This window comes from Streptomyces sp. 4N124, from assembly GCF_052245395.1.
In the GTDB taxonomy this organism is placed as follows: domain Bacteria; phylum Actinomycetota; class Actinomycetes; order Streptomycetales; family Streptomycetaceae; genus Streptomyces.
Map to the genome: position 1 here is coordinate 1 of NZ_JBQQBS010000056.1, position 57063 is coordinate 57063.

The 57063-nt window shown below is 69.1% G+C and carries 50 protein-coding genes, 2 tRNA genes and 2 pseudogenes (1 of these 54 only partly in view); 18 read left to right on the forward strand and 36 right to left on the reverse strand.

The window, feature by feature from the left end:
• From ACTWQO_RS38190 to ACTWQO_RS38210, 5 genes and pseudogenes are all read right to left on the reverse strand, one after another.
• Window positions 1-621: pseudogene (locus ACTWQO_RS38190) on the reverse strand (Rne/Rng family ribonuclease); the annotation flags it as partial.
• A 262-nt stretch (window positions 622-883) separates the two neighbouring features.
• Complete coding sequence (locus ACTWQO_RS38195; protein WP_443241972.1) at window positions 884-1651, reverse strand: TIGR03936 family radical SAM-associated protein; 768 nt, start codon at window positions 1649-1651, stop codon at window positions 884-886.
• Window positions 1652-1803: 152 nt separating this feature from the next.
• Entirely contained in the window at window positions 1804-2310 is a 507-nt protein-coding gene (locus ACTWQO_RS38200) for a hypothetical protein (RefSeq protein WP_443241973.1), read from the reverse strand.
• 24 nt (window positions 2311-2334) lie between these two features.
• Window positions 2335-2817: a hypothetical protein gene (locus ACTWQO_RS38205; RefSeq protein WP_443241974.1), complete on the reverse strand. Its 483-nt coding sequence runs from the start codon at window positions 2815-2817 to the stop codon at window positions 2335-2337.
• A 119-nt stretch (window positions 2818-2936) separates the two neighbouring features.
• Window positions 2937-3827: a LysR family transcriptional regulator gene (locus tag ACTWQO_RS38210; RefSeq protein WP_443241975.1), complete on the reverse strand. Its 891-nt coding sequence runs from the start codon at window positions 3825-3827 to the stop codon at window positions 2937-2939.
• A 153-nt stretch (window positions 3828-3980) separates the two neighbouring features.
• Here ACTWQO_RS38210 and ACTWQO_RS38215 point away from each other — a divergent pair, with 153 nt between their 5' ends.
• Window positions 3981-4628: a dihydrofolate reductase family protein gene (locus ACTWQO_RS38215; protein ID WP_443241976.1), complete on the forward strand. Its 648-nt coding sequence runs from the start codon at window positions 3981-3983 to the stop codon at window positions 4626-4628.
• 16 nt (window positions 4629-4644) lie between these two features.
• Here ACTWQO_RS38215 and ACTWQO_RS38220 read toward each other — a convergent pair whose 3' ends face one another.
• Complete coding sequence (locus ACTWQO_RS38220) at window positions 4645-4776, reverse strand: hypothetical protein (protein WP_443241977.1); 132 nt, start codon at window positions 4774-4776, stop codon at window positions 4645-4647.
• Between the two features lie 8 nt (window positions 4777-4784).
• Here ACTWQO_RS38220 and ACTWQO_RS38225 point away from each other — a divergent pair.
• Window positions 4785-4981, forward strand: a pseudogene (locus tag ACTWQO_RS38225) (IS256 family transposase); the annotation flags it as partial.
• Here ACTWQO_RS38225 and ACTWQO_RS38230 read toward each other — a convergent pair.
• Window positions 4978-5709 carry an SDR family NAD(P)-dependent oxidoreductase gene (locus tag ACTWQO_RS38230; RefSeq protein ID WP_443241978.1) on the reverse strand — a complete coding sequence of 244 codons (732 nt, stop codon included), beginning with the start codon at window positions 5707-5709 and terminating at the stop codon, window positions 4978-4980. The pseudogene ACTWQO_RS38225 and the gene ACTWQO_RS38230 sit on opposite strands and share 4 nt — an antisense overlap.
• 254 nt (window positions 5710-5963) lie before the next feature.
• Between ACTWQO_RS38230 and ACTWQO_RS38235 the strand changes: the two genes are divergently transcribed.
• Complete coding sequence (locus ACTWQO_RS38235; RefSeq protein WP_443241979.1) at window positions 5964-6305, forward strand: winged helix-turn-helix transcriptional regulator; 342 nt, start codon at window positions 5964-5966, stop codon at window positions 6303-6305.
• A gap of 35 nt (window positions 6306-6340) precedes the next feature.
• Here the strand turns inward: ACTWQO_RS38235 and ACTWQO_RS38240 are convergent, their stop codons facing one another.
• The 12 genes from ACTWQO_RS38240 to ACTWQO_RS38295 all read right to left on the reverse strand — a co-directional run bounded on the left by ACTWQO_RS38240 (window position 6341) and on the right by ACTWQO_RS38295 (window position 23990).
• A complete protein-coding gene (locus ACTWQO_RS38240; protein WP_443241980.1) occupies window positions 6341-8398 on the reverse strand; it encodes a restriction endonuclease in 2058 nt (685 codons plus the stop codon).
• Between the two features lie 175 nt (window positions 8399-8573).
• Window positions 8574-10544 carry a TIGR03960 family B12-binding radical SAM protein gene (locus ACTWQO_RS38245; protein WP_443241981.1) on the reverse strand — a complete coding sequence of 657 codons (1971 nt, stop codon included), beginning with the start codon at window positions 10542-10544 and terminating at the stop codon, window positions 8574-8576.
• Window positions 10545-10624: 80 nt separating this feature from the next.
• Window positions 10625-12145: a CYTH and CHAD domain-containing protein gene (locus ACTWQO_RS38250; protein ID WP_443241982.1), complete on the reverse strand. Its 1521-nt coding sequence runs from the start codon at window positions 12143-12145 to the stop codon at window positions 10625-10627.
• A 91-nt stretch (window positions 12146-12236) separates the two neighbouring features.
• On the reverse strand, window positions 12237-13433 hold the full coding sequence (gene rodA / locus ACTWQO_RS38255; protein WP_443241983.1) for a rod shape-determining protein RodA: 1197 nt from the start codon (window positions 13431-13433) through the stop codon (window positions 12237-12239).
• On the reverse strand, window positions 13430-15670 hold the full coding sequence (gene mrdA / locus ACTWQO_RS38260) for a penicillin-binding protein 2 (RefSeq protein ID WP_443241984.1): 2241 nt from the start codon (window positions 15668-15670) through the stop codon (window positions 13430-13432). The genes rodA and mrdA overlap by 4 nt, the downstream gene beginning before the upstream one ends.
• 103 nt (window positions 15671-15773) lie before the next feature.
• On the reverse strand, window positions 15774-16445 hold the full coding sequence (mreD, locus tag ACTWQO_RS38265; protein WP_443241985.1) for a rod shape-determining protein MreD: 672 nt from the start codon (window positions 16443-16445) through the stop codon (window positions 15774-15776).
• Window positions 16446-16455: 10 nt separating this feature from the next.
• Complete coding sequence (gene mreC / locus ACTWQO_RS38270; protein WP_443241986.1) at window positions 16456-17400, reverse strand: rod shape-determining protein MreC; 945 nt, start codon at window positions 17398-17400, stop codon at window positions 16456-16458.
• A 135-nt stretch (window positions 17401-17535) separates the two neighbouring features.
• Window positions 17536-18555, reverse strand: a complete 1020-nt coding sequence (locus ACTWQO_RS38275; protein WP_099928866.1) for a rod shape-determining protein — start codon at window positions 18553-18555, stop codon at window positions 17536-17538.
• A 318-nt stretch (window positions 18556-18873) separates the two neighbouring features.
• Entirely contained in the window at window positions 18874-19287 is a 414-nt protein-coding gene (ndk, locus tag ACTWQO_RS38280) for a nucleoside-diphosphate kinase (RefSeq protein ID WP_443241987.1), read from the reverse strand.
• Between the two features lie 69 nt (window positions 19288-19356).
• Window positions 19357-19710 carry a DUF4233 domain-containing protein gene (locus tag ACTWQO_RS38285; RefSeq protein WP_443241988.1) on the reverse strand — a complete coding sequence of 118 codons (354 nt, stop codon included), beginning with the start codon at window positions 19708-19710 and terminating at the stop codon, window positions 19357-19359.
• Between the two features lie 8 nt (window positions 19711-19718).
• On the reverse strand, window positions 19719-21203 hold the full coding sequence (gene folC / locus ACTWQO_RS38290; protein ID WP_443241989.1) for a bifunctional tetrahydrofolate synthase/dihydrofolate synthase: 1485 nt from the start codon (window positions 21201-21203) through the stop codon (window positions 19719-19721).
• Between the two features lie 162 nt (window positions 21204-21365).
• A complete protein-coding gene (locus tag ACTWQO_RS38295) occupies window positions 21366-23990 on the reverse strand; it encodes a valine--tRNA ligase (RefSeq protein ID WP_443241990.1) in 2625 nt (874 codons plus the stop codon).
• 136 nt (window positions 23991-24126) lie between these two features.
• Between ACTWQO_RS38295 and ACTWQO_RS38300 the strand changes: the two genes are divergently transcribed.
• Window positions 24127-25107, forward strand: a complete 981-nt coding sequence (locus tag ACTWQO_RS38300; protein ID WP_443241991.1) for a hypothetical protein — start codon at window positions 24127-24129, stop codon at window positions 25105-25107.
• 68 nt (window positions 25108-25175) lie between these two features.
• On the opposite strand, the gene clpX is transcribed toward ACTWQO_RS38300, so the two are convergent.
• From clpX to ACTWQO_RS38325, 5 genes are all read right to left on the reverse strand, one after another.
• The gene (gene clpX / locus ACTWQO_RS38305) at window positions 25176-26462 is read right to left on the reverse strand and encodes an ATP-dependent Clp protease ATP-binding subunit ClpX (protein WP_210577586.1); all 1287 of its coding nucleotides are present in this window, start codon (window positions 26460-26462) and stop codon (window positions 25176-25178) included.
• A gap of 184 nt (window positions 26463-26646) precedes the next feature.
• Window positions 26647-27327 (reverse strand): ATP-dependent Clp protease proteolytic subunit, encoded by a 681-nt coding sequence (locus ACTWQO_RS38310; RefSeq protein ID WP_443241992.1) that lies wholly within the window; start codon window positions 27325-27327, stop codon window positions 26647-26649.
• A 51-nt stretch (window positions 27328-27378) separates the two neighbouring features.
• Complete coding sequence (locus ACTWQO_RS38315) at window positions 27379-27993, reverse strand: ATP-dependent Clp protease proteolytic subunit (protein WP_328364492.1); 615 nt, start codon at window positions 27991-27993, stop codon at window positions 27379-27381.
• A gap of 349 nt (window positions 27994-28342) precedes the next feature.
• Entirely contained in the window at window positions 28343-29737 is a 1395-nt protein-coding gene (gene tig, locus ACTWQO_RS38320; protein WP_443241993.1) for a trigger factor, read from the reverse strand.
• A gap of 178 nt (window positions 29738-29915) precedes the next feature.
• A tRNA-Pro gene (locus ACTWQO_RS38325) sits at window positions 29916-29992 on the reverse strand.
• A gap of 131 nt (window positions 29993-30123) precedes the next feature.
• On the opposite strand from ACTWQO_RS38325, the gene ACTWQO_RS38330 reads away from it, so the two are divergent.
• A tRNA-Gly gene (locus ACTWQO_RS38330) sits at window positions 30124-30197 on the forward strand.
• A gap of 54 nt (window positions 30198-30251) precedes the next feature.
• Here the strand turns inward: ACTWQO_RS38330 and ACTWQO_RS38335 are convergent.
• The gene (locus tag ACTWQO_RS38335; RefSeq protein WP_210577588.1) at window positions 30252-30446 is read right to left on the reverse strand and encodes a hypothetical protein; all 195 of its coding nucleotides are present in this window, start codon (window positions 30444-30446) and stop codon (window positions 30252-30254) included.
• A 444-nt stretch (window positions 30447-30890) separates the two neighbouring features.
• Here ACTWQO_RS38335 and ACTWQO_RS38340 point away from each other — a divergent pair, with 444 nt between their 5' ends.
• Window positions 30891-32039, forward strand: coding sequence for an acyltransferase family protein (locus ACTWQO_RS38340; protein ID WP_443241994.1), 1149 nt, complete (start codon window positions 30891-30893; stop codon window positions 32037-32039).
• A gap of 3 nt (window positions 32040-32042) precedes the next feature.
• Here the strand turns inward: ACTWQO_RS38340 and ACTWQO_RS38345 are convergent, their stop codons facing one another.
• Together ACTWQO_RS38345 and ACTWQO_RS38350 are read right to left on the reverse strand one after the other, a co-directional pair.
• Window positions 32043-32510, reverse strand: a complete 468-nt coding sequence (locus ACTWQO_RS38345; RefSeq protein WP_443241995.1) for an HD domain-containing protein — start codon at window positions 32508-32510, stop codon at window positions 32043-32045.
• Window positions 32511-32531: 21 nt separating this feature from the next.
• Window positions 32532-33713: a PP2C family protein-serine/threonine phosphatase gene (locus ACTWQO_RS38350; protein ID WP_443241996.1), complete on the reverse strand. Its 1182-nt coding sequence runs from the start codon at window positions 33711-33713 to the stop codon at window positions 32532-32534.
• A 162-nt stretch (window positions 33714-33875) separates the two neighbouring features.
• On the opposite strand from ACTWQO_RS38350, the gene ACTWQO_RS38355 reads away from it, so the two are divergent.
• Entirely contained in the window at window positions 33876-35129 is a 1254-nt protein-coding gene (locus tag ACTWQO_RS38355) for a GNAT family N-acetyltransferase (protein ID WP_443241997.1), read from the forward strand.
• Between the two features lie 7 nt (window positions 35130-35136).
• Here ACTWQO_RS38355 and ACTWQO_RS38360 read toward each other — a convergent pair whose 3' ends face one another.
• Complete coding sequence (locus ACTWQO_RS38360) at window positions 35137-35955, reverse strand: Fpg/Nei family DNA glycosylase (protein ID WP_443241998.1); 819 nt, start codon at window positions 35953-35955, stop codon at window positions 35137-35139.
• A 67-nt stretch (window positions 35956-36022) separates the two neighbouring features.
• Window positions 36023-36508 (reverse strand): ribose-5-phosphate isomerase, encoded by a 486-nt coding sequence (locus tag ACTWQO_RS38365; RefSeq protein ID WP_443241999.1) that lies wholly within the window; start codon window positions 36506-36508, stop codon window positions 36023-36025.
• 216 nt (window positions 36509-36724) lie between these two features.
• On the opposite strand from ACTWQO_RS38365, the gene ACTWQO_RS38370 reads away from it, so the two are divergent.
• Window positions 36725-38158, forward strand: a complete 1434-nt coding sequence (locus tag ACTWQO_RS38370; protein WP_443242000.1) for an amino acid permease — start codon at window positions 36725-36727, stop codon at window positions 38156-38158.
• Between the two features lie 52 nt (window positions 38159-38210).
• On the opposite strand, the gene ACTWQO_RS38375 is transcribed toward ACTWQO_RS38370, so the two are convergent.
• A complete protein-coding gene (locus ACTWQO_RS38375; protein WP_443242001.1) occupies window positions 38211-40109 on the reverse strand; it encodes a serine/threonine-protein kinase in 1899 nt (632 codons plus the stop codon).
• Window positions 40110-40348: 239 nt separating this feature from the next.
• On the opposite strand from ACTWQO_RS38375, the gene ACTWQO_RS38380 reads away from it, so the two are divergent.
• On the forward strand, window positions 40349-41074 hold the full coding sequence (locus ACTWQO_RS38380) for an LPXTG cell wall anchor domain-containing protein (RefSeq protein ID WP_443242002.1): 726 nt from the start codon (window positions 40349-40351) through the stop codon (window positions 41072-41074).
• A gap of 81 nt (window positions 41075-41155) precedes the next feature.
• On the opposite strand, the gene ACTWQO_RS38385 is transcribed toward ACTWQO_RS38380, so the two are convergent.
• Window positions 41156-41740 carry a biotin transporter BioY gene (locus tag ACTWQO_RS38385; protein WP_301981037.1) on the reverse strand — a complete coding sequence of 195 codons (585 nt, stop codon included), beginning with the start codon at window positions 41738-41740 and terminating at the stop codon, window positions 41156-41158.
• A gap of 285 nt (window positions 41741-42025) precedes the next feature.
• On the opposite strand from ACTWQO_RS38385, the gene ACTWQO_RS38390 reads away from it, so the two are divergent.
• Window positions 42026-43402 carry an amino acid permease gene (locus ACTWQO_RS38390; RefSeq protein ID WP_443242003.1) on the forward strand — a complete coding sequence of 459 codons (1377 nt, stop codon included), beginning with the start codon at window positions 42026-42028 and terminating at the stop codon, window positions 43400-43402.
• 100 nt (window positions 43403-43502) lie between these two features.
• Entirely contained in the window at window positions 43503-44144 is a 642-nt protein-coding gene (locus ACTWQO_RS38395) for a superoxide dismutase (RefSeq protein WP_443242004.1), read from the forward strand.
• A gap of 116 nt (window positions 44145-44260) precedes the next feature.
• On the opposite strand, the gene ACTWQO_RS38400 is transcribed toward ACTWQO_RS38395, so the two are convergent.
• The 3 genes from ACTWQO_RS38400 to ACTWQO_RS38410 form a co-directional block, all read right to left on the reverse strand.
• Window positions 44261-45040, reverse strand: coding sequence for an SAM-dependent methyltransferase (locus tag ACTWQO_RS38400; RefSeq protein ID WP_443242005.1), 780 nt, complete (start codon window positions 45038-45040; stop codon window positions 44261-44263).
• Window positions 45041-45052: 12 nt separating this feature from the next.
• Window positions 45053-45682: a histidine phosphatase family protein gene (locus ACTWQO_RS38405; protein WP_443242006.1), complete on the reverse strand. Its 630-nt coding sequence runs from the start codon at window positions 45680-45682 to the stop codon at window positions 45053-45055.
• A gap of 141 nt (window positions 45683-45823) precedes the next feature.
• Window positions 45824-47257, reverse strand: a complete 1434-nt coding sequence (locus ACTWQO_RS38410) for an FGGY-family carbohydrate kinase (protein ID WP_443242007.1) — start codon at window positions 47255-47257, stop codon at window positions 45824-45826.
• 190 nt (window positions 47258-47447) lie between these two features.
• On the opposite strand from ACTWQO_RS38410, the gene ACTWQO_RS38415 reads away from it, so the two are divergent.
• Genes ACTWQO_RS38415 through ACTWQO_RS38430 form a run of 4 tightly spaced genes read left to right on the forward strand, consistent with a single transcriptional unit; the run spans window position 47448 to window position 50996 of the window.
• Window positions 47448-48266 (forward strand): DeoR/GlpR family DNA-binding transcription regulator, encoded by an 819-nt coding sequence (locus ACTWQO_RS38415; RefSeq protein WP_443242008.1) that lies wholly within the window; start codon window positions 47448-47450, stop codon window positions 48264-48266.
• Window positions 48267-48311: 45 nt separating this feature from the next.
• Window positions 48312-49346, forward strand: a complete 1035-nt coding sequence (locus ACTWQO_RS38420) for a 2-hydroxyacid dehydrogenase (protein WP_443242009.1) — start codon at window positions 48312-48314, stop codon at window positions 49344-49346.
• Window positions 49347-49365: 19 nt separating this feature from the next.
• Window positions 49366-50802: an FGGY family carbohydrate kinase gene (locus tag ACTWQO_RS38425; RefSeq protein ID WP_443242010.1), complete on the forward strand. Its 1437-nt coding sequence runs from the start codon at window positions 49366-49368 to the stop codon at window positions 50800-50802.
• On the forward strand, window positions 50802-50996 hold the full coding sequence (locus ACTWQO_RS38430; RefSeq protein ID WP_443242011.1) for a hypothetical protein: 195 nt from the start codon (window positions 50802-50804) through the stop codon (window positions 50994-50996). The genes ACTWQO_RS38425 and ACTWQO_RS38430 overlap by 1 nt, the downstream gene beginning before the upstream one ends.
• A 33-nt stretch (window positions 50997-51029) precedes the next feature.
• Here ACTWQO_RS38430 and ACTWQO_RS38435 read toward each other — a convergent pair whose 3' ends face one another.
• Window positions 51030-51674 carry a mycothiol-dependent nitroreductase Rv2466c family protein gene (locus ACTWQO_RS38435; RefSeq protein WP_443242012.1) on the reverse strand — a complete coding sequence of 215 codons (645 nt, stop codon included), beginning with the start codon at window positions 51672-51674 and terminating at the stop codon, window positions 51030-51032.
• Window positions 51675-51822: 148 nt separating this feature from the next.
• Between ACTWQO_RS38435 and pepN the strand changes: the two genes are divergently transcribed.
• Both pepN and ACTWQO_RS38445 read left to right on the forward strand, forming a co-directional pair.
• Complete coding sequence (gene pepN, locus ACTWQO_RS38440) at window positions 51823-54411, forward strand: aminopeptidase N (RefSeq protein WP_443242013.1); 2589 nt, start codon at window positions 51823-51825, stop codon at window positions 54409-54411.
• A 218-nt stretch (window positions 54412-54629) separates the two neighbouring features.
• A complete protein-coding gene (locus tag ACTWQO_RS38445; RefSeq protein WP_443242014.1) occupies window positions 54630-55667 on the forward strand; it encodes a hypothetical protein in 1038 nt (345 codons plus the stop codon).
• A gap of 103 nt (window positions 55668-55770) precedes the next feature.
• Here the strand turns inward: ACTWQO_RS38445 and bla are convergent, their stop codons facing one another.
• Window positions 55771-56712, reverse strand: coding sequence for a class A beta-lactamase (gene bla / locus ACTWQO_RS38450; protein WP_443242015.1), 942 nt, complete (start codon window positions 56710-56712; stop codon window positions 55771-55773).
• A gap of 144 nt (window positions 56713-56856) precedes the next feature.
• Here bla and ACTWQO_RS38455 point away from each other — a divergent pair, with 144 nt between their 5' ends.
• On the forward strand, window positions 56857-57063 hold the 5' end (the start) of the coding sequence (locus ACTWQO_RS38455; protein WP_443242016.1) for a LysR family transcriptional regulator. It continues 699 nt past the right edge of the window; the window shows 207 of its 906 coding nt (coding positions 1-207); its start codon is at window positions 56857-56859; the stop codon falls past the right edge of the window.

Sequence of the window (57063 nt, forward strand, 5' to 3'; positions counted from 1 at the left end):
GGTCTCGACGACGTCGGCAGCGGCAGGCGCGGACACCCGTCGAGTGGCACGCCGACGCGCACGGGGCGGAGCGGCGTCCTCGGCGGCCTCCGCAGCCGCGACCGGCTCGACGGCCACGTCGGCAGCGGGCTCGACGGTCTCAGCGGCGGGCACGACCACCTCGGTGGCCGGTACGACGGTCTCGGCGGCCTCGGGCGCTGCCGCAGCCCCGGCAGGCGCCGACGCACGGCGGACAGCACGACGACGCGTACGCCCGGCGGGCGCGGCCGTCTCTGCAGCCTCAACAGGCTTCTCAGCCTCTTCAGCCTTCTGGACCTCAGCGGCCTCTTCAGCCATGACGGCGTCTCCGGCCTCTTCAGTCTCTTCGGCCGCCGCAACCGCTGCGGCCTCTTCGATGTTCTCGGTCACAGCGGCCTCGACTGCCTCTTCGGCAAGGTCGGCGGACTCAGCCACGGCCGGTATGGCCGGCGCGACGGTCTCCGCCGCGGTCTCTGTCGTGCCGGCGGGCGGTCCCGCCGGGCGGGAAGCGGCACGGCGCCGACGACGCGGCGGCAGGGTGTCGCTGGGGGTGTTCGGTTCGGAGTCCGTGACGGACTCATTCGGTTCGGTCGGCTCGAGCATGCGGGCGTTTCTCCCGTCAGGCTCCCGGGCGCCGCACCTGGTCCGGCGTGGATGCCGGTGACGTCCGCGGCTCGCGCGATGCGCGGTGCCGCCGTCCGGGGCGCGGTCGCCGCTCGGGAGCTCTCTGTGTCCTGTCTCGCCGGTTCCGTACGCCGATTTGCGTACGGCCTGGCGAAAGTCTTCTGGTCGGTGCGCTGCCCGACCCAGGTGGCTCCCGAGTACAAGGGCGGCGCTACGACGTCCGTCCTACGCGGAACCTTCCTTACGCCGGTGCCTTCGCGGCGGCAGACGATGGTTCGGCCGATGAGAGGGCCGTGTCTGCCTCGCGGTCGGGCGCGAGCGGGTCGGTCACCGTGCCGGTCTCTTCATCGAACAGCCCCTGCGCCAGCCTGGTCACCCCTGCGGGGACCGGCGGCGCCAGGTCGGCCACGGCGCGGAGACCGGACAGGACGTCGTCGGGTCGTACGGCAGGCGTCACGTGCCGAACAACCAGCCGCAGTATCGCACAGGGCTGGTCGGTCGGCCTATCAGCTGCCGAACTGTGCGTTTCAAGGCTGACGACCGCGGGGCGGGCGTCGAAGGTCCGTACGCCGTTCTTGGTCCTCCGCTGGACCTCCACGGACTCGGCGGCGGTGAAGGCCCGGACCGCGCGCTCGGCGTCGGCCGGGTCCACTCCGTCGAGCCGCAGCTCCCATTCGGATGCCGTGAGCCGGTCGGCGAGCCCCGAGGTGCGGGACTCGACCGCCTCGATGATGTCGAGCCCGGTGGGCATCGACTCGTCGAGCAGAACCCTCAGCTTCTCCGGGTCGCGCGCCTCGGTGAGCGCGATCTCCAGGTACTCCGCCTCACTGCCCGTGCCGGTGGGTGCGGCATTGGCATACGACACCTTCGGATGCGGCGTGAACCCCGCCGAGTACGCCATCGGCACCTCGGCACGGCGCAGCGCACGCTCGAAGGCGCGCTGGAAGTCACGGTGGCTGGTGAACCGGAGGCGGCCGCGCTTGGTGTAGCGCAGTCGGATGCGCTGCACCGCGGGTGCGGGCGGCGGGCCTTCGGGCTGTCGCTTGCCCAGTGTCGTTCAGTCCTTCGTGAGAGCGGTCGTACTGCTACCAAGAGTACGTGTCTCGGCGCCCGCAGGTTCCCGCGTAGACACTTCAGCGCTCTGTGCGGATGCGGTAAGAATCACGGTCCGGCGCTGGAGGCGGGACTCGGATTGATCGTGTCGAAGTAGACGCTGTCCGTACCCGGATCGAAGTAGAACGCGCCGTAGTCGGCATCGCTCGTCATCTCTCTGTCAAAGGACTCGCTCCGGACCCACCGTGCGCTCTGCGGCATGAACTGCGCGAGGGCACCCGGCGGTTGGTCCGGTTCCGCGGGCTGAAAGTCCCGCTGCGGCGCCCCTACGAGTGTGGCGACGCCACCCTCTCTCAGCCGCGCCAGGCCGACGACACGAACGTCCGTGGGACCCGGCGCCGACACCCGTTCGCCGGAGCCCATGACAACGCCCAGCCAATGAGCGTCGGAGAGTGGGCCGAGGGCGGTGAACCGGCGCTCCAGTGGTGCCACGTCCGTACGGACCTTGTCGCCGTCGGTGCCGCTGGACCCCTGCCTGCACGCGGAGAGCGCCACTGCCCCGCCAAGCGCCAGCACAAGCGCTCTGCGACGTCCGAGATCTGCAAAGCCGCCCACGACACGTCCTCCCTTGCAGTCCCGTCAGCAGGAGCCCGCGCGCACCGACGCGGAGAGTTCCACCCAGTCGGGTTCCGCCGCGGCCAGTCTGTCGATCGACAGACACACCGGGTACTCACCCTCGGCGTTGGTGATGGTGAACCCCGCATCGGTGCCGTCGGCCTCCAGTGCGGGCTTCCCGGCGTTGATCAGCATGGTCTCGATGTCCACGGCGCTGTAGCCGAAGTCCAAGGCGAGCCTCTCCGTGCCGTCGATCTCCCTGGCAAGACCCTCGGTGGCCGCCCGCACCTCGGTCGCGGACACCCCGTCGTCGGCGTCGTCGTGGCCATCGGCCAGGCTCAGCGCGTAGAAGCCGGCGATCACCGAGACCACCGCTGCCACCACCAGCCCGATGCTCCTGTAGAGGAACTGGTCGTCGGACGGCATGAGCGCCCTGGCAGCCGCTTCGGGGTCGCGGTATTGCCTCATCTCCTTCTCGAAGAGCCGCCGCGGACCGATCAGAGTCATCACAAGAAGGACCGCGGCCGCGACAAAGAACATCACAGCGATCCCGACCATCGCTTCCCCCGTCCCGCGCCCAAGGTGAGCCTGGCTCCCGCCGACTCCTCCTTGCGGACGCTATTCGCTCACTGGCGGGAGGGGTCCCGGTCCTGTACTCGGGACTGTGAGGTCAGGATCTCGATCAGCGCGGTGGTGGCGGGTGGGTCCGGCGGGTCGCCGTATGTGGCGGCGTAGATCCGGCGGGCGTTGCCGGTGAGCTGTGTGGTGTGGATGCCCGGCGCGCGGTGGGCCTGCAACGCGAGGCCGTTGAGTATGGCGACGCCCATCCCGGCGGCCACCAGCGCCTGGGTGACGACCGTGTCGTCGCAGGAGTAGGCGATGCGTGGGGAGAACCCGGCGCGTTCGCATGCCGTGATCGTGGCGGCTCGGCAGCGTTCGCAGCCGCCGACCCAGGCGGAGTCACGGTGGTCTTCGAGACGCGGATGGGGTTGGTCGCTGATGAGGTAGAGGGGGTCGTCCCGCAGGTGGGTGAGCCGGACTCCCTCCTCCTCCAGCGGAGTGTCGGCGTGCCGGAAGATCAAGGCGATGTCGACGTGTCCGGAACGCAGCATCTGCAAGCCCTCGACCGGGTGGGCATCGACGAGGTTCAGCTCGATTCCCGGGTACGACCGGGACAGTTCGGCGGCGGCCCTCGGTACGAGGGTGCTCAGGACGGTCTGGAAACCGGCGAGCCGTACCCGTCCGGCGCGAAGTCCCACGCGGGCGGCCAGCTCGACAGACGCGGCGTCGACGCGTCCCAGTATCTCTGTTGCCCGTTGGGCGAGGAGTTCGCCTTCGGGGGTGAGCCGGATACCGCGGCCCGCTCGCTGGATGAGCCTGGCTCCTGTGGCTGCCTCCAGCCGCCCCAGGTGGTGGCTGACCGACGGCTGGGAGTAATGCAGTTCCTTCGCCGCCTCGGTCACCGATCCATGACGGGCGACCGCCTCCAGCACCTTGAGATGCGTCAGGTTCAGCATGGATTAAGTTTATCTATGAGACCTGGGAAGAATTGACATTGGACGTCATGGCACCGGACGGCCATCATCGCTTCATGAAGAGCTGACACAACAAAGCACGATCAACAGCCGTGATCAGCAGTCGTGATCAGCAAATGGAAGGGAGCACCAGCCATGTCGCTCGCCCGCGTCCACAACTTCTCCATCTCCCTCGACGGCTTCGGCACCGGTGACGGTCAGAGCCATGACGCGCCGTTCGGCCACGCCGGCGAAAGGCTGCACGAGTGGATGTTCACCACCGGGTTCTGGCACAACATGACCGGCCAACCCGGCGGGACCCGCGGCCTCGACGACGCCTTCGCGCGGCAGTTCGAGCCCGGGGTCGGCGCCGAGATCATGGGCGCCGGCAAGTTCGGCTACCCCGGATGGCACGAGGACCCTGACTGGAAGGGATGGTGGGGACCCAACCCGCCCTTCCACGCACCGACGTTCATCCTCACCCATCACCCGCGCCCGTCGATCGAGATGGAGGGCGGCACGACCTTCCACTTCCTCGACACGTCGCCCGCCAAGGCTCTCGAGACGGCCCGCGAGGCCGCGGGCGGCCAGGACGTACGCATCGGCGGCGGAGCCACGGTGATCCGCGACTTCCTCGCCGCCGGCCTCATCGACCACATGCACGTCGTGGTGACCCCGATCCTGCTGGGCCGAGGCGTCCGCCTCTGGGACGGGCTGGAGGCCACCGAGCAGGACTACAAGATCGAGTCCGCCTCCTCACCCAGCGGAGTCACACACGTGACCTTCACCCGCGCGGGCCTCTGAACCACGTCGGGCACCGTCAGGTGTGCAGAAGGCGCACGGCGAGGAGTGTCTGCCAGGTCCAGCCGATGGTGAGTGAGATGCGCTGGATCAGTCCGCCGAGGTCGACCCAGCGGTGATGCTGACTGAACGCGGCACTGACCAGTGCCATCGTCGCCGCGGCTGCGGGCCAAGGGCACCAAGGGTGCCGGCAGCGCGGCCGCTGCCCTTGCCATGGTCTTCAAACCCGTCGAGTCCGCCCAGGCCCGCTGGCGGGCTGTGAACGCGCCTCACCTCGTATCGCCGCCCTCGTCCGAGCTGGAGCCCGCTTTGAACGCGGTCGTCTCGTCGAGCGCTCCGGTGAGGATGCGGCCTAGTTTGCGGGACTGATCGGTATGGCCGAACTGTCGCGCCCGCTTGTCCGGGCGACGAGGGATCGGAAAGCGTCCAGGTCGCCGATGACCTCTTCGACGCGGTTCCGCTGCTGGTACATGCTGTAGTAGCGGGCGCCGATGGAGTCAGGGTCGGCCTCGCCGCCGCCGGGGATGACCCCGGAAGCGATCGTCACCGTGCCCACGTGGATTCCCTGCGACTTGAGTTCGGCGTGCAGGGTGTGTGCCCAGTTGCGCAGGCCGGCCATGGCCATTCCCACGTTGGCCAGAAAGGGTGCGGGGACTGTCGAGGAGACGCCGGTGGTCAGCAGCAGCGTGCCGTCGCCCCGGGTCAGCATCTCCGGCAGTACCTGGCCCACGGCCGTCACCGCGCCCAGCACATGCAGCTCGAACTGCGCGGTGGCGGAGTCGGCCGTGGTCTGTGCGGCGTGGGTGATCGGCCCGGTCGGGCTGGGACTGTATTCGAGCACGTCGATCGGGCCCAGCATGTCCCTCGCCGCAGTGAGGGCGGTGGTGAGCGCGTCACGATCGCGGATGTCGGCAGGAAATGCGGCAGCGGTGATGCCCAGCTCGGCCAGCTCACTGACCAGGGTGTCCAGCTTCTCCCTGGTACGGGCGATCAACCCGACCTGGAATCCCTGGAGGCCGAACGCGCGAGCCACCCCCATCCCCAGCCCCGGGCCGGCACCGACAACAACGAGCGTCTTCACCACGAAGAATCCTCTCCGATCACCGCGATCGGACCAGTGCCACCTCGCCCGGCACCGGTCACTTACTGTTTGTGAGTGGCCCCATGATTTGTTACTGGGAGGGCCGCAGCAAGACGGCACATTTATGTCAGTGACACACACGGAGGTAACTGTTGGCGCCTCGCACGAACCCCTCTTCGGCTCCGCAGCACCGCGACTCCACGCAGCCTCCGACAGCAGGCACCGGCAGCGAGCCGGACGAGGAAGCGTGCCGGCAGGTGCTCCAGATCCTCGGGTTGATCGGCAGCAAGTGGAGCATCCTGATCATTGGCCAACTCCGCGACCGCACCCTGCGCTTCGGCGAATTGCATCGCACCGTCAAGGGCATCTCCCAGCGCATGCTCACCCTGACACTGCGGCAACTCGAACGCGACGGCCTGTTGACCCGTACCGTCCACCCCAGCGTTCCCCCACGCGTGGACTACACGCTCAGCGAACTCGGCGCGACACTACTGGACTCCGTCGTCGCTCTCGGAGAATGGGCCACCACACACCGCCACGAGATCAACGACAACCGAAACCGCTACGACGCCATACACCCGACGCAAGCACCGTCATGAAGCCCTGCTCAATCCACAGAATTTGACAATTCCTCCTACTCCACTGCGATGCCGTACTCCTGGACGAGTTGCTCCAGCCCTCCTGTGTAGCCCTTCCCACCGAGCACGAAGTCCCAGTCACCATTCGGCCTGTGCCGGAACGAGCCGAGCACCAACGCCGTCTCGCCGGAGCGGCCGTCGGAGACTTCCAGTCGGCCGAGTTCGGTCATCGCCGGGTCCAGCAACCGGATACAGGCATCAGTGAACCCGGAGAGATCAGCATCCGGGTTCACCTCCGGATCGACGGCAGCCACCAGTACGAACCGATCAGCACCCTCCGGCAATGCATCGAAGGCGACACGGATCGCTGCTTTGTCCGGCGCCGCTGCCGGCACTGCGTGTACCGAGCCGTCCGGGGTCTGCGGGTTGTTGAAGAAGACGAAGTGGTCGTCGCTGAGAACCCGGCTGCCATGGCACACCAGGGCGCAGACATCCAACGCGACGTTGCCGGACCACATCATGCCCAGCGTGTTGTAGTCATCAGGCGGAGCCGCGGGACCAGGCGGCGTCGGCTGCGCGGGAGCTGGCCGTCCTCCCTCCCCCAGGCGTCCACGGAGCCCGTGGCGGCGCAGCAGGTCGACGAGTTCGCCACCTGAGATCAACTCCAGGGGCTTGCCGCGAGCGAAGGTGTGCGAGCCGGGGCCGAAGCCCGACGTGGTCACCAGAACACCCTTGTTGGCGCCGACGTCCTGAACCGTGCCGTACAGGTCACGCACTGCGGTGGGCGGCACAGTGTTGCGGTAGCGCTTCACCTGTACGACGATCTTGCCGCCTCGAATGGGCGTCGGGTCCAGCGCGTCGACATCCACACCTCCGTCGTTCGAGCGCTGCGTCGTGACGGCCTGCATCCCCATGGCGCGGAACAGGTCGGCAACGAGGGACTCGAAGGCGATCGGATCCATCTCGTACAGGTCCGGCTCCTCGTCACTGCCATGGGTGACGACACGATTCCCGACGTCCTGAGGCTGTCGGCTCGGCCGTACGGAAGTGAGTTGGTCGGGCCGAGTTGCGAGCTGTCCTCTCAGCGCCTCTGTCAGGCAGCTAGTCGCGTCCACCTGCTCCAGATGCAGACTTGTGAAAGCCGCTCGCTGGGCCATGACGGTCGCCAGGTAGATGTGGGCTTGTCTGCCTGTCGCGGGATCGTGGGCGTCCACGAAGCCGTTCAGAGCCACCGAGTCGAGGATGCCGTACTCGTCAGCAGTGAAGAGCTGATGCAGGACCAGCAGGACGCTCTGCGCCAACACCTCTCGGTACAGCGCCCGGCGCTGGGTTGCCGGACGCGCCGTTTCCTTGTCCTGGTCCTGGGCCGGCACGTACCTCACTGACTTCGCTTCCGGGACAACGTCGTATCCGGGCAGCTCCCAGCCCAGGACCAACTGCCGCGCCGCTGAGTCGAAGGCCGCTGCCACCTGCCGGGGGAAGCCTTCGGGCCAGGCAGTCGACGAGTAGAGGGCGGCCGAGAAGTACTCAACCACGGGTTCGGGGTCGCCCCGTCTGACACCCCCGGTCGCCTCGGTGATGCCGGCATTGTGCCGACGGACCTCGGCTCGCTGAGCCTCAGCCCACTGTTCGTAGTCCCGCTGCACGGCAGCTAACTGCTGCTGTCGCTGCGCTTCGGCAGCCTGTGCCGCGTACAAGTCGTGCTCGAAGCGGGACCGTGCCTCAGCCTGCGCTTGTGCACGTCGGTTGGCCGTCCAGCCGCCCTGCGCCTGATATTGGCTCGGATCCGGCATGCGTACGGGCCAGGCGAGCGGCCCCGGGTCGAACGGGGAAATCTCTGCCACGCGCATCAGGGACGACGCTCTGAAGGCCGATGCCTGACAACCCGCGGTCAGGAGCCCTTGCAGGATCGCGACCTGCGCGTCCAGCCCCTCCGTCCGAAGCCTGGCTTCCGCCTGCCGATATTCCTTGTACTCCCGCGCTGCACGTTGTTGGTGTGCCCGTGCCTGCAGGGCCTCTTCCCGACGGTGCCTTTGCTCGGCCTCGATCTGGCGCTGATGCTGACGCTGCATCTCAGCCCAAGTACTGACAAAACCAGCAGAGCGACGACTCATGCGCTCAGACCCTCCCCCGGGATGTCGGCAGCGCCGATCGAACTCTGGTCACCCCCCGCAACCAGTCGTAATAAAACGACTTTATCCAGCAATCGCCGTCCTGGATATCAGCTTGCCACGGCAACTGGAATCAGCCGTCCGCGCAGCTCACCCGCGGGCGCGCGCCTCACTCACCTCAGTGAGCGTGCCCGCTGGTCGGGGCGTCCTTCTTGACCGTCAGCGGCAGCAGCTTCTTCCCGGTAGGCCCGATTTGAATGGACGTGTCCATCTGCGGGCACACCCCGCAATCGAAGCACGGCGTCCACCGGCAGTCCTCGACCTCCGTCTCGTCGAGGGCGTCCTGCCAGTCCTCCCAGAGCCAGTCCTTGTCCAACCCGGAATCCAGGTGGTCCCAGGGGAGGACTTCCTCGTAGGTGCGTTCGCGGGTGGTGTACCAGTCGACGTCGACGCCGAAGGGGGCCAGCGCCTTGGCGGCGGACTGCATCCAGCGGTCGTAGGAGAAGTGTTCGCGCCAGCCGTCGAAGCGGCCGCCGTCCTCGTAGACCGCGCGGATGACGGCGCCGATGCGGCGGTCGCCCCGCGAGAGCAGGCCTTCGACGATGCCCGGCTTGCCGTCGTGGTAGCGGAAGCCGATCGAGCGGCCGTACTTCTTGTCGCCGCGGATCTTGTCGCGGAGCTTCTCCAGGCGGGCGTCTGTCTCCTCGGCGGAGAGCTGGGGGGCCCACTGGAAGGGGGTGTGGGGCTTGGGGACGAAGCCGCCGATCGAGACCGTGCAGCGGATGTCGTTGGAGCGGGAGACCTCGCGGCCCTTCTGGATCACGTTCATCGCCATGTCGGCGATCTGGAGGACGTCGTCGTCCGTCTCCGTCGGCAGGCCGCACATGAAGTACAGCTTCACCTGGCGCCAGCCGTTGCCGTACGCCGTCGCCACCGTCCGGATGAGGTCCTCCTCGGACACCATCTTGTTGATGACCTTGCGCAGGCGTTCCGAGCCGCCCTCCGGCGCGAAGGTCAGGCCCGAGCGCCGGCCGTTCCTCGTCAGCTCGTTCGCCAGGTCCACGTTGAAGGCGTCGACACGGGTCGACGGGAGGGACAAGCCGATCTTGTCCTCCTCGTAGCGGTCCGCGAGGCCCTTCGCGATGTCGCCGATCTCCGAGTGGTCCGCCGAGGACAGGGACAACAAGCCCACTTCCTCGAAGCCCGTCGCCTTCAGGCCCTTGTCGACCATCTCGCCGATGCCCGTGATGGAACGCTCACGCACCGGGCGGGTGATCATGCCCGCCTGGCAGAAGCGGCAGCCGCGGGTGCAGCCGCGGAAGATCTCCACCGACATGCGCTCGTGGACGGTCTCCGCGAGCGGGACGAGGGGCTGCTTGGGGTAGGGCCACTCGTCCAGGTCCATCACCGTGTGCTTGGACACACGCCACGGGACACCCGACTTGTTGGGGACGACGCGGGCGATGCGGCCGTCCGGGAGGTACTCGACGTCGTAGAAGGCCGGGATGTACACCCCGCCCGTCTTCGCGAGGCGGAAGAGGACCTCCTCGCGGCCGCCGGGGCGCCCCTCCGCCTTCCACTCGCGGATGATCCGCGTCATGTCGAGCACGGCCTGCTCGCCGTCGCCGATGATCGCCGCGTCGATGAAGTCGGCGATCGGCTCGGGGTTGAAGGCGGCGTGGCCGCCGGCCAGGACGATCGGGTCGTCCAGGCCACGGTCCTTGGACTCCAGCGGGATGCCCGCCAGGTCCAGGGCCGTGAGCATGTTCGTGTAGCCGAGCTCCGTGGAGAAGGACAGCCCGAAGACATCGAACGCGCGCACCGGCCGGTGGCTGTCCACCGTGAACTGCGGGACGTCGTGCTCCCGCATCAGCGCTTCCAGGTCCGGCCAGACACTGTAGGTGCGCTCGGCGAGGACGCCCTGCTGTTCGTTCAGGACCTCGTAGAGGATCATGACGCCCTGGTTGGGCAGCCCGACCTCGTAGGCGTCCGGATACATCAGGGCCCAGCGGACGTCGCACGACTCCCACGGCTTGACCGTGGAGTTGAGCTCTCCGCCGACATACTGGATCGGCTTCTGCACGTGCGGGAGCAGAGCTTCGAGCTGCGGGAACACAGATTCTGCGGCCGCAGCGACTTCGGAGGGCATCTCGCGAACCTTCGTGGGCTGGACGGTACTGACGGGGGTGACCATCCAGCCTAACGCGGCCGACGACCTCCCCCGCCCACTCAGATGTCCGTCCGGGCCTTGATCTCGGCCCAGAGGCCGGGCAGCTGCGCCTCGTCCGCGGCGGCGCGCTGCTCCTCGCGTCCGTACAGCAGCCCGTAGGTGAAGGCGCTCTCCCCCGCCGCGTGCGCCTGCTGCGCGAGCTCCCGCAGGGCCTCCCGGGCCATCACGCTGTCCTGGTGGTCGCCGAGCAGGTTCTGCAGGGACCTCATCGACTTCAGCAGGGCGGAGGCCGGGTCGCCGAGGGCCGGGACCGCGGACTCGGCCGAGTAGCGGGTCCGCTTCGCCTTCTTCCGCGCCTCGTGCAGCGGGACATCGCGGTCATGACCCGAGGGCAGACCGAGGGCCTCCTCGATCAGCTCGGACACCTGGGAGAAGTCCTTGCGTACGGCCTTCCCGATGACCTTCTCCGGCTTCCCGGCCGCCGCTTGCAGCAGGGGCGGGTCGGCGATCAGGGCGTCGAGGGTTTCCAGCAGTGCGAGGTACCGCTTCCCGTCCAGTACGGCGATCAGCCGCCGCCGGGAGCCGCCGCGCCGAGCGTGCGTCCAGGTGCGCAGCCGGGTGCGGACGGGCCCGGAGATCAGGGTCCTGGGCAGTTCGTCCAGCGCGGCGGTGAGGCGCTCGGTCAGCACCTCCTGGTCGCGGTCGACGCCCAGCTCGCCGGCGAGCCATTTCAGTTCGTCGCCGATCGGGTCGGTGACGGCGCGGTCGAGGACTTTGCCGTACGACCTGAAGGCGCTGCGCATCCGGCGGGTGGCGACGCGCAGGCGGTGCACGGAGTCGTACACGTCCCGCCGGACGGCCGGGTCCAGCTCGACGATCGCGTCCCGCTGGGCCCGCAGATAGGCCAGCACATGGTCCCCGGCGGTCTGGGGCGCGGCGGCCTCGGGTGCGGGCGCCGGCTTGTCCTTGCGCCGCTTCTTCTTGGGGGCTGTGTCGGCCAGGGCGCGCGCCAGCTTGGAGGGCGATGCGGACGGTCGTACGCCCGCTTTGCGGAGTCGTTTCTCCACCTTGTCGAGGAAGGCCGGGTCGCCGCCGTCGGCGAGTTCCACCTCGATCTCGGTCCACTGGGCGGTACCGCCGCCCTCGGTGAGCCGCTCGGCGCGTACGGCGTCGACGCTGACCTCGGCGAGCAGCCGGCCGTCGGCGTCCAGGAGGTCGCGTACGTCGCGGGCGGAGCGGAGCCGGACGACGGGGACCAGCTCGGCGTCCCGGACGCGGGAGCGGACGAGCCCGGCGAAGGTGCGCGGCAGGGTGTCGGAGAGGGGGGCCTGGATCTCGTCCCGGACCCCGGGGCCGACCGGGAACTTCAGATGCCAGCCGGCGTCCGAGCCGCCGGTCCTGCGGCGCAGCGTGATCGAGTCCGCCGCGAGGCGGGTGTCGACCGTGTCGTAGTAGGTGGCGTCGAGTTCGGCGACACCTTTGTCCATGACGGCCGCGACTCCGGCGACGCCGGTGAGGTCGGGCAGACCACTCTCGTCGGATTCGTACTTGCGCTCGATTTCGCGCTTCGTGTCCGCCATGCACCGAATCTAGTGGCAGTCGAGATCAGATGACAGTGCCTACAGGAGGTGAATCACGAATGAACACCAGGGTTCCGGGAGGTTGAATGACTTACGCCGACATGGGTCGTTGCACCCGAATCGACTGCAACAGTCCCACTGCCACCCACACCGCGAACATGGACGAACCGCCGTACGACACAAACGGCAGCGGCAGCCCCGCCACCGGCATGATCCCGAGCGTCATCCCGATGTTCTCGAAGGACTGGAAGGCGAACCAGGCGATGATCCCGGCGGCGACGATCGTGCCGTACAGCTCGGTCGTCTCACGGGCGATCCGGCACGCGCGCCACAGCACCACGCCCAGCAGCACGATGATCAAGCCGCCGCCGACGAAGCCCAACTCCTCCCCGGCGACCGTGAACACGAAGTCGGTCTGCTGCTCCGGCACGAACTGGCCGGTGGTCTGCGAGCCGTTGAACAGGCCCGAGCCCGTCAGTCCGCCCGAACCGATCGCGATACGGGCCTGGTTGGTGTTGTAGCCGACGCCCGCCGGGTCCAGCTCCGGGTTGGCGAAAGCGGCGAAGCGGTTGATCTGGTACTCGTCCAGCACACCCAGCTGCCAGACCGCGATCGCGCCCGCGACACCGACGCCGAGCAGCCCGAAGACCCAGCGGTTGGAGGCGCCGGAGGCCAGCAGCACGCCCAGCACGATGATCACCATGACCATGACCGAGCCGAGGTCGGGCATGAGCAGCACGATCAGTATCGGCACGGTGGCCAGGCCGAGGGCCTGCAAGACCGTGCGATGGTCCGGGTACTGCTTGTCGCCCGCGTCCACCCGTGCCGCCAGCAGCATCGCCATGCCGAGGATGATCGTGACCTTCACGAACTCCGAGGGCTGGAGCGAGAAGCCGGCGCCGAGGACGAGCCAGGCGTGGGCGCCGTTGATGGTCGCGCCGAGCGGGGTGAGCACCAGCAGCACGAGGAACACCGAGAGGCCGTACAGGATCGGCACGGCCCCGCGCAGGGTGCGGTGGCCGAGCCAGACCGTGCCGATCATCAGGGCGAAGCCGATGCCGGTGTTGAGCAGATGCCGGACCAGGAAGTAGTACGGGTCGCCCTCGTTGAGCTCGGTGCGGTTGCGGGTCGCCGAGTAGACGAGGGCCGCGCCGATCAGCGACAGCGCGATGGCCGACAGCAGTATCGGCCAGTCGAGCCGGCGCGCGAGGGAGTCACGGGCGAACAGCCGGGTCCAGCCCGCGCGCTTGGGCCCGTACCCGGAGACGGAGAAGCTGTTGCCGGTCATGTGCGCCTCCTGAGACGCCGCTGCCTCCTGCGGGTGTCACGGTTGCCCGTCGCCGGCGTCTGCGCGGTCCCCGCCTGCTGGGTCGCGTCCGGCTCGGCCTCCCCCTTCTGGCTGGCCTGCTGCTCCTTCGCCGGGTCCCCCTTGACCTTGGGCGCGGTGATCGAACCGTCCGTCTTGATCTTCGGCAGGCTCTTCTGCGGCGTGGGCAGCAGCGCGTTCTTCGGGTTGATCTCGCCGTCGTCGGATACGCCGTACAGCGCGTCGTAGATGTTGCGGACGGCCGGGCCCGAGGCGCCGGAGCCCGTACCACCCTGGGAGATCGTCATGACGACCGTGTAGTCCTTGGTGTACGTCGCGAACCACGACGTCGTCTGCTTGCCGTAGACCTCGGCGGTACCGGTCTTGGCGTGCATCGGGATCTTGTCCTGCGGCCAGCCGCCGAACCGCCAGGCGGCGGTACCGCGGGTGGCGACGCCGGCCAGGGCCTCGTTCATCTCGGCGAGGGTCTTCCCGCTGACCGGCAGCTTGCCGTGCGAGCTGGGCTTGATCGGCGAGACGGTCTTGCCGTCGGCGCTGATGATCGCCTTGCCGACGGTCGGGTCGTACAGGGTGCCGCCGTTGGCGATGGCCGCGTAGATGGTGGCCATCTGGATCGGGGTCACGAGGGTGTCGCCCTGGCCGATGGAGTAGTTGATCTCGTCACCGGCGCGCATCTTGTTGCCCTCGAGGCAGTTCTCGTACGAGATCTTCTCGACGTAACTGCCGTTCTTCTTCCCCGTCTTGCACCAGGCGTCCTTGTTGGCCTCCCAGTACGACTGCTTCCACTGGCGGTCGGGGACGCGGCCGGTGACCTCGTTGGGCAGGTCGATGCCGGTCTCCTTGCCGAGGCCGAACTGGTGGGCGGCCTTGTAGAAGTAGTCCTTGGGCTCACCCTTCTTCGGGTTGATGCCGCCGTCCTTCTGCCACTCGCTGTGCGCGAGCCGGTAGAAGACGGTGTCGCAGGAGACCTCCAGGGCCCGGCCCAGACCGATCGGGCCGTAGCTCTGCGACTCGAAGTTCTTGAAGACCTGGCCGCCGACGGAGTAGGAGCTGGAGCAGTCGTAGTTGCCGTCGAACGGGTAGCCGGCCTCGACCGCCGCGGCCGTGGAGACCACCTTGAAGATCGAGCCGGGCGCGGCCTGACCCTGTATGGCCCGGTTCAGCAGCGGGTAGTTGGAGGCCTTGCCGGTCAGCCGCGTGTAGTCCTTGGCGGAGATACCGCCGACCCAGGCGTTCGGGTCGTACGACGGGTTGGACGCCATGGCGACGAGGCGGCCGGTCTTGGCCTCCATCACGATGACGGCACCGGAGTCCGCCTTGTAGTTCTCGCCCGTGTTGTCGTCGAACACGTCGCGGGCCTTCTTCATCGCCTCGTTCAGCTCGTACTCGGCGACCCGCTGGACCCGGGCGTCGATGCTGGTGACGAGGTTGTCGCCGGGCTGGGCCTCGTCGGCCTCGGCCTGGCCGATGACACGGCCGAGGTTGTCGACCTCGTAGCGGGTGACGCCCGCCTTGCCGCGCAGCTCCTTGTCGTACGCGCGCTCCAGGCCCGAGCGGCCGACCTGGTCGGAGCGCAGATAGGGCGAGTCGGTGTCCTGCGCCTTGGTGATCTCCTCGTCGGTGACCGGGGAGAGATAGCCGAGGACCTGCGCGGCATTGGCCGCGCCGGGGCTCGTGTACCGGCGTACGGCCTGCGGCTCGGCGGTGATGCCGGGGAAGTCCTCGGAGCGCTCACGGATCTGCAGGGCCTGGCGGGGCGTGGCCTCGTCGGTGACCGGGATCGGCTGGTACGGCGAGCCGTTCCAGCAGGGCTGCGGAGTCTTCGCGTCGCACAGCCGGACCTTGTCCATGACCTCCTTGGGCTTCATGCCCAGGACGCCCGCGAGCTTGGTGAGGACGGCCTTGCCGTCGTCCTTCATCTTCAGCAGCTCGGTGCGCGAGGCGGACACCACGAGCCGTGTCTCGTTGTCCGCGAGGGCGACCCCGCGCGCGTCGAGGATCGAGCCGCGTACGGCGGGCTGGACGACCTGCTGGACGTGGTTGCCGGACGCCTCCTTGGCGTACTCGTCGCCCTCGCGGATCTGCAGGTACCACAGGCGTCCGCCGAGGGTGCCGAGCAGGGAGAGGACAAGGATCTGGATGACGACGAGCCGGATCTGCACGCGTGGCGTCCGGCCGGTCTCCGGGATGTTGGTCACTGCTGCCTCCCCGCTCCGCGATGGGCTGTTGATCGGCTGCAGCGCCGTCGTGGCTTGTCGCGCAGTTCCCCGCGCCCCTTCGGGGCGCTCAACTCCCTTGGGATCACAGCCGCTTGACCCCCTTGATGCGTCCGGCGCGGGCCACTCGCGCGCGGGCCGCCTTGACCTTGAAGCCGCCTCGCTGGCCGCCGATCCGCAGACCGGTGCCGGAGGAGAGCCAGCCGGTGGAGATGTTGGGGGACTTGGCGGCCGAGTTGGTGTCGGCGAGCGGGTCGTTCTCCGCGCGCCGGGCCAGCGCCATGATCCCGGGGACGACGAAGGGGGCGAGCAGCAGGTCGTACAGCGCGGCGGTGAACAGCAGGCTGCCGAGGCCGACATGGCGGGCGGCGGTGTCGCCGACGAGGGCGCCGACTCCGGCGTAGAGCAGGGTGGAGCCGATGGCGGCGGCGGCGACCACGACCATGGGGCCGGTGGCCGACTTCAGCCGGCCGTTGTCCGGTTTGACGAGCCCGGCGAGATAGCCGATGACGCACAGCACCAGGGCGTAGCGGCCGGCGGCATGGTCGGCGGGCGGGGCGAGGTCGGCGAGGAGACCGGCGCCGAAGCCGACGAGGGCACCGCCGACATGGCCGTACACCAGGGCCAGGCCCAGGACGGTGAGCAGCAGCAGGTCGGGGACGGCGCCCGGGAGGTGCAGGCGGGCGAGGACGCTCACCTGCAGCACCAGGGCGACGACGACGAGCGAGGAGGAGAGCAGGATCCGGTTGACGCGCATGACTCAGCTCCTACTGCTCTTGCTCGTACTGGCCGTCGGGCGCTTCGGCGGACGGCGTGACCGTCACCGTCACGGTAGGCGTGGGTTTGGGCTGCGGCTTGTCCGGCAGCACCGTGTCGCGCGGATCCTGCTTCGGGGTCTCGACGACCACGCCGACGACGTCGAGCTTGGTGAAGCTGACATACGGCGTGACGTACAGCGTGCGGGTCAGGTCGCCGCCGGAGGGGTCGACGCGGGAGACCACGCCGACCGGGACGCCGGGCACGAACGGCCTGTCGGCCTGCGAGCCGAAGGTGACCAGCCGGTCGCCCTTCTTCACCTCGGCCTTGCCGTTGAGGAGTTCGACGCGCAGTGGACGGTCGCCCTGCCCGGAGGCGAAGCCGAGCTCGTCGCTGGCTTCCATCCGGGTGCCGACGGTGAAGTCGGGGTCGCTGGCGAGCAGCACGGTGGCGGTGTTGGGGCCGACGGTCGTCACCCGCCCGACCAGGCCGTCGCCGTTGAGGACGGTCATGTCGCGCTTGATGCCGTCGCCCGCGCCCGCGTTGATGGTGATGGTCCAGGAGAAGCCCTGGGCCGCTCCTATGGCGATGACCTCGGCGCCCTTGATGCCGTACTGGCCCTTGCCCGCCACCTTCAGCATCTTGTCGAGCTGGGCCAGCCGGCTGCGGTTGCGGTCGTCGCTGCCGAGCTTCGCCTTGAGGGCCGCGTTCTCCTTCTCCAGCGCGGCGAGCCGGTCGTGCCGCTCGCCGGAGTCACGGATCGCGGAGACAGCGTTGCCGACCGGGTCGACCGCGCTGGACACGCCGTCCTCGATCGGGCCGAACACGGCTGCCGCTCCCTGGCGGGCACCGTCGACCGGTGAGTCCTCTCCGCCGCGGATGTCCACCGTGATCAGTGCGAACGCGATGGCGATCAGCAGCACCAGAAGCAGCCGGCTCTCTTTCGTGTCCCTCACGTGCGGCGGCCGTGCCTTCCCTCTAGGAATGTGCAGGTGTTGAAGAGAAGCGTTTATGGGTGAGCTTATGTCTCTATATCAACGATCCGCCGTACAAGAAGAGATCGTCTCGTACGGCGGAATCGAAGAGTTACGTCATCTGCGGGGCTGGGCGTCGAGCACCTGCTGCAACGCCTCGAACTCCTCGACACACTTACCGGAACCGAGCGCCACGCTGTCCAGCGGATCCTCGGCGATATGGATCGGCATCCCGGTCTCCCGGCGCAGCCGCTCGTCGAGGCCGCGCAGCAAGGCACCGCCACCGGTGAGGACGATTCCGCGGTCCATGATGTCGCCGGACAACTCCGGCGGGCATTTGTCGAGGGTCGTCTTCACGGCGTCGACGATGGCGTTGACCGGCTCCTCGATCGCCTTGCGCACCTCCGCGGCGGAGATGACGACGGTCTTGGGCAGCCCGGAGACAAGATCTCGGCCGCGGATTTCGGTGTGCTGATCGTCGTCGAGGTCGTACGCCGAACCGATCGTGATCTTGATCTGCTCAGCCGTCCGCTCACCGAGGAGGAGGCTGTACTCCTTCTTGATGTGCTGGATGATCGCGTTGTCCAGTTCGTCGCCGGCGACGCGGATGGACTGGGCGGTGACGATGCCGCCGAGGGAGATGACCGCGACCTCCGTGGTGCCGCCGCCGATGTCCACCACCATGTTGCCCGTGGCCTCGTGGACCGGCAGGCCGGAGCCGATGGCCGCCGCCATGGGCTCCTCGATGATGTGCACCTGGCGGGCGCCGGCCTGGGACGACGCCTCGATGACGGCACGGCGCTCGACGCCCGTGATGCCGGAGGGCACACAGACGACGACCCGCGGACGAGCCAGATACCGCCGCTTGTGGATCTTCAGGATGAAGTAGCGGAGCATCCGCTCGGTGATCTCGAAGTCGGCGATCACGCCGTCCTTCAGTGGACGCACGGCAACGATGTTGCCGGGCGTGCGCCCGATCATCTTCTTCGCTTCGGCGCCGACCGCGAGAATGCCACCGGTATTGGTGTTGATCGCGACCACGGACGGCTCGTTGAGTACGATCCCGCGACCCCTGACGTACACCAGCGTGTTGGCGGTCCCGAGGTCGACAGCCATGTCACGGCCGATGAACGACATTGAGTTCCCCATCAGGATTCGTCTGGCCTTCCCACAGAGCTTTTGAGGGCTTTTCAGGTCGGCGAAGTGGGTGCTGTGACGTGAAGGCTTCCATCGTAGACGCGCCTTCCCGAACACTGCGCGAGGGTCTTCGCCATTGTCAGCAGATGATGAGCCGCCTCGCTGCCTCAGACGGTCCATCGGGGGCTCTCGTTCCCCCGATCGGCACGCATATGCCGGGGGACGGCAGGCAATAACCAGCCGTCCCAGGTCAAGCAGGGTGACACGAGGGAACTGACGGCCTCTCAGATGAAGGCTCGGTGACGCGCGGGCCTACGGTCAGCCGTGGCCCGGGAAGAAGATCTTCACCTCGCGCTCGGCGGACTCCTCGGAGTCGGAGGCGTGGATCAGGTTCTCCCGGACGATCACGCCGTAGTCACCGCGGATGGAGCCGGGAGCGGCGGCGATCGGGTCGGTCGGACCGGCCAGGGCACGCAGTCCCTCGATGACCCGCTCACCCTCGACGATCATGGCCACAACCGGGCCGGAGGCCATGAACTCCACCAGCGGCTCGTAGAAGGGCTTGCCCTTGTGCTCGCCGTAGTGCTGCTCCAGGGTCTCCTGATCCAGCGTGCGCAGCTCCAGCGCGGTGATCCGCCAGCCCGCCTTGCGCTCGATACGGCTGATGATCTCGCCGGTCAAGCCACGACGTACGGCGTCGGGCTTGAGGAGGACGAGGGTGCGCTGGGTCACGTGCGAGCTCCTTTGAATCAAAGGTTGTGCGGGGTGGTGTTGAGCATACGGGGCGCAGCTCGGTGCTTGTTACGCAGCGTCAGGCTGATCCGCCTGGCCGGCCGCGAATCTTGCCTTCGCCTCGTCGATCTTCCGCCCGTAGTGCACCGACGCCCACCACAGCGCCGCGAAGATCGCCCCCAGGAAGAACATGCTCGGCACGATGAAGCCGGAGGCGATGAGGGCGATCTGCAGGGCCCAGCCGAGGGCGACGCCGCCGGGCCGGGTCACCAGGCCGCACAGCACCAGGCACAGGAACATCGCGATGCCGCTGACCGTCCACACCGTGGTCATGGACAGATCGTCGTCCTTCATCGCGACCAGACCGGCGAAGCCGATGATGAACAGCTCGCCGATCAGGGTCGAGGAACAGAGCGTACGCATGCGTGGATTCAGCCCTTCCCCAGCAGCAGCCGGGCCTCGCCGACGGTGATGACGGAACCGGTGACGAGCACGCCGCCACCGGCGAACTCGCCCTCCTCCTCGGCCAGCGTGATCGCGGCCTCCAGGGCGTCCGGCAGCCGCGGCTCGACCTGCACCCGGTCGTCCCCGAACACCTCGACGGCGATCGCGGCCAGTTCGTCGGCGTCCATCGCGCGATGGCTGGAGTTCTGCGTCACCACGACCTCGGCGAAGATCGGTTCGAAGGCCTCCAGCAGCCCCCGGACGTTCTTGTCCCCGCTGGCCCCGACCACCCCGATCAGCCGGCTGAAGTCGAAGGCCTCCCCGATCGCCTCGGCGGTGGCGCGGGCGCCCGCCGGATTGTGGGCCGCGTCCAGGACGACGGTCGGGGAACGGCGTACGACCTCCATCCGCCCCGGCGAGGCGACGGAGGCGAACGCCTTGCGGACGTGATCGATGTCGAGCGGATCGGAACGCTGCGCGCCGACGCCGAAGAACGCCTCGACGGCGGCGAGCGCCACGGCCGCGTTGTGCGCCTGGTAGGGGCCGTGCAGCGGCAGATACACCTCGGGGTACTCACCGCCCAGCCCGCGCAGGGTGACCAGCTGCCCACCGACGGCGATCTGCCGCGCGACCACCCCGAACTCCAGCCCTTCGCGGGCCACGGTGGCGTCGACCTCGACCGCCTTCTTCAGCATCACCTGCGCCGCCTCGACGGGCTGCTGCGCCAGGATCACCGTCGCGTCCTGCTTGATGATCCCGGACTTCTCCCCGGCGATGGCGGCGGGCGTCTCGCCGAGCCGGTCGGTGTGATCGAGGTCGATGGGGGTGACGACGGCGACGTCCCCGTCGATCACATTGGTGGCATCCCAGGAACCGCCCATGCCGACCTCGACGACGGCCACATCGACGGGCGCGTCCGCGAAGGCGGAGTACGCCATGCCCGTCAGCACCTCGAAGAACGACAGCCGGAACTCCTGCTGGGCGTCGACCAACTCGATGTACGGCTTGATGTCCTGGTACGTCTCGATGAACCGCTCGGCGGAGATCGGCGCACCGTCCAGGCTGATCCGCTCGGTGATCGACTGCACATGCGGGCTCGTGTACCTGCCGGTCCGCAGCTCGAAGGCGCCGAGCAGGGCCTCGATCATGCGGGCGGTGGAGGTCTTGCCGTTGGTGCCGGTGATGTGGATCGAGGGGTACGCGCGCTGCGGCTCGCCCAGGACGTCCATGAGTGCGGCGATCCTGGCGACCGAGGGCTCCAGCTTGGTCTCGCCCCAACGGGTCGCCAGCTCCGCCTCGACCTCGCGGAGGGCCTTGTCGACCTCGGGGTCCTCGGGGCGCACGGGCACGGCGGCCTCCGGCGGGCCGCCCTGGGTACGCAGGGTGCGGCTGCCGGCCTCGATGACCGCGAGGTCGGGGTCGCGGTCTGTTTCGGCGGCGACGATCTCGTCGAACGGGTCGCTTTCACTCACGGGGTCAGTCTACGTACCCAGCCTGCGGGCAGTCGTGCCGCTGGGGCGGCACGGGTGGGCGCAGGCGGCACCCTGCGAGCGCGGGCGAGCGACTCGCCGTGACGGCAACCAAAAGCCCCCGGAACCGACAAGCTCCGGGGGCCTTCAGCGACGTAGCAACCCTTACGCAGGCGGCAGCCTGTCCAGCTGCGCCTTGATCCGCGCGATGTCCTCGTCCGCCTTGGCAAGCCGCGCCCGGATCTTCTCGACGACATGATCCGGCGCCTTCGCGAGGAACCCCTCGTTGCCGAGCTTGGCGGTGGACTGGGCCTTGTCCTTCTCCGCGGCGGCCAGGTCCTTGGCGAGACGCTTGCGCTCCGCGGCCACGTCGATCGCGCCCGAGAGGTCCAGTGCGACCGTCGCCCCCGCGACCGGCAGCGTCGCCGTCGCCGAGAAGCCCTCGCCCTCCGGCTGGAGGCGCCCCAGCTGGCGGATGGCCGGCTCGTGCGGGGCGAGGCCCGTGCCGTCCAGGGCCAGGCGGGCCGGGACGCGCTGGCCCGGCTGGAGACCCTGGTCGTTGCGGAAGCGGCGGACCTCCGTGACGAGCTGCTGCAGCGCCCCGATCTCCTGCTCCGCGGCCGCGTCACGGAAGCCGCTGTCCTTCGGCCAGTCCGCGATCACGAGGGACTCGCCGCCCGTCAGCGTCGTCCACAGCGTCTCCGTGACGAAGGGAACGACCGGGTGCAGCAGCTTCAGGGTGACGTCCAGGACTTCGCCCAGGACGCGCTTGCTGACCTCGGCCGGCTCGCCGCCCGCGTTGAACGTGGTCTTGGACAGCTCGACGTACCAGTCGAAGACCTCGTCCCAGGCGAAGTGGAACAGCGCGTCGGAGAGCTTCGCGAACTGGAAGTCCTCGTACAGCGCGTCGACTTCGGCGACGACGGAGTTGAGGCGGGACAGGATCCAGCGGTCCGTCGCCGACATCTGCTCCTGAGAAGGCAGCGGGCCCTCGACCGTCGCACCGTTCATCAGCGCGAAGCGCGTCGCGTTCCAGATCTTGTTGGCGAAGTTGCGGGAGCCCTGGACCCAGTCCTCGCCGATCGGGACGTCGGTACCGGGGTTGGCGCCGCGGGCCAGGGTGAAGCGCAGGGCGTCGGAGCCGTACTTGTCCATCCAGTCCAGCGGGTTGACCGCGTTGCCGAAGGACTTCGACATCTTCTTGCCGAACTGGTCGCGGACCATGCCGTGCAGCGCGATGGTGTGGAACGGCGGGGTGCCGTCCATCGCGTACAGGCCGAACATCATCATCCGGGCGACCCAGAAGAAGAGGATGTCGTAGCCGGTGACCAGGACGGAGTTCGGGTAGAACTTCGCGAGCGACTCGGTCTGTTCGGGCCAGCCGAGCGTGGAGAAGGGCCACAGGCCGGAGGAGAACCAGGTGTCGAGGACGTCGGTGTCCTGGTGCCAGCCCTCGCCGGTGGGCGGCTGCTCGTCGGGGCCGACGCAGACGACCTCGCCGTTCGGCCCGTACCAGACCGGAATCCGGTGACCCCACCACAACTGCCGGGAAATACACCAGTCGTGGAGGTTGTCGACCCAGTCGAAGTACCGCTTCTCCATCTCCTGCGGATGGATCTTGACGCGCCCGTCGCGGACCGCGTCGCCGGCGGCCTTCGCGAGCGGGCCGACCTTGACCCACCACTGCATGGACAGGCGGGGCTCGATGGTGGTCTTGCAGCGCGAGCAGTGGCCGACGGAGTGGACGTACGGCCGCTTCTCGGCGACGATCCGGCCCTCGGCGCGCAGCGCGGCGACGATCGCGGAGCGGGCCTCCAGCCGGTCCTGGCCCTGGAAGGGGCCGTGGGCGGTGATGACGGCGTGCTCGTCCATGATCGTGATGGCGGGCAGGTCGTGCCGCTGGCCGATCTCGAAGTCGTTCGGGTCATGGGCCGGGGTGACCTTGACGGCGCCCGTGCCGAACTCGGGGTCGACGTGCTCGTCGGCGACGACCGGGATGGAACGGTCGGTCAGCGGCAGCTTGATGAGCTTGCCGACCAGGTGCTTGTACCGCTCGTCCTCGGGGTGAACGGCGACGGCCGTGTCGCCGAGCATGGTCTCGGCACGGGTGGTGGCGACGACGATGGTCTCGTCCCCGTCCCCGTACTTCATGGAGACCAACTCGCCGTCGTCGTCCTGGTATTCGACCTCGATGTCGGAGATGGCGGTCAGACACCGCGGGCACCAGTTGATGATGCGCTCGGCGCGGTAGATCAGCTCGTCGTCGTAGAGCCGCTTGAAGATGGTCTGAACGGCCTGGGACAGGCCCTCGTCCATGGTGAAGCGCTCACGCGACCAGGCGACAGCGTCGCCGAGGCGCCGCATCTGACCGCTGATCTGCCCGCCGGACTCGCCCTTCCACTGCCAGACCCGCTCGACGAAGGCCTCACGGCCGAGGTCGTGCCGGGACTTGCCCTCCTTGCCCAGCTCGCGCTCGACGACGTTCTGCGTCGCGATGCCCGCGTGGTCCATGCCGGGCTGCCACAGCGTCTCGTACCCCTGCATGCGCTTACGACGAGTCAGCGCGTCGATGAGGGTGTGCTCGAAGGCGTGCCCGAGGTGGAGCGAGCCGGTGACGTTGGGCGGCGGGATGACGATGGTGTACGGAGGCTTGTCACTCTTCTCATCGGCCTCGAAGTAACCCCGCTCCACCCAGCGCTCGTACAGCGGCCCTTCTACATCGGCCGGCGCGTACTGGGTCGGCAGTTCGGTGTCGGGCGCTGGTGGCTGCTGCTGAGCGTTCTCGGTCACCCGCTCAGTTTAGAGGTGTCGCGGGCGTGTCCCGAAACTCCTTTGTTCTGTAACACTGCGCACCCCGATGCCGTGCGTCCCCCGCGCCTGCGCCAGGATGTCGGGAACACATAAGCATCTGGAGGGGAACCCAGAAATGAGCTACAACCAGCCGGGCCCGTACGGCGGGCAGCCCCAGCAGCCCGGACCGTACGGCCAGCCGGGTCCGTACGGCCAGCAGCCGCAGGCCCCCCAGCCCGGCTATGGCTACCCCCAGCAGGCTCCGCCCGCCCAGCCCGGTTACGGCTACCCCCAGCAGCCCCCGCAGGGCGTCCCGCCCCAGACCCCTCCCTACGGACAGCAGCAGCCCTACGGCCAGCAGCCTCCGTACGGTCAGGCCCCGTACGGCGCCCCGCAGCCGCCGGCTCCGGGCGGCGGCGCGAAGAAGACGGGCCTCATCATCGGCGCGGTCGCCGTCGTGGCGGCGATCGGCGTGGGCGCGTACTTCGTCATCGGCGGGGGCGGCGGCGCGGGCGGCATCGAGGACGACGGCGCGCACAAGCTGACGACGCCGGAGACGGTGCTCAGCGAGTACAAGCTGTTCACCAAGGACTCCGAGGGCGCCGGCACGGACACGGCGAAGGACCTGACGAAGAGCGGCGTCAAGAACGGCACCGCGGTCTCCGGCATCTACTCGACGGCCGACCTGAGCGACTACGACCCCAAAGACCCCTCCACCGCGCCAGACCCCAGCGAACTCACGACGGCCAAGGGCATCACCTACATCGGCGCCTACGGTGAGATCGCCGATCCCGAGAAGTCCCTGGACGAGTTCTTCACGCTGATCAAGAAGGAGTCCCAGGACAACTCCTCGTCCTCGGGCAGCACGGCCGCCCCGAAGACCGAGATGGTCGGCGAGCCCGAAACGGTCGAGATCGACGGTGCGGTGATGAAGTGCCAGGCGGCCAAGGGCACCGACCTGGCCACGCAGAAGGCGAAGACCGACTGGTTCTGTGCCTGGGCCGACTACAGCACCATGGCCATGGTCTCCCCCGGTGACGCCAGCAAGGACATGACGAAGGACGTCGCCGCCGACATCACCAGCAAGCTCCGCGACGAGATCCGCGTCAAGGCCTGACGGTCTCCGTCAACAGCGAAGGGGCCCCGGTCGGCTGACCGGGGCCCCTTGCCATGTGCGTACGGCGGCTACGCCGACTTCTGCTCGCCCGAGCCCCGCCCCCGCGCGTCCCGCGGGATCAGGGTCGGGTTGACGTTCGAGTGGACGACCTCGGCGGTGATGACGACGCGGGCGACGTCCTTGCGGGACGGGATCTCGTACATCACGCCCTGGAGGACTTCCTCCATGATGGCGCGCAGGCCGCGGGCGCCGGTCTGGCGGAGGATGGCCTGGTCGGCGATGGCTTCGAGGGCCTCGCGTTCGAAGTCGAGTTCCACGCCGTCGAGTTCGAAGAGGCGCTCGTACTGCTTCACGAGCGCGTTACGCGGCTCGATCAGGATCTGGAGCAGGGCCTCGCGGTCCAGGTTGTGGACGCTCGTGATGACGGGGAGGCGCCCGATGAACTCGGGGATCATGCCGAACTTGACCAGGTCCTCCGGCATGACGTCCTCGAACTGGTCCTTGGACTGCAGCTCCCGCTTCGAGCGGATCGTCGCGCCGAAGCCGATGCCCTTCGCGCCGGCCCGGGACTCGATGATCTTCTCCAGTCCGGCGAAGGCGCCGCCCACGATGAACAGGACGTTCGTCGTGTCGATCTGGATGAACTCCTGGTGGGGGTGCTTGCGGCCGCCCTGCGGGGGCACGGAGGCCGTCGTGCCTTCGAGGATCTTCAGCAGCGCCTGCTGGACGCCCTCGCCGCTCACATCCCTGGTGATCGACGGGTTCTCGCTCTTGCGGGCCACCTTGTCGATCTCGTCGATGTAGATGATCCCGGTCTCGGCCTTCTTGACGTCGTAGTCGGCCGCCTGGATGAGCTTCAGCAGGATGTTCTCGACGTCCTCGCCGACGTACCCGGCCTCCGTCAGCGCTGTCGCGTCGGCGATGGCGAACGGGACGTTGAGCATGCGCGCGAGGGTCTGGGCCAGCAGGGTCTTGCCGGAGCCCGTGGGGCCGAGCAGCAGGATGTTGGACTTCGCCAACTCGATGGCGTCCTCGCGGCTTTGGGCGCCGCCGTTCTCACCGGCCTGGACCCGCTTGTAGTGGTTGTACACCGCGACGGAGAGCGCCTTCTTGGCGGCCTCCTGGCCGACCACGTAGCCCTCGAGGAACTCGTAGATCTCGCGCGGTTTGGGGAGTTCCTCCCACCGCACCTCGCTGGTCTCCGCGAGCTCTTCCTCGATGATCTCGTTGCAGAGATCGATGCACTCGTCGCAGATGTACACACCGGGGCCTGCGATGAGCTTCTTGACCTGCTTCTGGCTCTTGCCGCAGAACGAGCACTTGAGCAGATCGCCGCCGTCACCGATGCGTGCCACGGTGTGCTTCCCCTTCGCCTGGGAGACGCCTAGGTCCAGCGGCTCCTGGTGCTGCCTTATGTCCGACGGTACCTTGCCGGGGCCCTCGTTCGGGCCCCCCTTGGCACGGTTCACTTCGACGCGCACTTTGTCGTGCACAGTGCCGAACCGTGCCAAGGAGCGGCAGACGATACAGCCTTCCGCGTCAGCGCACCGATTCGTTGTTCATCTTCCGGGTCGAGATGATCTGATCGATCAGGCCGTAGGACAGCGCGTCCTCGGCCGTGAGGATCTTGTCGCGCTCGATGTCCTCGCGGATCTTCTCGATCGGCGTGGTGGAGTGCTTGGCCAGCATCTCCTCCAGCTGCGCGCGCATCCGGAGGATCTCGTTCGCGGCGATCTCCAGGTCGGAGACCTGACCGCGGCCCGTCTCGCTGTACGGCTGGTGGATCAGGATGCGGGCGTTCGGCAGCGCCATGCGCTTGCCGGGCGAGCCGGCCGCGAGCAGGACGGCCGCGGCGGAGGCCGCCTGGCCCATGCACACGGTCTGGATGTCCGGCTTCACGAACTGCATCGTGTCGTAGATCGCAGTCAGCGCGGTGAAGGAGCCGCCGGGGCTGTTGATGTAGACCGAGATGTCCCGGTCGGGGTCCATCGACTCCAGGCACAGCAGCTGCGCCATGACGTCGTTGGCGGAGGCGTCGTCGATCTGCACGCCGAGGAAGATCACGCGCTCCTCGAAGAGCTTCGCGTACGGGTCGTACTCGCGGATGCCCTGCGAGGTGCGCTCGACGAAGCGGGGGATGACGTACCGGGACTCGGCGACCGGCACCGTGCTCTCGGCGCGTGCGCGGTCGTACATGCCGCGGCCGGGGAAGTCGTTCACTATCTGTCTCCTAGAAGGCTGAGGCGGTCGGCTGGGGGCTGCACGGGGGCGTCAGGCCCCGGTGCCGCCGCCGCCCGGCAAGCTCGCGGCGTGCGTGATGACATCGTCGATCAGGCCGTACTCCTTGGCCTCGTCGGCGTCGAACCACCGGTCACGGTCGGAGTCGCGGGTGATCTGCTCGATGCTCTGCCCGGTGTGGAAGGACGTCAGCTCCGCCATGCGCTTCTTGGTGTGCAGCAGCCGCTCGGCGTGGATCTTGATGTCCGATGCCGAACCGGCGAGGCCTGCGGAGGGCTGGTGGATCAGGATCTCGGCGTTCGGGAGCGCGAAGCGCTTGCCCGGGGTACCCGCGCTGAGGAGGAACTGGCCCATCGAGGCGGCGAGGCCCATCGCGATCGTCACCACGTCGTTCTTGATGAACTGCATGGTGTCGTAGATCGCCATACCGGCCGTGATCGAGCCGCCGGGGCTGTTGATGTAGAGGTTGATGTCCTTGTCCGGGTCAGCGGCAAGGAGCAGCAGCTGCGCGGTGATCTTGTTCGCGATGTCGTCGTCGACCGGCTGGCCGAGGAAGATGATCCGCTCGTTGAGCAGCCGGTTGTAGACCTGGTCGCCGAGGCCACCGAAGGAAGGCTCGCCGGCGGCTGTAGGCATCAGATTCGTCACGTATCCACCTGCTCGTCTAAACGACGGCGCCGGGCCGTCTCACGTATCCCTGCGGGGGCCTCCGGCGGTTTGGCCGAGGTTCTGGGCCCCGTATTCATGGACCCTAACGCGCTGGTCCCTTCGGGGAATCCCGGAGAGGTGAGTGTTCGCCGGGGGCGTAGAGGGTCCGGCGGCTGGGGCGCTGGCTACTCGCCGTGATGGTGCGGGTACCGGGGCAGGTGCGGGTTGTGTGTGGCTGGTCGCGCAGTTCCCCGCGCCCCTATCGGGGCACTGCACCGACGTACGTCGAGGGCCCCGGGGCATGATGCCTCCCCAGGGCCCTTCCTACGACCTGCCAGGCGCCGTGGGCTCAGCCCTCGGTCTTCTCCTCGGCGGGGGTCTCGGCGGCACCCTCCGCGAGCTCGACCGTCTCCGTGGCCTGCTCGACCTCGTCGTCGTCCTCCAGGTCGATGATCTCGCCGTTGGTGTCCTTGACCGTGGCCTTCTCGACGACGACGGCCAGGGCCTTGCCGCGGGCCACCTCGCCGACCAGGAGGGGGACCTGGCCGCCCTCGACGACGGCCTGGGCGAACTGGTCGGGGGACATGCCGGAGGAGGCGGCGCGGCGCATGAGGTGCTCGGTGAGCTCCTCCTGGTTGACGTTGAGCTTCTCCTGCTTGACCAGCTCGTCGAGCACGAACTGGGTCTTGATGCCCTTGACCGCGGCTTCGCGGGTCTCGGTCTCGAACTCTTCCTCGGTCTTGCCCTGGATCTCCAGGTACTTCGGGAGGTCGAGGCCCATCTGGCCGAGCTGGTGGTGCTCGAGGTTGTGCTTACGGGTGTTGATCTCGTCCTCGAGCAGCTTCTCGGGGACGGGCACCTCGACCAGCTCGAGCAGCTTCTCCAGGACGCGCTCCTGGGCCTGCGTGGCCTGGTCGTACTGCTTCATGTTCTCGAGGCGCTTGCGGCTGTCGGCCTTGAGCTCGTCGAGGGTGTCGAACTCGGAGGCGAGCTGCGCGAAGTCGTCGTCCAGCTCGGGGAGCTCGCGCGCGGCGACCTGGGAGACCTTGACGGTGACCTCGGCCTCCTTGCCGGCCGCGGAGCCGCCCTTGAGCTCGGAGGTGAAGGTGGCCTCGCCACCGGCCTCCAGGCCCTTCACGGCGTCGTCGATGCCGTCGAGGAGCTCGCCGGAGCCGATGGTGTAGGAGACACCGCTCGCCACGCCGTCCTCGAGGACCTCGCCCTCGACCTTGGCCTCCAGGTCGAGGGTGACGACGTCGCCGTCCTCGGCGGCACGCTCGACCGGGGAGGTGGAGGCGAAGCGCTCGCGGAGCTGCTCGACGGACTGCGCGATGTCGTCCTCCGTCACCTCGACGGCGTCGACCTCGACCTCGATGCCGGAGAAGTCCGGGATCTCCAGGGTCGGGCGGATGTCGACCTCGGCGGTGAAGTTCAGCGTCTCGCCGTCCTTCAGCTCCGTGATGTCGACCTCGGGCTGGCCCAGGACGTCGATCTCGGCCTCGTTGACCGCCTCGGTGTAGAACTTGGGCAGCGCGTCGTTGACGGCCTCCTCCAGAACCGCACCGCGGCCGAACCGCTGGTCGATGACGCGGGCCGGGATCTTGCCCTTGCGGAAGCCCTTCACCGTGACCTGCTGGTTGATCTTCTTGTACGCCGCGTCGAGGCTGTCCTTGAGCTCCTCGAAGGGCACCTCGACAGTGAGCCGAACCCGGGTCGGGTTCAGGGTCTCCACGGCGCTCTTCACGGTTCGGTCTCCTTGTGGCTGACTTCTTGGTTTCTGCCGGAGCCAGACTGGTCCGGCGGATTTCGCTGCCCGGAGGACTTCAGTGATCTTCACTGCCGAGACACACGGACGCGCAGCTTGCATAGTAGCCGTAGCCGCCGGACGCCCCCAAAGGCGATCATGCGAGGTGATCCGTACGTGGTCGGGGTGGCGGGATTTGAACCCACGGCCTTCCGCTCCCAAAGCGGACGCGCTACCAAGCTGCGCCACACCCCGTGCTGGTGCGACACGTAGGGTACATGCCCGCAGGCAGTGCGGCCGCCGCAATTATGGGGTGTGCGGTGAGGGGGCACGACCCGCTACGATGCCTGCAGTGCCGCGGTCGGCTGACCTGCGGCGCGTGCTGTGCGGGCGTAGCTCAATGGTAGAGCCCTAGTCTTCCAAACTAGCTACGCGGGTTCGATTCCCGTCGCCCGCTCCATGAGGGCCCGGTTCTTCGGAACCGGGCCCTTTTGCATGCCACGAGGCCGGCCGGTCAGAACTGGATCTCGTTGATCGTCTGGGCTATCGAGTCGAGGAAGCGCTGGATGTCGTCGGCCATACCCGTCGAGGCGAGGAAGAAGCCGAAGAGGACCGCGACGACCGCGGGGCCGGCCTTGATGTTCCCCGCCCGGATCATCACCACCAGGATGATCGCCAATAGCAGCACCACTGACAGTGAAATGGCCACAACTGATCACACCCTCGGTCGGATCCGCTCTCCCGGCCTGGGATGCCGCCCCGCGCACCCCCGCCAGAACCATCGTGCCACCAACGGGGCCCCGGTATGCGGCCCGTGACGCATCGTCTGCCGCACCCGTATCCGACAAGTCCGGATCTGTCCGCACGAACTCACATCTCTGGCACAGCTTGCAACACAATTCGCCAGTCAACCGCGCAAGGAATTCGGCTGGTTCGTTTCGTTGTCCACACAACGCGTTCGCAGGGAATTCGATTTGTTGCACGCAAAGGCAGCGGAAGCGGACATTCCGTCGTTCAGCGCAAGTGACTCACTGTGTTCACCGTCACGTCATCCGCCCTGCCAACTTCCGGCAAACACAGGTAGTCGGGCCGGAAAAGCAGGAATGACGTCGGGGTTTTACGAGAACCCACAGGCAAGGCTAGGGTGCCTCAGATGTTCCACGCCGCCACGCCCTCCACCAGCGGTCACAGCCGAACGCCGCTCCCCCCGGCACAGTCGCCGACATCGGGAGCGCCGAGTACGGGAGCACCGCAGACACAGCAGAAACAGCAGCGCGACGCTTTCTTCGACAACGCCAAGTATCTGGCGATCGTGCTGGTGGCGATCGGCCACTCCTGGGAACCGCTCAAGGCCGACAGCCGGATCCTGGAAGCCGTGTACTCGGTCGTGTACTCGTTCCACATGCCGGCCTTCATCGTCATCTCCGGCTTTTTCTCGCGCAGTTTCGACATGCGCCCGGACCGGCTGAAGCGATTGATCACCGGTGTGGCGGTGCCGTACATCCTCTTCGAGACGGCGTATCCGCTCTTCAAGCGTGTCGTCGCCGACGATCCCGGTCAGGAGGTCAGTCTTCTCGACCCCTGGTATCTCACCTGGTTCCTGTGCGCGCTGTTCATCTGGCGGATGACGACCCCGATCTGGAAGCTGGTGCGCCACCCGCTGCCGCTCGCGCTCGGTGTCGCCATGCTGGCGTCGGTGACCCCGGAGATCGGCAACGACCTGGATCTGCAGCGGGTGTTGCAGTTCCTGCCGTACTTCGTGCTGGGTCTGTGCATGAAGCCCGAGCACTTCCGGCTGGTGCGCCGGCGTTCGGTGCGGATCGCGTCCGTGCCGGTGTTCGCGGCGGCGCTGGTGGTCGGCTGGTGGGCCGTGCCGCGGATGAACACCGCGTGGTTCTACCACCGTGACGCCGCGCAGAACCTGGGCGCTCCCTGGTGGACCGGGCCGGTGATGGTGCTCGCGACGTTCGGCTGCTCGACGCTGCTGACCGCCTGCTTCTTCGCCTGGGTGCCGCGCCGCCACATGTGGTTCACGGCGCTCGGCGCGGGCACGCTGTACGGCTATCTGCTGCACGGATTCCTGGTCAAGGCCGGTGACTACCAGGGCTGGTTCGACCACGCCTGGCTGCACCGGCCGCTCGGCGAGATCATCGTGACCGTCCTCGCGGCAGCCGTCGTGACCCTGCTCTGCACGGCGCCGGTACGGCGGGTGTTCCGGTTCGCGATGGAGCCGAAGATGGAGTGGGCGTTCAAGCGGGACGCGGCCGAGCTGGCCAGGGAACGCGAAAAGGCACGCGCCTAGGCGTTATTCACCGCTCGATTCATCCTTCAGGCCGAGAAGTGCGCGCATCCGTGCGTACTTCTCGGTCAGTCGTGTGCGGGTGGCCGCGTCGAGTACGGCGAGCCGCGCCGGGTCCGCGTTGTGCGCGAGGTCGGCCTCCTTGACCAGCAGGGCGCCCGGAGTGGCGAGAATGCGCGCGGCGTACGCCTCGGGGGGTTCCCCGGCCCGCTTGGTGAGCGCGCGCACGACGTCCTTCGTACGACGGCTCAGCGCGGCCTCGTCCAGCCACTGCTCGGAGAGCTTGTCGTCCTCCACGGCGTCGTGCAGCCAGGCCGCCGCGATCTGCTCGTCGTCCCCGCCCCGCGCGCGTACGCCCTCGGCGACGGCCCTCAGGTGTTCGGCGTAGGGCCGTCCGGCCTTGTCGGTCTGGTCCTGGTGGGCGGCGCGGGCGAGGGCTTCTACTTCGGGGAGGGGCAAGGGCGTTGGAGTCACCCCTCCAGTGTGAGTCATCCCTCAGCGGGCGAGGGCCTGAGCCGTCGGCCCCTCGCGGCAGATCAGCAGCAGCGCCCGGTCGTCGTTGACGTCCTTCGCCACCGCCTCGATGAGATGCCAGGCCGCGCCGTGGAATCCGCCGGCGACATAGCGGTCGGCCTCGCCGGTGAGACGGTCGATGCCCTCGACGATGTCGCGGTCGGACGTTTCCACCAGACCGTCGGTGAACAGCATCAACACGTCACCGGGGCGCAAAGACCCCTTCACCGGGTCGAACTGGGCACCGTCGTACACCCCCAGCAGTGGCCCCTCGGCCGCCTTCTCCTCCCAGCGTCCGCTGCCCGCGCTGAGCTGGAGCCCCGGTGGATGCCCGGCGGAGAACAGCTCGTAGTCGCCGGAGTCGAGATCGAGGACGAGGTGGATGGAGGTGGCGAAGCCCTCGTCCCAGTCCTGGCGGAGGAGATAGCCGTTGGCCGCGGGGAGAAAGGCATGCGGCGGCAGGCTGCCGAGCAGGCCGCCGAACGCGCCCGACAGCAGCAGTGCCCGTGATGCCGCGTCCATGCCCTTGCCGGAGACGTCCGTGAGGACGACTTCGAGCGTGCGCCCGCCGTTCGTGCGGGCGGCCACCACGAAGTCGCCCGAGAAGGACTGACCGCCGGCCGGCCGCAGCGCCATCTCGCGGTGCCACGCCATCGGCAGCTTCGGCAACTTGCTCTGCACCCGGATACGTTCCCGCAGGTCGAACAGCATCGTGCCGCCGCGCCGCCAGGGCACGCCGACCCGGCTGCGGAACTGTGCGATCAGCAGCCCGAAGAACCCGCAGGCGGCGACCACCAGCACCACACCCGGCGTGACCCGGGACGGCCCTTCCGTGTACGGCCCGAGCTGCACCGACTCCACGATCAGCGCGGTCGCCGCCGCCGCGTAGAGGCCGAGCAGGCTGGCCGGGCGCAGCAGCAGCCCGCCCGCGACGATGGGAAGGACCAGCGCGGCCGGTGAGCACCACACCGAGTTGGCGAGCGTGGTGATCGCGATCAGCGGGATGGTGAGCAGCAGTCCGGCCAGCGCGATCCAGTCCGAGCCGTCGCCGCGGAAGTAGTCCACGGCGCTTCTGCGCAGGCCGGTGCGGACCCGGTGCCAGTGCATCTTCAACCGGGCCGTGAACGTCTCGGCCGCCGTGCGCCGCTCTCGTCCTGCTGCCATTAGTTCGGGACCCTATCCATCCGACCAGGCGCTTGGCACGGGAGGTCCCACTTGTCCCCCGTCCGAGGCTCGACTTCACAGTGAACTTCACAGAAACCCGTCGCGCCCCCGCCCCGGCAAAATTCCCTCGCCCGTCCCGCAACACCCTGATAGGCATGGGCCATGGGCACAGACAGCGCGACGGGCGCCATGACCGACCTGCGGGTGCTGCGGCAGGACGAGTGGGACACCTTCTACGACGGCCTGATCCGCGCCTTCGGCGGGGTCCCGGAGTCGGCCGAGGAGCGGGAGCTGTGGAAACCGCTCACGGAACTGGACCGTTCGATCGGCGCCTGGGACGGTGACCAGTGCGTCGGCACGGCCGGCGCGTTCACCTTCCGGCTGACCGTGCCCGGCGGCGCCTCGGTGCCCGCGGCGGGCGTCACCATGGTCAGCGTGGCCGCCACCCACCGGCGGCGCGGGGTGCTGACGTCGATGATGCGGCGGCAGCTGGACGACGTCCGCTCCTGGGGCGAGCCGCTCGCCGTGCTGACCGCCTCCGAGCCGGAGATCTACGGGCGGTTCGGGTACGGCGTCGCGACATTTCACGCCAACGTCGAGATCGACACCAATCGTGTACGGCTGTCCGTGCCGCCCGGCACCGATGACGTACGGCTGCGGTACGCGGCGCCGGCCGACGTGCTCGACGTATGCGAGGCGGTGTACGCGCGGGAGGTGTCGCTGCGGCCGGGAATGCTGGCCCGGCAGCCCGGCTGGGAGCGGCTCGGGCTGCTCGACCCGGAGAGTGAGCGGGAAGGTGCGTCACCCCTGCAGTGCGTGGTGGCGGAGCGGGACGGCGAGGTCGTCGGGTACGCGCGCTTCCATGTGAAGCCCGAGTGGGACATCACCGGACCCAAGGGCACGGTGCAGTTGCGGGACGCCTTCGGGGTGGACCCCGCGGCGCATGCGGCGCTGTGGCGTTTCCTGTGCGACATCGACCTCACCTCGACGCTGAGTGCGCGCGGACGGCCGCTGGACGAGGCGTGGCAGTACATGGTGTCCGACATCCGGCGGTGTTCGCTGCAGGTACGGGACTCACTGCACGTGCGGTTGGTGGATGTGGGGGCGGCGCTCGAGGCGCGGACGTATCAGGCCCCGGTGGACGTGGTGTTCGAGGTCGAGGACGCGTTCTGCCCCTGGAACGCGGGGCGTTGGCGGCTCACCGGGGACGCGAAGGGGGCGTCCTGCGTGCGTACGGAGGACTCGGCCGATCTCGCCCTGTCCGTACGGGAGTTGGGGGCGGCGTATCTCGGCGGCGTGACCCTGGGCGCGCTGGGGGCGGCCGGGCGGGTGCGGGAGCTGCGGGAAGGGGCGCTGGCGGAGGCGTCGGTGGCGTTCGCGTCGACCGTGGCGCCCTGGCTGCCGCACGGTTTCTGACGGCTGATCAACTTCGCTGGCAGTTCTGGCAGTTCGGGCACCAGAAGAGATTACGGGCGGCGAGATCGGCGGTGCGGATCTCGCCGCCACAGATGTGGCAGGGCAGGGTGGCCCTGCGGTACACGTAGACCTCGCCGCCGTGGTCGTCGACGCGGGGCGGACGGCCCATCGCCTCCGGGGTGTGTTCCGGGCGGACGGTGTCGATGCGGTTGTTGCGGACGCCCTCACGCATCAGCTCGACGAGGTCGGTCCAGATCGCGTCCCACTCGGCCGGGGTGATGTCCTTGCCTTCGCGGTACGGGTCGATGCCGTGCCGGAAGAGGACCTCGGCGCGGTAGACGTTGCCGACGCCGGCGATGACCTTCTGGTCCATGAGGAGCGCGGCGATCGTGCTGCGGCTGCGGGAGATACGCCGGTAGGCCACGTCCCGGTCGGCGTCCGGGCGCAGGGGGTCCGGACCGAGGCGGGCGTGTATCGCGTCCTTCTCGGCGTCCGTGATCAGGGCGCAGGTCGTGGGGCCGCGGAGATCGACGTACGACGTGCTGTCCGCGAGGCGGAGGCGGACGGTGTCCGTCGGCGGGGGTGCGGGGGCGTCGCCGAAGGTGACCTTGCCGAAGAGGCCGAGGTGGATGTGGATCCAGTCGGCGTCCCGGAAGCCGAGGAAGAGGTGCTTGCCGTGGGCGTCGGCGGTACGGAGGGCTCCGCCGGTCAGGAGGGCGGCGGCGTCGGAGAACTTGCCCTGGGGGCTGGTGACTTGGGTTGTACGGCCGGAGAAGCGGTCCGCGTAGTCCAACGCCAGCCGGTGAATCGTGTGGCCCTCGGGCAAGTCCCGCAATCCTTTCCCACCCACCCGCCTGTCTCGGTCTCCTGACAGGCGGGACTCGAAAGACCTGCTACTGCTGCGGGTGGTGCGCCGGGATCGGCGGGAGGTCGCCCGTCGTCTCGTAGACGCGCAGCATCTCGATCCGCCGCGCATGGCGCTCGTCGCCCGAGAACGGTGTGCCGAGGAAGGTCTCGACGAACTTGGTCGCCTCCTCCGTCGTGTGCATGCGCGCGCCGACCGCGACGACGTTGGCGTTGTTGTGCTGCCGGCCGAGCGACGCCGTCTCCTCGCTCCAGGCGAGGGCCGCACGGACGCCCTTGACCTTGTTCGCGGCGATCTGCTCGCCGTTGCCGGAGCCGCCGATCACGATGCCGAGGGAGTCGGGGTCGGCCGCGGTGCGCTCGGCGGCGCGGAGGCAGAAGGGCGGGTAGTCGTCCTGGGCGTCGTAGATGTGGGGGCCGCAGTCCACGGGGTCGTGGCCGGCCGCCTTGAGCCATTCGACGAGGTGGTTCTTGAGTTCGAAGCCCGCATGGTCGGAGCCGAGATACACGCGCATGGGGAGAGTGTGACACGGCTGTTTCCGGGCGGCAGCCTCGGGGCCGGTCCAGGAAAAGTGTGAGCAACACTACAGAACCTCAGGGAAACCTCAAGTAACGATCCGGAATCAAAGGTTCAATAATCTGTTCGCCTCAGATTCACTGGACCGATTCGTACGCCCCCGTGCCCCGCTCGCACGGGAATCTGCTCGTCCGGCGCAAAGGAAATCCCCTCCATGACCTCGCAGCCGACCCTTTCCAAGGCCAGCAAGGAACCTGAGGCCACCGGCGATCCCGGTAACGGCCTCCAGGCAGGTCTCAAGAACCGCCATCTGTCGATGATCGCCATCGGCGGTGTCATCGGAGCCGGACTCTTCGTCGGCTCCAGTTCCGGCATCGCCACCGCCGGACCCGGCATCCTCCTGTCGTACGCCCTCGTCGGCACGCTCGTGGTGCTGGTGATGCGGATGCTCGGTGAGATGTCGGCGGCCAACCCGACCTCGGGCTCGTTCTCGGCGCACGCCGACCGCGCGCTCGGCCGCTGGGCCGGCTTCTCCATCGGCTGGCTGTACTGGTTCTTCTGGGTCGTCGTGCTGGCCGTCGAGGCGACCGCCGGTGCGGTGATCCTGGAGGGCTGGATACCCGCCGTCCCGCAGTGGGCCTGGGCCCTGATCGTGATGGTGGTCCTGACCGCCACCAACCTCGTCTCCGTCGGGTCGTACGGCGAGTTCGAGTTCTGGTTCGCCGGGATCAAGGTCGTGGCGATCGCCGCGTTCATCGTCATCGGCGGGCTGGCCGTGTTCGGGCTGCTGCCGGGCGTCGACAGCGAGCAGGCCGGGCTGAGCAACCTGACCGACCACGGCGGATTCCTGCCGAACGGGCCGGGCGCGATCCTCACCGGTGTGCTCCTCGTCGTCTTCTCCTTCATGGGAAGCGAGATCGCCACGCTCGCCGCCGGTGAGTCCGAGAACCCGCAGCAGGCCGTCACCAAGGCCACCAACAGCATCATCTGGCGAGTCGCCGTCTTCTACCTCGGCTCGATCTTCGTCGTGGTCTCCCTGCTCCCGTGGGACAGCAAGTCGATCGCCGACGACGGTTCCTACGTCGCCGCTCTCAACTCCCTCGACATCCCGCACGCCGGTCAGATCATGAACTTCATCGTCCTGACCTCGGTGCTGTCCTGCCTCAACTCCGGCCTCTACACGGCCTCCCGGATGGCCTACTCACTGGGACAGCGCGGTGACGCGCCCAAGGCCTTCGCGAAGACCACCAGCCGTGGTGTGCCGCTCGCGGCGATCATCGCGTCCGTCGTCTTCGGCTTCGTCGCGGTCTTCTTCAACTACAAGTTCCCGGACTCCGTCTTCCTCTTCCTGGTCAACTCGTCCGGTGCCGTGGCGCTGTTCGTCTGGCTCGTCATCTGCTTCTCGCAGCTGCGCATGCGGAAGATCATCCAGGCCGAGGCGCCGGAGAAGCTGGTCGTCCGGATGTGGCTGTACCCGTATCTGACCTGGGCCACGGCCGCGCTGATCGTGTTCGTCCTCGGCTACATGCTCACCGACACCGAGCACGACGGACGCAAGACGGTACTGCTGTCGCTGCTGGTCGCCGCGGTCGTCCTGGCCATCGCCTTCGTGAAGGAGAAGGTGGCCCGCGGGCGTACGACCGTCTGAGCGGCCGAGTCCGGCACAGTCTGAGGGAGCCCCGCGGGGCTCCCTCTCGCTTTTACAGCACGGTGAAGGTGTCCTTGACCTTCTTGTACGTCTTCAGCGCCGGCGCCTCGATGTCCGGCTGGTACCACGTGTTGACCTGGTACGTCTTTCCCTCCACGGTGAAGCCCAGCAGCTGGGCGTGCCAGGGAACGCCCTTGAGCGTGAAGGTGTACTCCCAGACGACCGCCGGGTAGCCCCGGAAGGTCGTCTTCTCCAGGCGGATCTTCTGGTACGCCTGTCCCCGGCGGGCGTTCTGCTCCGAGGTCTCCCAGTTCTCCAACAGATCGCCGCGGGCCAGCGAGGACTTGGTGGCGAGTTCCTGTTTGGCGTCGGGGGACGTGTAGTGCACCTCCGAGCCGGTCTTCGTGTCCCGCCGCCAGCCGTCGGGGGGCACCCAGGCGTATCCGCCCGCTTCCTTCCGGGCACCCGGCGGCAGGGTCTGCGGCCTGGAGGTGCCTTCTACGGTGGCCGAGGGGGTGTCGCTCGGGGGCGTGGACGCTCCCGCCTTCTTGTCGTCCGGCGACCCGGAGTTCAGCATCAGGACGACCGCGATCACGGCACCGGCGGTGACCGCTGCCACGGCCGCCAGCAGGCCCGTACGACGGCGTCCGCGCCGGGGGGCGGGTCCGGCCGGGACGGCGGGGCCCGGGAGTTCGCCGGGCGGCATCGCGACCGGCTGGGCGGCGTACGGCGGGCTGTGCTCCCGCGTCGCCGCTTCGGAGCGTACGAAGGAGACACCGGTCCTGCCGCGTGCCGCCGAGTTGGCGGACGGGGTCTCGGAGCGCGTCTCCGAGCGCAACTCGGAGGCGGCTTCGGTGGAGGCGGATGCGGGAGTGGGGGCGGGGGCGGGGTTGGAGGCGGGGACAGAGGTGCGGCTGCGGCCCAAGTCGTGGGTGTCGGCGGGTCGTTGTGGCTGGGGGTGGACCTGGGACTGAGGAGGTTTCGCGTCCTCGACGGGTTCGGGTTGCGACTGCCTGGGGTCGCGCGGTGCGGGGATGCGGTGGGGCTCGATGAGGGCCGGAGTGGGTGACTCCGGCTGCTGCGGCTGCGCGTCCTGCGGCTGCGGAGCGTCCTGTGGCTCCGGTTCCGCGCGCGTGTGCGCCGCTTCCTCCTTCTCTACCTCTTCTGCTTCTACGGCTTCCGGTGCGGCGCCGGTGTCCCTCGCCGCGGCGGCCGAACGCAGCGTGGACTCCAGGTCGTCCAGGCCCGGCCGGACCGACGGCTCCTTCTCCAGGAGGGCGGCCAGGATCGTGGCCAACGTGCCTGCGGAGGAGGGGATTTCGGGCTCCTCGTACAACACCGCGTGCAGTGTGGCCAGGGTGGTGTCGCGGGAGAAGGGGGAGCGGCCGCCCATCGCCGCGCAGAGTGTCGCGCCGAGGGACCAGATGTCGGACGGCGGGCCCTGCGGGCGGCCGGAGACGCGCTCGGGGGCCATGTAGTCGGGCGAGCCGACCAGCATGCCGACCATGGTGAGCGCCTTGGCGTCCTGGATCGCGGCGATGCCGAAGTCGGTGAGGACGACGCGCTGTCCGCCGCTCTCGACCAGGACGTTCCCGGGTTTGATGTCGCGGTGCAGCACGCCGCGTGCGTGCACCTGGCGCAGCGCCTCCACCAGGCCGAGCCCGATCCGTGCCGCCTCGTGCTGTCCGAGCGGCCCGTCCTCGGCCATGATCCGTTCCAGGGAGCGGCCGGCGACCAACTCCATGACGATCCACAGGCGTTCGCCCTCGTCGACCACGTCATAGACCCGCACGACGTTGGGGTGGTCGATCCGGGCGGTGGCCCTGGCCTCGCGCAGGGTGCGTTCGCGGCGGGTGCGCGCGTCCTCGGCGTCGAGGCCGTCGATGCGCATTTCCTTCACGGCGACCTGACGATCGAGTATTTCATCGGCGGCTCGCCACACCCGCCCCATACCCCCCTGTCCAATACTTTCGACCAATCGGTAGCGCCCCGTCACCAGTAACCCAGGAACCCCGCCGCTCCTCGTGTTTCCCGTGCTTTCCGTATTCCCCGGCAATCCGCTGCACCCCCTCAACTACTCCTCGTCTGAAACACAATGGTCACACTTCAGGCCGCACCAGCATAGTGCGGAGAAATCTTGTGGTAGCTCTTCAAGTACTGCGAATTCAGGCGCAGGCAAGGGGGACGAAGATGAGTTCTCGTCGTATGACGACCATCGCGGGATCGCTGGTTGCGGCATCTCTCTCGACGGTGATGATCCTTTCCGCCACCGCCAGTGCGGATGACCAGGGGCCCGGAAGCAGCAAGGGGGGAAAGGCCGTTGACGAGGCGCCGGCTGATGTCAAGCTGACCACACTGCTGCCCGAGGAGATCTCGGTCGACAACAGTTCACAGGAAACGGCGATGACCGCCACGGTGAAGAACGAGGGGACCAAGGACAGCGGCAAAATCAGGCTCTGGGTCGTTGGCTTCGACGGCCTGACTGTAAAGAGCGTCCAGGGGTGTTCGCCGATTGCGGAGGGCGATCTTCCCGAGGGCTCGAACAGCGGTTACACCTGCCCGATCGACAATCTCGCGGCCGGTGATTCCAAGTCGTACGACGTCGATGCGACGTACGACGTGAGTCAGACCGGAGAGAAAACCGGAAAGATCTGTCTGCCCGTGCAGAACAGTGACGGAAGCAAGACATTCTGGCAACAGGGCCCGGTGCCGTTCGGTACGACGAACCCGTCACCGGATGCCCCGGCCACCCCGCTGCTGCTCGGCACCGACAACACGCCGGTGGCGCCGGGGAGCGACGAGCTGCCGAAGACGGGTCCCGGACGGGACGTCCTGCCGCTCGGCGCGGCGGGCGCGGCGCTGATCACGGCCGGCGCGGCCGGGCTGTGGTGGTCGCAGCGGAGGCGCGAGACCTGAGCCTCAGCGCAAAGGGACCGGGGTGCGGCAGAGTGCCGCACCCCGGTCCCTTTGTGCTGTCGGCTCACAACAGCCGGTCGCTCAGCGCTTGTTGACGAACTTCCAGGCGGTCGGCAGCAAACCCATCGCCAGAGCCGCCTTGAGGGCGTCGCCGATCAGGAACGGCGTCAGGCCGGCCGCGATCGCCGCGGACGCGGACATGTCGGCGGCGAAGGCGAGATACGGCACGCCGATCGCGTAGATGATCGCCTCACCGAGCAGCATCGCGCCCGCCATGCGCAGGACGGAGCGGTCGGCGCCGCGGCGGGCCAGGGCGCCGACGACGGTGGCCGCCAGCATCATCCCGATGATGTAGCCGAAGGAGACGGAGACCCCGGACGCCCCGTTCGCGAACCACGGCACACCGGCAAGGCCGGCCAGCGCGTACACGACGAGCGAGAGCAGGCCGCGCCCGGCGCCGAGGCTCGTGCCGACCAGCAGCGCGGCGAAGGTCTGGCCGGTCACCGGCACCGGGGAACCGGGCACCGGCACGGCGAGCTGGGCGGCGAGGCCGGTGAGCGCGGCGCCGCCCAGCACGAGCGCGGCGTCCCGGACGCGGGAGGCGGGGAGGAGGTCGGCGAGGACCTGCCCGGTGCGGGCGGGGGCGGCGACGGCAGCGGTGCTCATGGGGACTCCGAGTGAGGGCGGTTCGGGACACCGTGACGCTAACCCAGGGCACCTGAGCGCAGCACCGTCACCGCTCGACAAAGGCCGGAGCGCGGCTGTGGTGGGCTCCTGACAAAGAGTGCCGGTTACACGTGACCCGGCGTGATACGGGTCACTGAGGTAGGGCCGTGTAGGTCACCGAGGAGGGCGGAGCCGGGCACTGTAGGGTCTGGCCAATCCGGAGCCTGCCGCTCCCCTTTACACTCCTGAGGTCGCGCCCCCTCACGCATTGGACGAGCCGCGCCCATGCCCAGCACCACCGTCGAGACGCCGCCCGAGGCGGACGTCTCCCTCTCCCACGGCCTGAAGCAGCGCCACCTGTCGATGATCGCCCTCGGCGGTGTCATCGGCGCGGGCCTGTTCGTGGGCTCCGGCGCCGGTATCGCCGCCGCCGGACCCTCGATCGTCGTCGCCTACGCCCTCTCCGGCATCCTCGTGATGCTGGTGATGCGGATGCTGGGCGAGATGTCGGCCGCGTATCCCTCCTCGGGCTCCTTCTCCGCGCACGCCGAGCGCGCGATCGGCCCCTGGGCGGGCTTCACGGCCGGCTGGTCCTTCTGGGTGCTGCTCTGCACGGCCGTGGGCCTGGAGGGCATCGGCGCGGCGAAGATCATGACGGGCTGGCTGCCCGGCACACCGGAGTGGGCCTGGGTCGCCCTCTTCATGGTGGTCTTCTGCGGCACGAACCTGGCCGCCGTGAAGAACTTCGGCGAGTTCGAGTTCTGGTTCGCCGCGCTGAAGGTCGGCGCGATCACGCTGTTCCTGGCCCTGGGCGTGCTGGCGATCACCGGCGTCCTGCCCGGCACGGACTCCCCCGGCGCCGCCCACCTCACCGACTTCCTCCCCAACGGCGGCGAGGGCCTGGTCATCGGCCTGCTCGCGTCCGTCTTCGCATACGGCGGACTGGAGACGGTGACGATCGCCGCGGCCGAGTCCGAGAACCCCGTCCGGGGCGTGGCGAGCGCGGTCCGCACGGCGATGTGGCGCATCGCCCTCTTCTACATCGGCTCCATGGCCGTCATCGTCACCCTGGTCCCCTGGGACTCCAAGGAGGTCGTCGAGAAGGGCCCGTACGTCGCCGCCCTCGACGAACTCGGCATCCGCGGCGCGGGCCAACTCATGAACGTGGTGGTCCTCGTCGCCCTCCTGTCGGCGATGAACGCCAACATCTACGGCGCCTCCCGCATCGCCTACTCGCTCGTCGAACGCGGCCAGGGCCCGAAGGCACTCGGCAAGGTCTCCTCGGGCGTGCCCCGGACCGCCGTACTCACCTCCTCCCTCTTCGGCTTCGGCTGCGTCCTCCTCAGCTACTGGCGCCCCGACGACGTCTTCTCCTGGCTCCTGAACATGATCGGCGCGGTCATCCTGGTCGTCTGGATCTTCATCGCCACGTCCCAACTCCGCCTCCGCCACCGCCTGGAACGCGAGACCCCGGAAAAGCTGGTGGTCCGCATGTGGGCCTTCCCGACCCTCACCTGGGTAGCCCTCGCCGGCATGGCAGCGATCTTCACCCTGATGGCCCGCGAGCCCGACACCCGGGTCCAGCTGTACTCGACGGGCGCGATGACGCTGGTGCTGGCGGGGGTCGGGTATGGGTGGCAGAGGGTGCGCGCCAAGCGCTGACGCCCCTGCGACGGCACCAAAGCCCCCGGGTGATCCCGGGGGCTTCTTGCTGCTAGCTTGTTATTGCAAGCTACTTGCAACAAGCCTGAGGGGACCCTTCATGCCCGTCTACACACTCCCGGAACTGCCCTACGACTACTCCGCGCTCGCCCCCGTCATCAGCCCCGAGATCATCGAGCTGCACCACGACAAGCACCACGCGGCCTATGTGAAGGGCGCCAACGACACGCTGGAGCAGTTGGCGGAGGCGCGGGACAAAGAGTCGTGGGGCTCGATCAACGGGCTGGAGAAGAACCTGGCGTTTCATCTCTCCGGGCACATCCTGCACAGCATTTACTGGCACAACATGACCGGTGACGGGGGTGGCGAGCCGCTTGCCGCCGACGGTGTGGGCGAGCTCGCGGACGCGATCGCCGAGTCCTTCGGGTCCTTCGGGAACTTCAAGGCGCAGTTGTCCAAGGCCGCCGCGACCACGCAGGGTTCGGGCTGGGGTGTGCTGGCGTACGAGCCGCTGAGTGGGCGGCTGATCGTGGAGCAGGTCTACGACCACCAGGGCAACGTCGGGCAGGGCGCCACGCCGATCCTGGTCTTCGACGCCTGGGAGCACGCCTTCTATCTGCAGTACCGGAACCAGAAGGTGGACTTCATCGAGGCCATGTGGCAGGTCGTCAGCTGGCAGGACGTGGCCCGGCGTTACGCGGCCGCCAAGTCCCGCACGGATGTGCTGCTGCTGGCCCCCTGAGGCCCCCGAGCGCCCTGCCTCGTGATCGTCTTCTCACCTTTCACGAACGGCAGGCGGAAAGAAGGAAGCCCTCGCGAGGACCTGACTCGCGAGGGCTTCCCATTGGAGGGAGGGCGTCAGGGCTTACGGCCCACACCGCCGTGCTGACCGATCGGGCGGGGCTCCTCGCCGGACGGCTCGGGGCGCCACAGCGGGACGGAGACGATGCCCGGCTCCACCAGTTCCAGGCCCTCGAAGAACGCCTCGATCTTGTCGATGGGGCGCAGGAAGTACGGGACGGCGCCGGTCTCGTTGTAGGCGTCCTGCGCGTTCTCGTAGTCCGGGTCGGTGCCCCGGGAGCCCTCGTTGAGGCAGAGGTAGCTGCCGGAGGGCAGGCCGGCCAGCAGGCGGCGGACCAGCTCGCGGGCCTGGTCGTAGTCGGCGACGTGGCCGAGGATGCCGCTGAGGATCAGGACCGTGGGACGGGAGAGGTCGAGGGTGCGCGAGGCCGCCTCAAGGATCTTCTCCGGCACGTACAGGCTCATGTCCTCGTACGCCGTCACGCCCTCGGGGGTGGAGGTGAGCAGGGCCCGGGCGTGGGCCAGGACCAGCGGGTCGTTGTCGACGTAGACGATCTTCGACTCGGGGGCGAGGCGCTGGGCGACCTCATGGGTGTTGTCGACGGTGGGCAGGCCGGTGCCGACGTCGAGGAACTGGCGTACGCCCGCCTCCGTCACCAGATACCGGATGCTGCGGCCCAGGAAGGCGCGGCTGCTGCGCGCGATGGTGACGATGCCGGGGAAGACGGCGGTGTACGCGTCGCCCGCCGCCTCGTCCACGGGGTAGTTGTCCTTGCCGCCCAGCCAGTAGTTCCAGATCCTGGCCGAGTGCGGTACCGAGGTGTCGATCTCCATCATGTGGCCATAGTGCTACGTCAGTTCGGGTTCGCACGGCACATTGAGGGAGATCAGGGCCGCGGAGCCGTCGGTGTTCATGCGGAGTTCGGTGAGCGCCGTGTTGTGGAGTTTCGGGAAGACGCGGCGGTATTCGCTCAGTGAGATGGACAGCAGGCTGCACAGCACCAGGCGGAGCAGGGTGTTGTGCGCGACCACGAGGACGCGCTCGCTCGGGTGGGCGGCGGCGATGCGGCGGAGGGCTGCCGTGCCGCGGGCCGCGGCGGCGGTCGGGTCCTCGGCCTCGGGGAAGGGGTTCGCTGCCGGGTCGGTGCGGAACGCCTCCGCCGCGGCCCGGTCCTCGGCCGCGAACTCCGCGAGCGTACGGCCCTCCAGCACGCCGAAGTCGCATTCGCGCAGGCCGGGTTCGCGGAGCGGGGTGAGACCGAGGGCCCGGCAGGCCGGGTCGGCGGTGGCGACGGCACGGGAGAGGGGCGAGGTCCAGATCGCGTCGACCGGATGGACCGCCGCCCAGCGGCCCAGCGCCTCGGCCTGGGCGCGACCCGTGTCGGTCAGGGCGATGTCGCTGACTCCGGCGTAACGGTTCTCGGCGTGCCAGACGGTCTGACCGTGGCGGACCAGGAGGAGGGTAGTGGTGGTGCTCATGCTCCGGCAGTATCCCTGGTGAGCGTCATGGTTCGGCGTTATCCACAGTGAGCCTCATCGCCCGGCAGCACCCACCGCGAGCCTCATGGCCCGGCCGTATCCATCGCGAGCCCCATCGCCCGGCAGCACCCACCGCGAACCTCATGGCTCGGCCGTATCCATCGTGAGCCGCGCGCGGGCGTGTGACGCGACCTGTGTCGGCAGCCAGCCGCGCGCCTCCAACTCGTCGACCAGGCGGGCGTACGGCTCGGCGAAGAGGACCGTGCGGTCGGGGCGGGGGTCGACGATGGTGCGGATGCGGACCATCTGTTCGGCTGTGCCGGCGAGTGAGGTGCCGCCTCCGGTGCCGTATGCCGCCAACGCGGCCATGCCCAGCGCCGGTTCTGTCTGTTCCGGTACTCGGGCCGTGCGGCCCAGGACGTCGGCGCGCAACTGGTTCCAGTACGGGCTGCGCGCGGCGCCGCCGGTGAAGGTGAGGGTGCCGTCGAGCGGGGCGCCCAGGTGGTGCAGGTAGTCCAGGCAGAGGCGCTCGGTGAAGGCGACGCCCTGGAGCAGCGCGGCCCACAGGTCGGCGTCGCAGCTGGGTTCGCCGAGGACGACGGCGGTGGCGTCCGGGGCCAGGAACGGGAAGCGTTCGCCCGGCGCCGCCAGCGGGTAGGTGACCGCACCGGACGGTTCGAAGGCCGCCGCCTGTGCGTCCATGGCGGCCGGGTCGGCACCCGAGAACGCGGCGGTGAGCACGCCCGCGCCCACGCTGGACGCCCCGCCGGGCAGCCACCCCCCGTCCGGCGCACGGTGGTTGTAGACGACGCCGGCCGGGTCCCGGACGGGGTGCGAGGTGGCGCCCTTCAGCACCAGCGTGGTGCCGAGCACCGAGTTCCAGGAGCCCTCGCGCAGCGCGCCGGAGGCGATCTGGGCCGCGCAGCCGTCGGTCATCCCGGCGATCACCGGGGTGCCGGCGGGGATGCCGGTGGCCTCGGCGGCGGCCACGCAGACCTCGCCGAGCCGGGTGCCGGGCGGTACGACGTCGGGCAGCGCCCCGTCCGGCAGGCCGAGGATGTCCGGCCAGGCGTCGCGCTCCACGTCGTACGCCGTCTTCAGCGCATGACTGGAGTCGGCCGGCACCCGCCGGCCCACGAGCCGCGCGGTGATCACGTCGGGCTGGTGGGTGAGCCGTCCGGGCCCGTACGTCTCCGCCAGCCACCGTGCCTTCGGCAGTGCCCAGGTGTCCTGCACGGACAGTCCCGCCGCCCGGGCCTTCGCCCCCTGCTCCCCCGCCCGCCCGTCGTCGTACATCAGGGCCGGGCTGATCGGCTCCCCTGAGATGTCGGTCAGCAGTACCGTCCCGGACGTCCCGCACACCGCGACCCCGCGGAGCTGTGCGTGCCGGGGCAGCGCGGCCTGCGACGCCGCGCACACCGCGTCCCACCACTCCCCCGGATCCTGCTCGTGCAGTACGCCGTCACGCCGACCGGTCAGCGGGGCCGTCCCCCTGCCCAGGACCGTGCCGTCCGCGGCGACGAGCAGCGCCCGGACGCCCTGCGTCCCCAGGTCGATCCCGAGCCATGACTCCATCGGACCTCCCATACCTGGCCGTGAACTTCTCACTCTGCACCGAGGTTTCCACCTGCGCGAGGGATTGACGCCCCCCTTACGCCGTTCCACCCTCTGTTAACGAGTCGATTCGACGTGTTAACCCTGCAAGACGGGTATCGACCTCGCATACGACGTTGCGGTCGCGCGAGCGCGGACGAAGGATCGGGCGATGAGCAACGCACAGCAGGGGCCCGCGGCCCGCCAGGCCGCCATGGCGGAGCAGGTCCTGGCCGACGGCTCGGCGACGGCCGCCGAACTGGCCGAGCGCTTCGGGGTCAGCCTGATGACCATCCACCGGGATCTGGACGAGCTCGAACGGCAGGGGATCGTACGGAAGTTCAGAGGTGGCGTGACCGCGCAGCCGTCCGGGGTGTTCGAGTCGAATGTGCAGTACCGGCTGAAGACCATGCGGGCGGAGAAGGCAGCGGTCGCCGAGCACGCGATGAAGTCGATAGAGCCGGGTATGGCGATCATGCTCGACGACTCCACCTCCACCTTGGAGATAGCCCGCAGGCTGCGGCTCGGCGAGGTGACCCCGCTGACGGTCGTCACCAACTTCCTGGAGGCCATCAACCTCCTCGCCGACCAGCGCGGCATCCACCTGATGGCGCTCGGCGGCGACTACGATCCGCTGCACTCCTCCTTCCTCGGCGTGTCCTGCGTGGAGGCGGTGCAGTCGCTCCGCGTCGACGTCTGCTTCGCGTCCACGTCGGCCGTGCACGGGGGCTACGCCTACCACCAGGAACAGCACATCGTGTCCGTGAAGCGGGCGATGCTCGACTCGGCCGCGCGGAACGTCCTGCTGATCGACCACACCAAGCTCGCCCGGGTCGCCCTGCACCGGGTCGCCCCGCTCTCCCGCTTCGATCTGCTCCTCGTCGACGACGGGGCGTCGGCCGAGGCGCTGCGGGACCTGGACGAGCACAAGGTCCCTTACGAGGTCTGCGCGACGAAGGGCAGCGACCATGACCCAGCCGGAGCCGCGTGAACTGCGCAACGTCATGTCTACGACGCCGACGGGAGACGCACTGCGATGAACGGGACGCTACGGGTCGTCGCCGCCGGGGATCACTTCGTACTGCCGTCGCTGATCGCCTCGGCGGTGCGCCAGGAACTTCGCGACCACCCTTGTGACGTACGGGTTTTGACCCTCGGCTGGCCCCTCGAACCCTTCGGCCCGGTCGCCGAGGTCACGGAGGCGAGCGACGCCGAGGACGTACTGATCGAGGCACTGTCGGACGACCGTGAGGTGCTGGTCACGCAGATGGCCCCGGTCACCGAGCGCGTCCTCGACGCCTCCCCCTCCCTCCGCCTGGTCGTCGTCTGCCGAGGCGGCCCGGTGAACGTCAACCTGGACGCGGCCAAGTCCCGTGACGTCCGGGTGTGTTTCTCACCCGGCCGCAACGCCGCCGCCACCGCCGAGTTCACCGTCGGCCTGATGCTGGCGGCCCTGCGCCGTATCCCGCAGGCCCATGACCTCCTTGCCCGGCAAGGGAGTTGGCGGGGGGCGACCTACTACACGTACGAGCACAGCGGCCTGGAGCTGGAGGACCTGCCCGTCGGGCTCGTCGGCTACGGGGCGGTCGGCAGCAGGGTGGCCCGCGTCCTCTGCGCCTTCGGCGCCAGGGTCATGGTCTACGACCCCTACGTCCACGGCGAGATCCACGGACTGCGGCTGTCGTCCCTGGACGAGTTGCTCACCCGCTCCCAGGTGATCACCCTCCACGCCCGCCTCACCCCCGAGACCCGCGGCCTGATCGGCGCCCGCGAACTGGCTCTCCTCCCGCCCGGCGCAGTAGTCGTGAACGCGGCCCGCGGCCCCCTCCTGGACGAGGACGCCCTCTGCGACGCGCTGGAGAGCGGACGGCTGTCGGCGACGGCGCTGGACACGTACGAGCGGGAGCCGCTCCCCGCCGGCTCACGGCTGCTGAACCTCGCCGAACGCGTCGTACTGACGCCGCACTTGGGCGGAGCGAGCCGGGCGACGGCCGAGAAGGCGGCGGCGATCGCGGCCGGGGAGGTCGGACGGTGGGTGCGCGGGGAGCCGCTGGCGCACTGCTTGGGGTGAGGACTGGAGGTAGGGCTCTATGTACATCGGGATCGATGTGGGCACGTCCATGGTCAAGGCAGCGGCCTTCGACCACAGCGGCCGTGAACTCGCCGTCGAGGCACGGCCGGTGCGGCTGTCCCTGCACGGCGGGTTCGTCGAGCAGGACATGGAGGAGGTGTACGGGGCGGTCGTCACCGTACTCGACGCACTGACCGCCCGCCTTCCGGAGCACCAGATCGAACTGGCCGGCCTCACCGGCCAGGGCGACGGCGTATGGCTGGTCGACGACTCAGGACGTCCGATCCGCCCCGCCGCCTCCTGGATGGACGGCCGCGCGCATGAACTGCTCGACCGGTGGCAGGCGGACGGCACCTTCGAGACGGTGTTCCGGCGTACCGGCAACGCGATGTTCCCCGGCTGTCCGGGCCCGCTCCTTGCCTGGCTGGACGCCCACGAGCCGAAGTCGCTCGACGCCGCGAAGGCCGCCGTGTACTGCAAGGACATGGTGTTCCAGCGGCTGACGGGATCGGCACGGGCCACAACAGACGTGTCGGACGCGTCGATGCCGTTCCTGGACCCGAGGTCGCGGTCGTACGACAACCGGGTCGTGGAACTGCTCGGCCTCACCCACCGCCGGGGCCTGCTCGCCCCCATCAGCGACCCACTGGCCACGTCCGAGGCGCGCGGCGAAGGGCTGCCGTCCGGGACTCCGCTCGCGAACGGCCCGTACGACCTCCCCGCCAGCGCGCTCGGCGCCGGCGTCACCTCCCCGGGCGACGGCCTGCTGATCGTGGGCACATGCCTCGCCGCCCTCGTCGCGACGACCGACCTGGACCTGACGGGCGAGCCGGCCGGCCTGTACATCTCCACCGACCGGCCCGGCCACTGGCTGCGTGCGATGCCGGCGATGGTCGGGACGGCGGCGCTGGACTGGGTGCTGTCGACGACGGGCGTCGCCCATGAGGAGGTGGACGCTCTGCTGACCGACACCCCGCCCGGCGCGCACGGCGTCCGCGTCCTGCCGTACTTCGCTCCCTCGGGCGAGCGCGCGCCCTTCGTCGAGCCCGGGCTGCGCGCCGAACTCAGCGGCGTCAGCCTGGAGTCGACCCGTGGCGACCTGGTCCGGGCGACCTGCGAGGGCATCGGCTATGCCGCCCGGCACTGTCTGGAGGCGGCGGGTCTGACGGGGTCGCTCGCGGTGTGCGGGGGCGGGACCCGCAGCCATGCCTGGATGCGGCTGCTCGCCGATGTGCTGGGCCGGTCGTTGCGGGTGGTCGAGGGCGAGGTGGGCGCGCGGGGCGCGGTGCTGGCGGCGGCCGAGCGGTACGGGGTCACGCTGGACGAAGGCGTGTGGACGGAGCCGACGGAGGTCGTCGAGCCGGATGCGGGGCGGGCCGCGTGTTACGCGCAGGGGTATCGGGACCACCTGGCCCGGCTGGCACAGGCACGGGCCGCAGCCGGGCGGACCGCCTGATGTTCAGGCGGTGCCCGAACTGCGGTGGCGGCCCGCTCCAGGAGTTCCGCGAGCTGAATGACGCGGAGAAGGAGATCGTCCGGCAGCAGAAGAAGGAGTTTCCGCCGGAGGCCTACGCCCGGTGCGCCCGCGAGGGCTGTAGACGGTTCCAGCGGAAACTCAAGTGGGACGACGGGGGCAACTTCCCCGAGTGATCCCGACCGGGTGATCCCTACCGGTCGTGATGCCTACAGGTTGCTGAAGTCCGGCCCCTTCGTCCGCGTGCGCTTGATCTCGTAGAAGCCGGGGACCGAGGCCACGGCGAGGGTGCCGTCCCAGAGGCGGGCGGCCTCCTCGCCCTTGGGGGCGGGGGTGACGACGGGGCCGAAGAAGGCGAGCTGCTTGCCGTCGGCGCCGGGCACGGCGATGACGGGGGTGCCGACGTCCTGGCCGACCTTGTCGATGCCCTCCTTGTGGGAGGCGCGCAGCTCGGCGTCGAACTCGAAGTCCTTCTGGTCGAAGTAGTCGATCAGGTCGGCGGGCAGGCCGGTGTCGGCCAGGGCGCCGACGACGGCCTCGCGGGTCGGGCCCTCGCCCTGGTTGTGGATGCGTGTGCCGAGCGCGGTGTAGAGGGGGCCGAGAACCTCGGAGCCGTGCTTCTGCCAGGCCGCCGTGACCACGCGGATCGGCTGCCAGGCGGTGGTGGCGAGCATCTCCCGGTACTCCTCGGGCAGCTCGTCGATCTTCGGCTCGTTCAGCACGGCCAGGCTCATGATGTGCCAGCGGACCTCGATGTCCCGGACCTTCTCCACCTCCAGCACCCAGCGAGAGGTCATCCAGGCCCAGGGGCACAGCGGGTCGAACCAGAAGTCGACGGGGGTCTTGTCCGACATGTCTCTCCTCATGAGGCGGGCAGGTCTCCGCGGAACGTCTGGGGAACGTCCCTGCTCGCCCGGCCATTCCCTGATGCCGCCGGTCAGGGCCACATGGCAGGATCAGTGCTGTCCGCATACTGAACACACCCCCGAGGGAGTGCTGCCCGTGCCCGGTGAGAATCTGTCCCGCGACGAGGCCCGGGAGCGGGCCGCCCTGCTGTCCGTCGACGGGTACGACGTGTCCCTCGACGTGCGCTCCGCCATCGGTGGCGGGGACGGCGAGGACGGGGCGCCGCGCACCTTCCGTTCGGTCACCACGATCCGCTTCCGCTGCGCCGAGCCCGGCGCCACCAGCTTCGCCGACCTGATCGCGCCGAGCGTGACGGCCGTCTCCCTCAACGGCAAGGACCTCGACCCGAGCGAGGTCTTCGACGGGGTGCGGATCACCCTGGAGGACCTCGCCGCCGACAACGAACTCGTCGTCGACGCCCAGTGCGCCTACTCCCGCACCGGCGAAGGCCTGCACCGCTTCGTCGACCCCGAGGACGGCGAGGTCTACCTCTACACGCAGTACGAGCCCGCCGACTCCCGCCGCGTTTTCGCCAATTTCGAGCAGCCGGACCTCAAGGCGCCGTACCGCTTCGAGGTGCGGGCGCCTCAGGAGTGGACGGTGTGGAGCAACGGCGCCGGTGAACTCGTGGACGGGATCTGGCAGTTCGCGGAGACGAAGCCGATCTCGACGTACATCACGTGTGTGGTGGCGGGCCCGTACCACTACGTCACCGACTCGTACTCCCGTACTTTCACCGACGGTACGACGCTGGAGATCCCCCTCGGCGCCCTGTGCCGCAAGGGACTCGCCCCCTACTTCGACGCCGACGACGTGTTCCTGGTGACCAAGCAGGGCCTGGACTTCTTCCACGACCACTTCGACTACCCGTACCCCTTCGGGAAGTACGACCAGGCGTTCGTGCCCGAGTACAACCTCGGCGCGATGGAGAACCCGGGACTGGTCACCTTCCGCGAGGAGTTCATCTTCCGGGGCAAGGTGACACGGGCGTCGTACGAGGGCCGCGCGAACGTCGTGCTGCACGAGATGGCCCACATGTGGTTCGGCGACCTGGTCACCATGGAGTGGTGGGACGACCTGTGGCTGAAGGAGTCCTTCGCCGACTTCATGGGCGCGTTCTCCCTGGTCGGCGCGACCCGCTTCCAGGACGGCTGGATCACCTTCGCCAACCGCCGCAAGGCGTGGGCGTACCGCGCGGACCAGCTCCCCTCCACGCACCCCGTCACGGCGGACATCCGTGATCTCCAGGACGCGAAGCTGAACTTCGACGGCATCACGTACGCCAAGGGGGCTTCGGTCCTGAAGCAACTCGTCGCCTACGTCGGCCAGGACGCGTTCCTGGAGGGTGCGCGGCGCTACTTCAAGCGCAACGCGTACGGCAACACACGCCTCGGTGATCTGCTGTCGGTGCTGGAGGAGACCAGCGGGCGCGACATGGGGACGTGGGCGCGGTCCTGGCTGCAGACGGCCGGCGTGAACTCGCTGACTCCGCAGGTGCTGCTGGATGCCGAGGGCCGGGTCGACGAGCTGGCGGTGCTGCAGGAGGCCGCCGAGTCGCATCCGGAGTTGCGGCCGCACCGGGTGGCGGTGGGACTGTACCGGCGTTCCGAAGGCGGGGCGCTGGAGCGGTACGCGCGCGCCGAGGTGGACGTCGACGGGCCGCGTACGGTCGTGGCGGAGCTGGCGGGTGCTCAGGCGCCGGAGCTGGTCCTGGTCAACGACGACGACCTGACGTACTGCAAGATCCGCTTCGACGACACCTCGCTGGCCACGCTGAAGGACGGTCTCGGCGGGATGACCGATCCGCTGGCGCGGGCCCTGTGCTGGTCGGCGCTGTGGAACCTCACCCGGGACGCGCTGCTGCCGGCGCGGGACTTCATCGGTCTCGTGCTGCGGTTCGCGGGACGCGAGTCGGACATCGGGGTGCTCCAGATGCTGCACGCCTGGGCGAACTCGGCGCTGGTGCACTACGTGGCGCCCGGGTGGCGGCCCGTGGGCGAACGGCTGCTGGCCGAGGGTGCGTTGCGTGAGCTGCGGGGTGCCGAGCCGGGCAGTGAGCACCAGCTGGCGTGGGCGCGGTTCTTCGCGACGGTGGCGGCGGGCGAGGGCGATCTGAAGCTGCTGAAGGGGCTGCTGGAGGGCACGGAGACGATCGAGGGCCTGGCGGTGGACCAGGAGCTGCGCTGGGCGTTCCTGGAACCCCTCGCCGCGCACGGGGTCGCCGACGAGTCGATGCTCGCCGCCGAACTGGCCCGCGACGACACCGCGTCCGGCAAGCGCCACCAGGTCCGCTGCCTCGCCGCCCGCCCCTCGGCCGCGGTCAAGGCGCAGGCGTGGGCGCAGGTCGTCGAGTCCGACGCGCTGTCCAACGCGCTGGTCGAGGCGACGATCGCGGGGTTCGGGCAGCCGTCGCAGCGGGAGCTGACCGCGCCGTACGCCGAGAAGTACTTCGCGGCCATCGAGCGGGTGTGGTCCGCTCGGTCGATCCAGATCGGGATGGACGTGGTGCGGGGGCTGTTCCCGGGGTTGCAGGACTCCGAAGAGACCCTGGCGGCCACGGATGTCTGGCTGTCGGCGCACGAGACGGCGGCTCCGGCCCTGCGGCGGCTGGTGCTGGAGGCGCGGGACGATCTGGCGCGGGGGCTGCGGGGGCAGGCGTGCGATGCGGCGGCCGAGGGCGCGTAAAGCTCCGGATGACCCTTGGCCAACGATCACGGCCTCCGTGACCGTTACGGAATTCAGGCAATAGCAGCCGTAACCCCTGGTCCAACCCGAACGGACCAGGGGTTTTCTGTGCCTACTCGGCATCCGAACACCCGTCCTTTAGTGCCAGGTTGTCCGCTTTTGTCGACGGGCGTGTAACAACGGTTAAGGGGCGGATCGGACGCGGGAACCTCCGGGTCATGAACCACAACACCCCGCTCTCCCCCCGCCCCCTCCGCCACCTCTCCGAGGTGCACCGCCGCGTCATGACCGCGGCCCAGCTCCGCTCGCACGGCGTGTCCGCGGCCGACGCCAACGACCAGTGCCGGCCCGGCGGCCCCTGGCAGCAGATCCTGCCGGGCGTCTTCCTGCTCCACCCGGGCCCGCCGACCGGCGAGGAGCGGCTGCACGCGGTCCTGATGTACGCGGCACGCGAGTCGTCCCCCGGCGTGCCCGCGCAACCCGGCGCGGACGACCCGCACCGACCCGTGTACGCGGAGGCCATGATCACGGGTCTCGCGGCGCTGACCCTGCACGGTTTCGCCTCCGCTCCCCCGCTGCTGTCCCTGGAGAAGCTCGACGTCCTGGTCCCCCGGCTGCGCCGGCTGCGCTCCACCGGCCCGGCCCGGATCGTCCGTACGGCGGCCCTGCCCACCCCGCAACAGGTCACCGGCGTGCCCGTGGCCCCCGTGCCGCGCGCCCTCGCCGACGCGGTCTCCGGCCTCGCGGACGCCGGCGCCGTACGCCGCCTCCTCACCGAAGCCGTGCGCGGCGGTCACTGCGAACCGGCCTCCGTCGTCCGGGAGTTGAACAACGCCAAGCTGCTCAGCCGCCCGCATGTCGTCGACGCGGTGGACTCGCTGCTGGCCGAGGGCCGCGCGATCGCGGAGGACCGGCTGTACCGCATGGTCCGCGAGTTCGGCCTGCCCGACCCGGTGTGGAACGTCGACCTACGGCTACCCGGTGGCCCTCACCTCGGCGGCCTGGACGCGTACTGGCCCGAGCAGGCGGTCGCCGTGGAACTGGACACCCGGGCTCCCCGCCAGGACGAGGACGCCCTGTGGTCCGAATACGCCCGCAAGCGCGAGCACTTGGAGCGCCTCGGCATCACCGTCGTCCACATCACGCCGAAGAAGCTCCGGGACTCGATGGAACAGCAGGCCACAGTCGTCCGTACGGCCCTCATGGCGTCGGCGGACCGCGATCCGGCCGCGTATGTCGTGGTGCTGCCCCGGTAACGAGGGACCGGGACCGGCATCAGGAGGGGAGAGGAGGGGCCGCCCGTGCTTGCACCGGCGGCCCCTCCTCGTGTCGGCGGCAAGCAGAGCGCGCGAGCCCTCCCTAACGGCCGAGGCCCTCGACCGCCACGGTCGCCGCCTTGGCGATGAGCGCGTCGTCCCGCGCGGCGTCCTTCTTGCCGCGGGTGGACAGGACCGTCATGACGATGGGGTTGCCGCCGTCGTCCGGCCAGACCACGGCGATGTCGTTGCGGCCGCCGTATCCGGCGGTGCCGCTCTTGTCGGCGACGTCCCAGGGGGCGGGGACGCCGGCCCGGATGAGGGTGCGGCCGGTCATGTTCGTGGTCATCCACTGCCTGAGGAGCCGGCGTTCGTCGCTTTTCAGGGCGTCGCCGAGGAGGAAGGCGCGCAGGCTTCCGGCCATCGCGCGGGGTGTGCTCGTGTCGCGGATGTCGCCCGGAGTGCCCTCGCTCATCTCCGTCTCGTAGCGGTCCATCTCGGTGACGTCGTCGCCGAACTCCTCCAGCACCTTCTCCAGGCCGTCGGGGCCGCCGAGTTCGTCGAGGAGCAGGTTGACCGCCGTGTTGTCGCTGTACCAGAGGGTCGCGGCGCACAGCCCCCGCAGGGTCATGCCGGTGTCGACGAAGTTCTCGGACACGGGCGAGTTCTCGACCAGGTCGTCGCGGGAGTACTTGACCACCTTGTCGATGCCGTCCGTGCCGTACTTACGCAGGATGGCGCCCGCCGCCAGCGCCTTGAACGTGGAGGCGTACGCGAACCGGTCGTCCGCGCGGTGGCCGACCGAGCGGCCCGTGCCGGTGTCCAGGGCGTAGACGCCGAGCCGTGCGTCGAACTCCCGCTCCAGGGAACGGAATTCGGCAGCGGTGGGTTTCGTGGCCGCCGCCGGTGTCGCGGATCTCGCCGCACCGGCGGATGAGCCGGTCCCGGACGCGGTTTCCTGACCGCACGCAGGGAGCGCGGCGAGGGCGAGCAGTCCGGCCGCCGCCCAGGCGGCGCCTCGGCGGATGCGAAGCGGATACGTCATGGATGAACCTCCAGGCCGTCGAAGGACAGGTGGGCGGTGCGGGCCCGGGGAAGCCCCGGGCCGCGACCAACTCTCCGGCCCGCGGGGTGCCGAGGTCCAAGACGCGGACGTTCAACTCCATGCTGTTTTGGCATAGTAGAGCGCGTGGATCTTGTTGCGGCCTGCCGGGCGTTCGTCAGTGTGAGCGAGCACGGCAGCTTCACGGTGGGCGCCGCAGCGGCCCGTACGGCCCAGTCCGTGGTGAGCCGCCGCGTCGCCGCGCTGGAACAACGCCTGGGCGAGCGGCTGCTCGACCGGTCCTCGCGGGCGGTGACACTGACGCCCTTCGGCCGGGACATGCTGCCGACGGCG

Coding starts and splice junctions, on each gene's coding strand:
- ACTWQO_RS38205 (WP_443241974.1), bottom strand. CDS start 2,817: ATGACTCTGATCGGTCCGCGGCGGCTCTTCGAGAAGGAGATGAGGCAA.
- ACTWQO_RS38210 (WP_443241975.1), bottom strand. CDS start 3,827: ATGCTGAACCTGACGCATCTCAAGGTGCTGGAGGCGGTCGCCCGTCAT.
- ACTWQO_RS38215 (WP_443241976.1), top strand. CDS start 3,981: ATGTCGCTCGCCCGCGTCCACAACTTCTCCATCTCCCTCGACGGCTTC.
- ACTWQO_RS38220 (WP_443241977.1), bottom strand. CDS start 4,776: ATGGCACTGGTCAGTGCCGCGTTCAGTCAGCATCACCGCTGGGTCGAC.
- ACTWQO_RS38240 (WP_443241980.1), bottom strand. CDS start 8,398: ATGAGTCGTCGCTCTGCTGGTTTTGTCAGTACTTGGGCTGAGATGCAG.
- ACTWQO_RS38245 (WP_443241981.1), bottom strand. CDS start 10,544: ATGCCCTCCGAAGTCGCTGCGGCCGCAGAATCTGTGTTCCCGCAGCTC.
- ACTWQO_RS38250 (WP_443241982.1), bottom strand. CDS start 12,145: ATGGCGGACACGAAGCGCGAAATCGAGCGCAAGTACGAATCCGACGAG.
- rodA (WP_443241983.1), bottom strand. CDS start 13,433: ATGACCGGCAACAGCTTCTCCGTCTCCGGGTACGGGCCCAAGCGCGCG.
- mreD (WP_443241985.1), bottom strand. CDS start 16,445: ATGCGCGTCAACCGGATCCTGCTCTCCTCCTCGCTCGTCGTCGTCGCC.
- ACTWQO_RS38275 (WP_099928866.1), bottom strand. CDS start 18,555: ATGTCGTTCATCGGCCGTGACATGGCTGTCGACCTCGGGACCGCCAAC.
- ACTWQO_RS38285 (WP_443241988.1), bottom strand. CDS start 19,710: ATGCGTACGCTCTGTTCCTCGACCCTGATCGGCGAGCTGTTCATCATC.
- ACTWQO_RS38300 (WP_443241991.1), top strand. CDS start 24,127: ATGAGCTACAACCAGCCGGGCCCGTACGGCGGGCAGCCCCAGCAGCCC.
- ACTWQO_RS38340 (WP_443241994.1), top strand. CDS start 30,891: ATGTTCCACGCCGCCACGCCCTCCACCAGCGGTCACAGCCGAACGCCG.
- ACTWQO_RS38350 (WP_443241996.1), bottom strand. CDS start 33,713: ATGGCAGCAGGACGAGAGCGGCGCACGGCGGCCGAGACGTTCACGGCC.
- ACTWQO_RS38355 (WP_443241997.1), top strand. CDS start 33,876: ATGGGCACAGACAGCGCGACGGGCGCCATGACCGACCTGCGGGTGCTG.
- ACTWQO_RS38365 (WP_443241999.1), bottom strand. CDS start 36,508: ATGCGCGTGTATCTCGGCTCCGACCATGCGGGCTTCGAACTCAAGAAC.
- ACTWQO_RS38370 (WP_443242000.1), top strand. CDS start 36,725: ATGACCTCGCAGCCGACCCTTTCCAAGGCCAGCAAGGAACCTGAGGCC.
- ACTWQO_RS38375 (WP_443242001.1), bottom strand. CDS start 40,109: ATGGGGCGGGTGTGGCGAGCCGCCGATGAAATACTCGATCGTCAGGTC.
- ACTWQO_RS38380 (WP_443242002.1), top strand. CDS start 40,349: ATGAGTTCTCGTCGTATGACGACCATCGCGGGATCGCTGGTTGCGGCA.
- ACTWQO_RS38385 (WP_301981037.1), bottom strand. CDS start 41,740: ATGAGCACCGCTGCCGTCGCCGCCCCCGCCCGCACCGGGCAGGTCCTC.
- ACTWQO_RS38390 (WP_443242003.1), top strand. CDS start 42,026: ATGCCCAGCACCACCGTCGAGACGCCGCCCGAGGCGGACGTCTCCCTC.
- ACTWQO_RS38395 (WP_443242004.1), top strand. CDS start 43,503: ATGCCCGTCTACACACTCCCGGAACTGCCCTACGACTACTCCGCGCTC.
- ACTWQO_RS38400 (WP_443242005.1), bottom strand. CDS start 45,040: ATGATGGAGATCGACACCTCGGTACCGCACTCGGCCAGGATCTGGAAC.
- ACTWQO_RS38405 (WP_443242006.1), bottom strand. CDS start 45,682: ATGAGCACCACCACTACCCTCCTCCTGGTCCGCCACGGTCAGACCGTC.
- ACTWQO_RS38410 (WP_443242007.1), bottom strand. CDS start 47,257: ATGGAGTCATGGCTCGGGATCGACCTGGGGACGCAGGGCGTCCGGGCG.
- ACTWQO_RS38415 (WP_443242008.1), top strand. CDS start 47,448: ATGAGCAACGCACAGCAGGGGCCCGCGGCCCGCCAGGCCGCCATGGCG.
- ACTWQO_RS38420 (WP_443242009.1), top strand. CDS start 48,312: ATGAACGGGACGCTACGGGTCGTCGCCGCCGGGGATCACTTCGTACTG.
- ACTWQO_RS38425 (WP_443242010.1), top strand. CDS start 49,366: ATGTACATCGGGATCGATGTGGGCACGTCCATGGTCAAGGCAGCGGCC.
- ACTWQO_RS38430 (WP_443242011.1), top strand. CDS start 50,802: ATGTTCAGGCGGTGCCCGAACTGCGGTGGCGGCCCGCTCCAGGAGTTC.
- ACTWQO_RS38435 (WP_443242012.1), bottom strand. CDS start 51,674: ATGTCGGACAAGACCCCCGTCGACTTCTGGTTCGACCCGCTGTGCCCC.
- ACTWQO_RS38445 (WP_443242014.1), top strand. CDS start 54,630: ATGAACCACAACACCCCGCTCTCCCCCCGCCCCCTCCGCCACCTCTCC.
- bla (WP_443242015.1), bottom strand. CDS start 56,712: ATGACGTATCCGCTTCGCATCCGCCGAGGCGCCGCCTGGGCGGCGGCC.